This is a genomic window from Pseudomonas sp. C2.3V (assembly GCF_058536325.1).
Window position 1 is genome coordinate 3,982,015 of sequence record NZ_JBZUBN010000001.1, and the last position, 57,671, is coordinate 4,039,685.

Below are 57,671 nucleotides of genomic sequence, written 5' to 3' on the forward strand. Positions count from 1 at the left end.
ACGACTCCCAGGAGGAAGCCAACCAAGCCCTTGCAGATGGGCGTGTGGATGCCGTACTGGGAGACCGCTTTGCGCATTACGCCTGGCTGCAGACCCCAGAGGGGCAACGCTTCGAGCTTAAAGGCGAACCCGTCCTGCAAAAGGACCGCATTGCGATAGCGGTACGCAAGAACGATCCGCTGAAAGCCCGCCTGGATGAAGCTCTCAAAGGTATTCTCGCCAACGGGACATACCAGCAGATCAACGCCCGATACTTTCCGTTCAGCCTCTACTGATCACAGCGACAGGGCGGTGCGTTATGCTTCGCCGCCCCGTTAGCCTCCGTGATCGGCATGAGTGAGACCTATCCTGCTTCCTTCCTCCAGGGCAGTGCGTTAGAAGCACGCTTCAATGCCTTGGACAGCTTCCTGATACAGCACCAGGCGCTCTGGCGACCCAAGCCGTTCACCCAGCCAACACTGCCTTGGGAGAAGACCAACCCGGGGCTATCCTCGTGGCTTCGCGCCCGCTCACTTGAAGAGGCGGAGGCTACGCATACACATCCCCATGCACTCAAGGCCCCCTCGCCTTTTCCAGCCTGGGCCGAAGAGGCACGTCAGCTGTGCATGATCGGCGAGTTGCCCAGGCAGTACAGCGAAGCGCCTAACAGACTGAGCGTGGACGTGCCGGGACGCAAATGGCAGCAGGTGGAGGCCTTCGCTCACCACGCCTTGTTCAGCAGCCCTCCCTCGCATTGGCTGGACTGGTGCTCAGGCAAAGGTCATTTAGGACGACGCCTGGGCGTCCATGGCGCTGCGTTCGACTGTCTGGAATACGATTCCTCACTGGTAGAGACAGGGCAACGTATCAGCAAGCGCCTGGGGCTTTCAGCCCATCATTATGAACAGGATGTAATGGCTGATTCTGTTACGGAAAGGCTTAAGGCCTTTCACACCCCTGTAGCGCTGCATGCGTGCGGTGATCTCCATGTGCGGTTGATGCAGGTAGCCAGCCAGATAGGCTGCTCTGCCTTGGCGTTAGCGCCCTGTTGCTATAACCGTATCAGCGGCGATGAGTACCGCCCGCTTTCCGCGAACGCCAGGCAGTCAGCACTTCTCCTGAGCAAGGAGGACCTTGGGCTGCCCCTGTGTGAAACCGTGACCGCCGGTGCCCGGGTTCGCCGCCAGCGTGACCTCTCCATGGCCAGAAGGCTGGCATTCGACCTGCTTCAGCGAGAGATCTGCGGAGCCGATGAATACCTTCCTACTCCTCCACTGGCAACCCACTGGCTGCAACGCACCTTTCGCGACTACTGCCTGGAGCTTGCCACGCTCAAAGGCTTGCCGCCCATCCCTGAGCGCAACTGGGAGGCACTTGAGGCCGCCGGCTGGAAGCGTCTCGCCGCTGTTCGCAATCTTGAACTGGTCCGCGGTCTTTTCCGGCGGCCGCTCGAGCTCTGGCTGCTCCTTGATCGGGCGCTCTTTCTGGAGGAACAGGGCTACGAGGTCAGACTAGGCAGTTTTTGCGACCCTAGCCTGACACCCCGCAATCTGATGCTGCTGGCTGAGAAACCCTAGAGAACGGCCGGCGCGCGCCTTACAGGTCGAGCCGGCAGAATGGCTTTCTGTAACGCCACTCCAGCCGGATGCTCAAAACGCAGCCCCGTGGTTACCTTACACTCTTCGGCCAGCCGCCCCTGATCCAGCACAGCCACCCGATGGCACAGCCGCTGTACTAGGCTTAGATCGTGGGTAATCAACAGAAAGGCTGTTCCTTGCGTTTCACGTATTTCGCTGAGCATATCCAGTATCTGCACCTGAAGGACTCGATCCAGATTGGACAGCGCCTCATCCAGTACAATAAGCGAGGGGTTTGATGCCAGCGCCCGCGCAATGCCGACCCGCTGGAGCTGTCCGCCACTGAGCTGGCCGGGGAGCCTGTCAGCTATAGAAGCCGCCAATCCAACCTGCTCCAACAGCTGCGCGACTCGCCGCAAACAGTCCGGCCTGGAAAGACCCATCAAGTGTCGAAGCGGTTCAGACAGACTCCAGCCAATCGAGTGGCGAGGGTTGAATGCGCTTGGTGCATCCTGGAAGACCAACTGGACACGGCGCTGAAACGTACGAAGCGCTTCACCCCGTAGCTCGGATAGCACCTCATTCCGAAAGCTGACGCGCCCGGTTACCGGTCTTTCAAGTCCCAGCAACAGACGCGCCAATGTACTTTTACCACTGCCGCTGTTTCCCAGAAGACCAACGCTTTCCCCTTCGTCAATGTGAAAATCCACACCATGCAATACGGTCTGCAAGGGCCGCCGTGACCAGAAACCTCCCGAGCGATAGCCGTGCCCGATACCCTCAGTGCTGAGCAGTCTCATTCATAATCCTCCGCCAAGGTGAGCGCCTGATGCGCAGCCAGCAGATCACGCGCGGCAGGGCTACATGGTGCGTCAAACAATTGCTCGACAGACGTAGCCTCCACAAGGCTCCCTTCATCCATCACCAACACATCGTGGGCGCAACGGGCAACAACTCCCATGTCATGCGTTACCAGCAGAATTCCCAGACCTTTCTCTTCAACCAGTCGATCAAGTACATCCAGCACACGTGCCTGCATGAGCAGATCAAGATCCGTTGTTGGTTCATCGGCCAATAGAAAAGGGGTTTCAGCCAGCAGTGCCAACGCAATCATCATGCGCTGTAACATGCCGCCACTCATTTGAAAGGAATAAAGGTCAAGCACCTGAGAGGAAGTATTCAGGCCAACATCCACCAGGCAGGCGTCCAGACGCGCCTGGGCATCTGCACCACGGATGTTACGCAGCGCCAGCACCTCGTAGGCATGCGCCCGCATCGTCAGTACAGGATTAAAGGCAGAACGGGGATTCTGCATGATCATGGAAACCTGACGCCCCCGCAGATGCTCGCCGCTCGTCCTTTGTCCGTCGCACAGCACGTGTCCTGACACCCTTGTCACGCCTGCGGGAAGTTGATCGAGCATGCCCAGACAGGTCATGGATTTGCCAGAGCCACTGGAACCCACCAAAGCGGTAACACGCCCGGTCCTGACCGTCAGGCTCAGATCCTTGACCAAGACGTGATCATTAACAGCCAGGGTCAGGCCCTGGACTTCCAATACACGACCCATCAATGCCCTCCTGTGCGCAGCGAGGGATCCAGGCGATCCCGCAACGCATCCCCAAGCAGGTTGAAGGCCATTACGGTCAGGAAAATCATAAGACCCGGCCAGAGTAAGAGTTGAGGATGCGTCCAGAGAAATTCTTTGGCGTCGTTGATCATCACGCCCCACTCCGGCGTAGGTGGGTTGACACCCAGACCGAGAAAGGACAAACCTGATACGTGCAGCATCATGTGGCCGATATCCAGCGAGGCCAGGACCATCAGTTGACCCAGCACGCTCGGCAGAATGTGGCTGACAAAGCTCTGCAGACGTGACGCACCCGCCAGACGGGATGCCAGCAGATAGTCTCGCCCACGCAGCGAGATCACCAGGCTGCGAACCATTCGGGCATACCAGGCCCAATGCGAAAGGGCGATGGCCAGGATGACATTCGAAAGCCCTGTTCCCAGCACACCAATAAAGAAGAGCGCCAGAACAAAGGTGGGTACGGTCATGAACAACTCGCCGACTCGCATCAGCACCGTGTCCAGTCGACCACCGATAAACCCGGCCACACCGCCTACGACAATGCCAAGCGTGAGGATCAGGCATAGCGTCAGCACAACCGTACCCAGGGACAAACGTGCCCCAGTAATGAGGCGCGACAGGACGTCACGACCCAGATGATCGGTTCCCAGCCAATGTGCTTCGCTCATCCCCTGTAGCCGCTGGCTCACATCGACGGCAGTCGGATCGTAGGGAGCCAACCAGGGCCCCAGCAGCGTCAAGGCGAGCAGAAGGATGACCAATACACCACCCAGCCAAGCCCCCCATGAGCGCGTCCGGGGCGCGTTCATCGTCTGTACTAGCATGCCTGTGCTCCTTCCAATCGCGTGCGAGGGTCGAGCCAGGCGTACAGTACATCCACAACCAGATTGCAGAGGACAAACAGCCCGGTCATCAGCAGCGTAAAGCACTGCAATACGGGGAAGTCCCGGTTGTAAACGGCACTGACTGCAAAACGGCCCAGCCCGGGCCAGGCGAAAATCGTTTCGATGACCAGCGTGCCGCCAATCAATTCACCGACATGCATCCCGATGGCTGTCACGACGGGTAGCCAGGCGTTGCGCAGGATATGTCTGCGCCATACCTGCCCTTCCGGCAGCCCACGCAGGCGCGCGTACAAAACGTGTCGCTGCCCGCTGGCTTCCAATAGGCTGGCACGAAGAAGTCGCGCGTTGATCGATAACGACATCAGCGCCACTGCCAGTACCGGCATGACCAGATGCGCTATTCCTCCCCGCCCCATGGGAGGCAGCCATCCCAGGGTCACGGAAAACAGGGCGACCATCAGGAACGCCAGCCAGAAATTGGGCATCGAAACGCCAAAAAAGGCGATAAACCGTACAAGCTGATCCGGCCAGCCACCCGGTCTGCGGGCCGCCCAGATGCCCAGCGGCAAGCTGACCAGCAAAGTGACCGCCAGCGCAGCGCCTCCTAGCTGAAGGGTGGCGGGCAGGTAATAGAGAAGATCACCCAGGACGGGCCGTCCCGTCACGAATGATGTTCCGAAATCCAGATGCAGCGCGCGCCAGAGCCACATCAAGTACTGCTCAACCAAAGGACGATCGAGCCCCAGCGTATGCCGCGCCTCCGCCAGGGCCGCGTCCGTAGGCGGAATCTGGGAGAGACGCAGGTAATCCAGAGCAGGATCACCCCGCCCCATATGCAGCAGCACGAATACCAGTAGCGAAACAGCAAGCAGGATGGGTATCAGCAGGGCCAGCCGATAGGCGATATAACGCAGCATAAGTTACTCTCCGCCCGGCTTCATGACCTCGAAAGGCACGTCGAAAAGAGTCGCGCCGAACTGCAAGTTTTCGACTGAATCGCGGCTTACGCTGGTAGCGGTCAGGTATGAAATCGGCACGTAAACCGCTTGCTCATGCAAAGTAGTCAACACGTCCTTGTAGAGCGCCTGCCGTTTGCCCTCCTCTACCGACGCCAATATTTCACCGATCTTCTGGTCAATGGCGGCCTTCATTGGCAGGCCTTTCTGTGCCTGATAATCCGCATGCCCGGCATAACGCATGGAGCTGACGAAAGAGTGCGGATCGTAGGGTGCTCCCCATGTCTCTGCGAAGATCATTCCAAAGCGACCATCACGCTGGCGCTCTACCAAAGCCCCCTCGTCCTCTCCCTTGAGAACCACATCGAAACCCAGACTACCCAGGTTGGCCTGAACAACCTCAGCCACACTCTTCTGTAGTGCATTTGCCCCATAGAAGCACAGCTCCAGGCGTAACGGCTGCCCATTCTTGTAGCGAATCTTCTCGCCTGGATTCAGTATCCAACCAGCCTGCTCCAGCGCCTCGCTAGCCTTCTCAGGAGAATAGCCATACGGCTTCAGGCCAACATCGGTATACGGCAGGTTGGTTGAGAAAAGCGTATCGGCCCGTGGTTCCAGGCCATACAGGACGTGCTTGACGATCGCATCCTTGTCGACGGCCCAATTGATGGCCTGTCGCACCGCCAGCTCATTGGTAGGCGCAAGGTTGGTATTGAGTGCAATGACCCGGGTCGCCAGAGGCGCTGAGATAGCCGTATGGTAGCCCACCTGTTTCAAGCGAACGAAAGTGTCGGCGGAAACCTCACCCTCGGAACCCTGGATCAGGTCAAGCTGCCCCGTCTCGAGCGCAATCGCCCGCCCACTCGGGTCAGGAATGACCTTAACCAGTACCTCGTCATAGGCAGGCTTTGGGCCCCAGTAATAAGGGTTGCGGGCAAAGCGATCAAACTCGCCTCGACGACTTTCAACCAGTTGCCAGGGGCCTGTTCCTATCGGCTGTCCAGGTTGAGCATTGGGCGCTGCAAACCGCAGGGGGCGCACCTGTGCCAACTCAAGCAGGGTAGGATAATAAGGATGCTTTAAAACCAGACGCAGCGTATGGGCATCTGGCGCTTCGGCATGATCGATGGTTTCAACCAGCTCCATCCAGGCATGCCGTTTGCGATTTGCCAGAACGGCTTCGATATTGGCTTTTGCCGCTGCCGCATCAAACACGCTGCCATCACTGAAGCGCACGCCATCGCGCAGGATAAACGTATAGGTCCGTCTATCCGGGGATATATCCCACCGGGTCGCCAGCCAGGGCTCGACACTGCCATCGGCCTTATAGCGTACCAGTGGCTCATAGACCATCGCCTGGGCATACATCTGGTTCGGTGAATAACCGCGAGGATCAAGCGGCCCGGCATTCGTCGGCCAGGAGTAGGTAAGCACCTCAGCTTGCGCCATAACAGGCAGAACCAATCCCGCTGCCAATAGAAGCACCCCGAGCTTTCTCTTGAAGCCAAGCTGATTCACACTCCCACTCCCGTTATGCGTAGACAAGCGCGGGAGAATAGTCAGGGAAGAGTATGATGTCTACGAGAAAACTTCATACTGAAGGTGATTGGTTTTTATGCAACGAGTAACGATTACACTGGATGACGACCTGTTGGCCGCTGTTGACGATCGTGTGGCGAGCCACGGTTATCAAGGACGCTCCGAGGCCATCCGGGACCTGCTGAGAGAAGGCATGCGCGAACCCGTCGCGCAGGATCTGCCAGCCGACTCCACCTGTATCGCCACCTTGAGTTATGTCTATGACCATAATGCTCGTGAACTCTCGAAGCGGCTGACCCGTACGTTTCATGCCCACCACGACCTTACACTGGCTACTTTGCATGTCCATCTGGATCATGGAAGCTGCATGGAGGTCTCAGTGTTGAAGGGAACTACCGCGGAGGTCCGAGAGCTGGCCCAGCATGTCACTGCAGAGCGTGGGGTACGCCATGGCAGAGCGTTCATCGTACCGATGCCCCCTGCCACTCATACCCATGAGCATGACCTCTAAAGCCTGTGGATAACTCTGTGCGCAGTTTCTGTATAGCCTGTAGGAAAAGCCCTGATACCAAGGCTTTTGGTAATTTTCAATAGGTGAATAAGAAAATTTCAGCCTTAGAAAAAAGCACTATAAAAAGGAGGCAGACCTGTCCTTATTAGGCCTTATCCATACATTGCTACTGATACTACGAAGCGATCATGGAAACAGACCGGTATCGTTCCTATCTTATCGAGAATGCAGTTGAACTCAGACGCGGCACGTTCACATCGCATAAAGGCCATTATGCCGGCACCCATGCTGGCTATTTTGCTGGCCGCTCTGGATCAAACGATCGTGGCGGTTTCGCTGCCGGCCATCTCTGCACAGCTCAATGATACCGGACTTCTAGCCTGGGTAATATCGGGCTACATGGTTGCCATGACCGTCTCGATGCCGCTCTACGGAAAGTTTGGCGACCTCTATGGCCGACAAAAGATGATGTCGGCAGCTTTCAGCCTCTTTACGGTAGCGTCACTCGCTTGTGCGCTCGCCCAAGACATGCCCCAACTGATCCTGGCCAGACTCTTACAGGGCTTGGGTGCAGGAGGGCTGATTGCCGTAAGCCAAGCGGTCATTGGCGACGTCGTACCGCCACGCGAGCGAGGCCGTTATCAAGGCTATATCAGCAGCATGTATACGCTGGCCAGTATCGCAGGCCCCGTATTGGGCGGCTTGATGACCGAGTATTTATCCTGGCGCTGGGTTTTCTGGATCAATTTGCCCGTTGGCATTGCCGGGCTCTTCATTTGTTACCGCGTTCTAGCCAGCCTTCCCGTGCCCGGCCGCAAGGCCATCATTGACTACCCGGGCATTCTGCTACTGGCTACCGGCCTTACTGCGCTTTTAATGGCTACAACATTGATCGGCAAAGGAGCGCCCTTAAGCAGCGGCTATCTTCTCTGGCTTGCCGCTGCGGCAATAACAGCTTTGACATTATTCGCATACCATGAGCAGCGCGCCAGAGAACCACTTCTGCCCTTACGCCTACTCCGGAACAGAACGGCCGGGCTCTGCTGTATGCTCAACTTCCTTACCAACTTCCAGGCCATAGGGCTAACGCTGCTGATCCCCTTATGGTTTCAAGCTGGCGCCGGCCATGACATGAGCAAAGCGGCACTGCATCTGATTCCGTTTGCAGCGGGCATTCCCTTGGGTGCCTTTACCTGTGGGCGACTGACCGCCGTGCTGGGACGTTATAAACCTCAGATCCTGGTGGGTACGCTAATCATGCCATGCGCACTAGTAATACTTGCCTTTATTGATCCGCGCAGCGGGTTACTGGCCGGCGGCAGTCTGTTTCTGGCAGGACTTGCAACGGGCATGCAGTTTCCCACTGCACTGGTTGCCGCCCAGAATGCTGTTCCACAGGCTGATATCGGGGTTATGTCCAGTACGATTTCGCTGTTTCGTTCACTAGGAGGTGCGGTAGGCGCCGCTGGCTTGTCTGCACTACTCTTGCTATGGCTACCCCCTATGCAGGGTTATGCGGGCTCCGTTGAAAACGTGCTGCTGACATACTTGCTAGGGTCAGCCGGTACGATCGATCCATTACGCCAAACGCTTCTTGCAACCTTTCATAAACTGTTTCTGGTATCGGCTGGGCTTTCCCTGCTCGCACTTGCCTGCGCCTTGTCTGTACCCGAGCGTCCCTTGCGCGGCCGGACCGACAAGGCAGATCGATGATCCAAGCGATACGCGGAGCGGTATATCGAGCACGCTCCATCTGAAGCACGTGAAGGAATCCAATGATCTTTCAAGCCGCAAAGACAACAATTGTCACTCAAGGTCTAACGAACAGGTTTCAAAAAGAATTTTCTAGAATTTGTAACAGATTCACAGCGACCTTTTATCCCTATGAGCACCGTTTATCGGTGTTGGAATACCTATAAAACTTGAACATCCGCCCACTTTTAACCATTAAAAGGTGATCCAATTCACCTTTTAAAACGACTATAACCACGCCTTCATCTTTTGCTCCTTGAATGAGTCGGTAACCACTTATCGAGGGCTTCAAAGTCAAGGAACCTTTGAATCTTCGGGCGGTCCTACCGACGGCTATAGTCACCGTTGAAGCATTCCCTGAGTCAGCGCGATGGAATCCTAAACACGTTCGGTTGTTATCGACTACGAATGTTCATCGATCGTTGTCCATGACTATTCGGTCCTGTTGAAGTTCGTGCATACGTTTATGCACAAGGATGGAACTATGAATTTTAAAGAACGTGGTATTTTACATTCGAATTCATCAGCGATCTCATTATCACATCGCTTGTTAGATTTAATGGTAATTTCCGGAACAGCTTATCTGGCTGGCTCCGTGATTCCTGGCGTCCCCATGAAACCTGAGCACTGGGTAATAGTATTCCTTGCTCTTTTGATATTTCATTTCCTGACAGAAATGAATCAAATGTATCTTTCATGGCGTGGCGAAAGAATATCCAATGAACTAATAAAAATATCAACTTATTGGGTATTAACATTCTCAACTGTTTTCATGGTTGATTATTTCTTCTTTAATGAATCCTTTTTAATCAGCAGTACCATGAAGGCATGGCTGGCTCTTTCATTGATTGGCCTGTGCGGATATCGGGTGCTGCTGCGCTCTGTTATGCACTCGCTGCGAAAAGCCGGTTTCAATACGCGCCGAGTAGCCATCGTAGGTGCCGACAAGATCGGTCAGCGTCTTGCCCATACAATCGACAGAGCGCCATGGATGGGCCTGCAACTGCTCGGTTTTTATGTCGAGAATCCGCTAGACCATCCCGAGCTCAACCGTAGCGAGCCCGGTTTTTCGATTCGTGGCAACCTGGAACAGCTGGTAGACGATGCGCGCGCCGGTTATATCGACAAGGTCTATATCACCCTGAGCATGGCGCACCAGGAGCACATCAACTGGCTGGTGCAAGAACTCAGCGATACGACCGCTTCGGTCTACATCATTCCTGACGTCTTCATGTTCCACCTGCTCCATGCCCGCAGCGAAAGCATCGATGGTTTGCCCAGCATCAGTATCTTCGATACGCCAATGGATGGTGCCAGCCTGATCGTCAAGCGTATCGAGGACATCGTTCTGTCCCTGATCATTCTGTCGATCATTTCCATTCCCATGCTGGTTATCGCCATTGGCATCAAGCTGTCCTCTCCTGGCCCGGTATTTTTCCGCCAGAAGCGTTATGGCATGGACGGCAAGCCGATCGAAGTCTGGAAATTCCGTAGCATGAAGGTCATGGAGAATGGCGAGAAGGTGACGCAGGCGACCAAGAACGACAGCCGCATCACACCCTTTGGCTCGTTCCTACGACGCACGTCACTCGATGAGCTTCCCCAGTTCATTAACGTACTGCGTGGTGAGATGTCGATCGTAGGCCCACGACCCCATGCGGTTGCTCACAACGAACAGTACCGCAAGCTGGTTCAAGGCTACATGCTGCGCCACAAGGTCAAGCCCGGTATTACAGGGTGGGCCCAGGTCAACGGCTGGCGTGGTGAGACGGATACCCTGGACAAGATGCAGAAGCGCATCGAGTTCGACCTGGACTACATTCACCACTGGTCCTTCTGGTGGGACGTCAAGATCATCTTCCTGACCCTCTTCAAGGGTTTCATCAACAAGAACGCTTACTGAGAACTGCTGCCGGACCTGACGACCGAAAAGTGATTCAGGCCGGCAACAGCTGAACTTTCTAAGGTAGAGATGTCAGAGCTTGCCTGATCGAATCCCAGTAGGAGTTCAGATGCGGAAGACATGTCAGGGTGAGCTCCAGATACGATTGGTAAATGCCATCAAGAGCATCTGATTTCCCGTCTGGAAGAGTTTTCATGATTAAGTCAGTTTTAGTGGTTTGCGTTGGAAATATTTGCAGAAGTCCAATGGCCGAAACGCTTCTAAGTGAAGGCCTGAAAGGGCGGAATATAGAAGTCAGTTCAGCGGGTATTGGTGCATTGGTAGGCCGCCCTATGGATAGTACGGCTCAAGAAGTACTAAGAGAAAACGGATTTGAGCTATCGACACATAAAGCTCGCCAGGTTGATGCAGAAATGCTTCGGAAGGCAGACCTTATTTTGACGATGGAAGAATTTCATTCTCGTTCTGTTGAAAGTATGGCGCCAGAAATCAAAGGGAGAGTTTTTCTGATTGGTAAATGGGTAAATAACCGTGAGGTACCCGATCCATACCGCCTCTCAAAAGAAATGTTCAAAGAAGTACATATACTTTTAGCAAAATGCGTAGATAGCTGGCTTCCATACATTAGATAAGGGGAAGAAGGAATTTCATGACCACGATGCCTCGTTTTACGGCCACTGAAGTTAAGAACGATACCGATATTAATTTCTCAGCACTGTTTGGAATCCTCGTTGATTACAAATGGCAGCTTCTTTCTATTATCGGTATCTTCACTTTCCTCGGTATTGCTTATGCCATGCTGGCTACGCCCATGTATGCATCCAATGCAATGCTGCAGATCGAAGAAAAGAAAGGTGTAACACGCCTGACTGATCAAACATCCGGCATGCCACCGCCACTTCCGGAGGCAGTGACTGAGATCGAGTTGCTCAAATCCCGTCTGGTGATTGGCAACGCGGTCAAGAATCTGCACCTGGATGTTGTCGTAACGCCCAAGTACTTCCCTATTTTTGGTGGCTATGTCGCTCGTCATTTCAAAGCTGAAAGCGAAGACGAAGTTGCCTCCCCTGTTCTGGGCCTGAACAGCTTTGCCTGGGGCGGTGAGGATGTAGAAGTTGCTGAGCTGCGCGTCCCCGACAGCGCCCAGGACAAGCCTATGACACTGAAAGTCGAAGAAAACCAGAGCTTCACGGTTTTCGATGCCGACAATCAGATTCTGCTGCACGGCACTGTCAACCAGCCTGTCGAGCAGGATGGCTATTTCATCCAGGTCAGCAAGCTGCAAGCACGTCCCGGTACTGAATTCACAGTCATGAAGAAGCGACTGTCCAGAACAATTCAGGAATACCAGGGCCGCATCAGCGCAGGCGAGCGTGGCAAGCAGTCAGGCATTCTGTCCGTTGCCCTGCAGGACTCCGATCCTCTGCGTGCTCAGCGCATTGTTCAAGAAGTGATCGATCTGTACGTTGCTCAGAACATTGACCGCAACGCAGCAGAATCGACTCAGAGCCTTGAGTTCCTGCGTAGCCAGATTCCTTCTGTCAAGAAAGAACTGGAAGACGCGCAGCGTGCGCTGAACGAATATCAGACCAACCGCCGCTCTGTTGATATCGACAGCGAGACCAAGGGTGTTCTGGATCAGATCGTTTCGCTGGATGGCCAGATTTCCGAGCTGAACCTCAAGCGTGTTGAGATGAGCCGCAAGTTCACCACTCAGCACCCGGCATTCCAGGCCGTACTCGGCCAGCTGCGCCAGCTTGAAGTTGAAAAGGACAAGCTTGAGAAGCGCGTAGGCAATCTGCCTTCCACTCAGCAAGAGCTGCTCCGCCTCAAGCGTGACGTTGACGTGACCAGCCAGACCTACACCCTGATGATGAACAAGGTGCAGGAGCTTGATGTTATCCGTGCTGGTACTGTCGGCAGCGTGCGTATCATCGATAATGCAAACGCGAACATTGATGATCCTGCAAGCCCCAACAAGCCGCTGATCGTAGTTGCTGCACTGGTTCTGGGCTGCCTGCTGGGCCTGGCCGTTATCTATACCCGCCATACCCTCAAGCGCGGTATTGAAACACCTGAAGCCATCGAGCAGTTGGGTCTGCCGGTTTATGCTTCGATTCCGTACAGCCGCAACCAGTCCGAATCCGAAAAGCTCTTTGGCCGCGGCTCCCGCAAGATTGGCGAATCGGCGCTGCTGTCCATCGCTCATCCTACGGACCTGAGTACCGAGGCGCTGCGTAGCCTGCGGACCAGCCTGCACTTTGCGATGATCGAGGCTAAGAACAACATTCTGATGATCTCCGGCCCAAGCCCGGATGTCGGTAAGTCCTTCGTTTCGTCCAACCTGGCAGCTGTTATTGCCGAGTCGGGTCAGCGCGTTCTGCTGATCGACGGGGACATGCGCAAGGGCTACATGCACAAGATCTTCAATGTGAAGCAGAAAGACGGTCTATCCGACCTGCTGAGCAATCGCATTGCAATCAACGATGCCATCAAGAAGACCGAAGTCGACATGCTTGATTTCATGTCTTGTGGCCAGTTCCCGCCAAACCCTTCCGAACTGTTGATGAGCCATCGCTTTACCACTGTTCTGAAGCAGCTCGGCGACCTGTATGACATCGTGATCATCGATACTCCGCCGATCCTGGCCGTAACCGAAGCCGCCATCATTGGCGCCCATGTAGGTACCAGCCTGATCGTCGCCCGCTTCGGCATGAACAGTGCCAAGGAGCTGGAGGCTACCAAGCGTCGCTTTGATCTCAATGGTGTACCGCTCAAGGGTGTGATCCTGAACGCTGTAGAGCGCAAGGCTTCCAACTATTCCTCTTACGGTAACTATCAGTACGCCTATGAGAGACCAAGCAAGAGCTGAAGCCTGTTATAGGCAGCAGCGCTTGCAAACATGGAATGGGACTAAAAAGCACCATGCATAGCATGAGAAAGCTTCAATTGAACGATGAAGCATAAAAGTCCACAGGTAGGAGCTCTTTTGAGCTCCTACGTTATTTCAAGGCTTTTGACCGTTTCAGATCAGTAAATTGATTTTCTAGGCTAAAGGGATATCGAAATGAACGTTGCAATGGTGCTGAACTACAAAGCTCCGCAAGAAAGCATTTCCTGCGCTGAAAGTATTCTTAATTTTTGTAAGACAATCGATCATGTCGTCCTGATAGATAACGACTCCAAGGACGGCTCTTACGAAACGATGAAACAATGGAAAGAAACCCATAACGTAGACCGGGTTTCCGTTATCGCCAGCCCTGTTAACAGCGGCTATGCCGGTGGTAACAACTTTGGAATGAAATGGGCACGCGAACAGTTCAAGGTTGAGAACTTCTGGATTCTCAACAACGACGCCTATGTTAAAGACGATGCCTTCAAGCCGTTACTGGATAAGATCACGGCTGACAAGAACACCATTGCCGGCTCGGTCATTCTGAGTTCTCAAACAGGAAAGATCGAATGCTATGGTGGCGGGATCATGTATCCCCTGCTAGGCAAATCCAAGCTTCTCGGCAAAGGGCTTTCCATTGATGAGATCGGCCAGCTCAACCGTGAGCCGGACTACATCATGGGCTGCAGCCTGGCCTTCAACGCCGAGATACTGGATAAGGTTGGCTACATGGACGAATCCTACTTCATGTACTCCGAAGAAGTGGATTGGCAGCACCAGGCGAAAAAGCACGGTATTGCACTGTATGTCGCACCGGATAGCCAGCTCTATCACTATGGCTCAATGAGCTCAGGCGGAAAGTCCGAGTTTTACTACTACTTCCGTAACCGTGCAGCCACTCGCTTCAATAAGAAGTTCTATGGCTCACCGTATGCACTCATGTCTGCGGTTTTCCTGTCCGGCATAACCGTATTGAAGGAATACAAAAGTCCAAAGCTGGCCTGGTCTGGTATCAAGGGCGCGTTCAAAGGGGCAACAATGCATGTCTAATGGAGTAGTAAGCCAGGCATTCGGTATCGACTTTTTCCTGGGCACCAAGGATGAGCTACTGAAGCATATTTCAGCCAGCCTGAAAAAACCCTACACCTATATCGTTACGCCAAACATTGATCACGTTGTCCAGTTCCAGGAAAACGAGAATCTGCAAAAGGCGTATCGCACCGCTGACAAGCGTGTCTGCGATAGCCGTATCCTGTCGCCCTTGCTCAAATCCCTGGGCGTTGAGGTCAAGGAAGTAATCACGGGCAGCGACCTTACGGTCTCGCTTCTGAAGAAAGCCGACCAGGAAGACTTGTCCATTACGCTGATTGGCTCCGAAGAAAAGGACGTGGTAAAGCTCAAGGCTTTGTATCCACGTATCCGGTTGAATCATTACAACCCTCCGATGGGCTTTATCAACAAGCCTGACGAAGTGCAGAAGTGCCTCGACTTCATCTATGCCAACCCTTCGGACCTCATTTTCTACGCGGTTGGTGCGCCACGGCAGGAAATGTTGGCCAGCATGGTCGATGCTACCAAGCGTACAGGCGTTGGCCTTTGCATCGGGGCCTCGATTCTGTTTGCTACCGGCAGCCTGAAGCGAGCGCCGGTCTGGATGCAGAAAGCCCGTATCGAGTGGCTGCATAGAATGCTATCGGAGCCCCAGCGTCTGGTGCGTCGCTATGTTCATGACGCCACCCATATTCTTCCTATCTATCTCAAAGAAAGATCAGGAAGACGAAGCAGTGAAGAAGTAAATTAATCGATTGCGACTGCATTTTTTGGCCAGTCTGAGGACAGGGAAGACAGCCATGCTGGATGGAATGCAACGTTACGCTGGATGGGAAGCGATATGAGAGCAGTAAGCAAAAGCGGTGCCTACTTCATATTATTAATTTTCGTCTTCGTATTACATTTTGGTATTTTCGAAGAAACCCCCCATAACCCGATTGGCATCTTGTATGTCAGCGAGTTGTATCTGGTTATTTGTCTGGCGTTTACAGCCTTCTATGTACTGGCGTCCGTGGGAAAAGAGCAAAAGGATTTGAAAATCCTTTTAACTTATTGCGCCTACTCGTCGGTTATCTTCATTCTGCTGCCAGCGATTTTCTCGAATCTCTACTATGGGCAACCATTGATATACGGGATTATCGAAGAGCGTCGCATACTGTATTGCTTCACTTTTTCCGTCATGCTTTACCTCGCCCGGAACATGAGTGCTGCCCAATTTGAAAAGGCGTTCCTGTTTGTAGGTTTCATGGCGTGCATTCTGGCCTGGATGTTCAAGTTCTCCGTATTGCCGGACCTGCGGGATAAGGTGGCGTCCTTCGACCGGCCAGACCGCTCCTCGATCGGTGCACTGGCGCAGTGCCTGGCTTATTTCTATTGCATTCAGGTATGGAACAAAGGGATATCGCCCATTGATGGCTCGCCCAGGTCCAAGACGCCTTATATTGTGTTCGCCTGTTTCATTTTGCTGACTCTGGTCTTTGCAACACAAACGCGCCAGCTGATCTTCCTGTCCCTTTGCTTCACGCTGCTTTGCCTGAAGAGCAAGTCGGTTATCTGGATCGTGGTATCGGGTATTTTGGTTTCTCCTCTCTACCTGTTCCCGGATCTGCTGAAAGAGCTGGGACTCAATCTTGATTTCTATGCCGAATCGCTCGAAAACGGTCCAACCGATAATGTCCGTGAACAAACCATCGGTTATATCTTCGGCCATTTGCACGCGAATAACTGGTTACCCAGTGGCTCCTTGTCCCTGATGTGGAACAATGGCTTTATCCCTCACTTTGGCGAGTACTTCTTCCTTTCCGACGTTGGGATATTCGGTACGCTGTTCAGATTCGGCTTCCTGGCCTTCCTGATCGTCCCACTGACCCTGTTCTGCTATTACTACTTCGCCAAGCGCTTACACAGGGATACCAGCTTCACCGTTACCGCCCTGCTGGCGTATATGGTGATCTGGCCGCTTCAGGGTATCTTCGAATATATGCAGGCAACGATTGCGTTCCTGCTCGTGATCCAGGCACTCAAGGCCTACCACCGAAACGTGGAGAGCCCAGCGCTGGATTCGTATGTTGAAGAACACCCACTGATGCAGCCCAGCTTTAGATAGCCCCCTCCCCTGCATGTCTGTCCGACCAGGGCAGACATGCCTTCTGCAAAAAGAGCCCTCCATGACAATGCTGAAAAACAGCACCTGGAATATTCTGGGTGTAGTCATTCCAAGCCTTATCGCACTCCCTACCATGGGTGTTCTTTCTCGAAAGTTAGGTATCGAGCAATTCGGCCTGTTTACACTAGCGTTTGCCATTGTCGGTTATGCCACCATTTTTGACGCGGGACTGACACGCGCCGTCATACGAGCCGTGGCCATGCACCATGGCAATGTCGAAAAGAATAAATCCGTTATCGCGACCGCTACCTATGCTGTGGTCGGTCTGAGCGCACTCGCGGTGCTCTTGTTATGGCTGGGCGCAGGAGAACTCGTTTCCCTGCTACACGTTTCGGCAGAAAACGTTGACGTTGCGGTGGCTGGCTTCAAGTGGCTAAGCCTTTCGATACCGCCCTTTCTACTCACCATGATCTGGTTTTCCTATCTGGAAGGAAACGAACGGTTTGCAGAATTCAACCTGTTACGCACCATCACCAACTCCATTCTGGCTGTTTCCCCCCTGGTAGCCGTGCTGGTCGATGAGTCTTTTACCGCGACGGCAATAGGACTTGTCATCGCCCGCCTTATTTCGATGGCCGTGGCGTTCATTCCATGTTGGCGAGAATTTCCGCCGGGCTTTTACCGATTTGAAAAGAGCGTTTTCAAGGAACTCTTTGCGTTTGGCAGCTGGATGACTGTGAGCAATATCATCAGCCCTGTCATGGTGTATTTTGATCGTTTTATCCTGTCCAACATGGTCGGAGCCCAGCGCGTTTCCTTTTACACCGCGCCCTCTGAAGCCATCTCACGCATGCTGATCATTCCCAATGCTGTCGCTCGGGTTATCTTCCCGCTTCTAAGCAAGCGTTCGGCGGATGCGACTGCTCAGGCCAATCGAGCGTTCTGGGCCCTGCTCGCCGCCTGTGTAGTCATGGTGCTACCTCTATTCATACTCGCCCCCATGGTCATGACTTTATGGATGGGACCGGAATATGGTCAGGAAGGCGCGCAGGTGCTGCGTATTCTCCTGATTGGCTTCATCTTTAACGCGCTGGCACAGATTCCCTTTGCGAAAATCCAGGCGAAGGGCCATTCGAAGATCACCGCTTTTATCCACCTGGCTGAGCTTTTGCCTTATATAGGCTTGCTGGTCGTGTGCATACACCTATTTTCTCTTCAGGGAGCTGCCATTGCCTGGTCGATCAGGGTGGCTGTTGACTTCATTGCTCTGGAAGTTATGTCACGAAAAATCAGCTAGTGGCTTATTGACATATAACGTCAGGATAAAGCCAAAAATTGGATCGATTTACTTTTAAAAAGAGTGTTTCCACAAAAGTGAACTAATTTTTTAAGCTTCTGTCACAGCCTGCGCTGATATGTATGGTTTGGTTGGATACGGAGCTGTTACGAATTATCCAGCGCCAGGCGCGCCACAGGCCTACATGATTCATAAAGTTTCTTATGCCCAAACACGTTCTGACGCTTATAAATCGATCGATACGAAGTTTTTAAAAACTTTTTTACAGCGATCAAGGAAGAAAATAGATGAAACGTACCTTTACCCTTGCACTACTTTCTACCCTGCTTCTGCAGGGCTGCGTATGGTCTCCAGGCCAATACCTGCACCGGGACGATTTGAAGACCAACGGCTCCATTGAGGGGACAAAGGTTGAGCTGATTCCTATCACATCGGCTTATTTGAAAAGTCATGACTCCGTTAACCCGACTGCAGATACTGGGAACTGGCAGGAATTGCTCAAGTATCATCCAGCGGCTTATCGTGTAGGCAAGGCGGACCTGCTGTATATCACTGTATGGGATCACCCCGAGCTAACCGCTCCTTCTGGTGCCCAACAGCAGATCGAGGCGAACGGTCGACTGGTACGTCCTGACGGTACTATTTTCTATCCGTACGTTGGCACCCTGACAGCAGAAGGCAAGACGCTTGAGGAGATCCGTAAGGTCATCTCGACTCGTCTGGCGGCCTTTATCGACAATCCTCAGGTCGACGTGAGCGTCCTGCGCTTTGGCAGTCAGAAAGTCACCTTGTCAGGTGCTTTCACCAAGGGCGACTCCATTCCGCTGACAACTGTGCCGATGACTTTGGTTGAAGCACTAGGACAGGCAGGCGTTGACACCCAGACAGCTGACCTGAGCGGCCTGACCCTGGTACGTGACGGCAAGGAGTACCGCCTGGATGCCGATACCCTGAACCGTAAGGACTCCAAGCTGTACGGCGTATACCTCAAGGATGGCGATAGCATCCACCTACCCTACAACGATAACCGCAAGGTTTACGTGATGGGTGAAGTGGTAAGCCCACTGGCAGCCAACTTCAAGACCACTAGCCTGACGCTAATGGACGCACTCGGCCAGGCAGGCGGCCTGAACCAGGAAACTGCCGATGCGGATGAAGTGTATGTAATCCGTGGTCCGGAGAATTTTAATTCTTCCCCAACTGCAAAGGCTCAAGTGTTCCACCTGAGTGCTTCCTCGCCGACCGCTTTCGTTCTGGCACAGCACTTTGCACTACAGCCGCAAGACGTTGTATTCGTAGGTCCTGCCGGAATCACCCGCTGGAACCGCTTCGTCAGCCAGCTGCTGGGCTCTTCAAACGTGCTTAGCTCCACCGCAAACGCCAAACAGAACTTCAACTAAGAAGCCTTCTGGACGATCAAAAAGCCCTTCGTTTGAAGGGCTTTTTTATGCCTTAATAAATTCCTCGGAACCGCCTTACTGCTACTGGAGGCTCCCTTACAGGTATTAATGCTCAAGACAGGCTTGGCTGAACCTTTAGCCATAGCTGCTACATATGTACTTACAATAACTACCTGCAGCACTCAGCCGATACCGGGTCAAGTCAAGACGCGGCACTCTGCGAAGGAATCTTTATAACGAAGTTATTTGGCAGGCATAAAAAAGCCCAACGTTAGTGTTGGGCTTTTTGCTATTACATGCCTTAACTAAGCGAGACTTTTTCCTGCAACTTCATTGCAGGCTTCTTCTTTGACTGTATACCAAAGAACGCTAGATTAAGCAGACTAAAGCGACCGACTGCCTTCTTAAGGGCTACTGGCAGGATAAGTCCCAGAATCATACTAACGGTAAAGGTAATCCACACATCATGGATTGCCAGCTTGTTCAGTACGATACGGCTGCCCGCAGTTCCAAATACATGGAATAGGTAGATTTCAAAAGAGAAATACCCCAGCCACGCCAACGGTTTGAAATAGACCCGGCGGGTAATGATCATGTAAATGGCAGTAATCCCCAGAGCCGTCCCTATGTAATCCATTCCACGATCACTGATGGAAAGTTGATTCCACAGATAGGCCTGATCAATGACAACCAATGCCGCCAGCACGACGCCAATCACTAGCTGTTTTGAAGCGGTATTCAACTGGTCGGAGAAGCGATAAAGCCCCAGCCCCAACAGAAAGAAGGGCAGCAATTGGATGGCCTTGTACAGGCAGAAGAAGTCCGGGAATACTTCGTAGTGCAAGGAGCCCACCAGGGCGATACACATGATGATCAAGTAATTCCTGAGAGAGGACAGCAGGCTGAACTTCTCCATCAAGGCAATCATGACAAAGATGCAGAAGATGGACTGCAGGAACCAGAAATGGGCATAACTGAAGAAATAGATACCGAATACATCGCTCCATTCCGGCTTCGTATTGGTGTTGGGCACCAACGCTTGCGAGATGAAGAAGAGCGTTGAGACAACGATCATCGGGATCAGAATCCGGCGAAACTTGCCCTGGTAGAAACGCGGCAGGGAGCTTGCGGAAGTAACGGGTCTCAGGGCATATACATACCCGGAGATGGCCGTGAAGAGCGGCATGCGAATGTAAACAAGCGAGTCGTAGAGATAACGGAGGAATGAGTCATCTGCGACTTTCATTCCCTGATCACCCGAACTGCCAATAACGTGACCGGCTACCATTAAAAATAGCGCCAACCCCCTGATCGTTTCGATCCTTAAATCTTTTTCGGGTTTGGTAGTGCTCATTAGGCGCCCTTCCTTAAATCAATACATATGATATCGCTCGGATATCGACCACTATTAATCTACTGACCTGAGAGGATAGGCCACAGAAAGCCCTCCATTTTTATATTCACTCAATACTTGGCTTGTATTTGAACTGAATCACTTTCTAACTGCCATATGCTGACTAATGTGCAGCTTTTAAGCTCGGAAGGATGCAGTAGTTTTCAATTAATATTGCGTCTCTTCATTGAAAACCTGTGAAATAGAGCTCGCCAGGTCGCTCAATTATCTTTTGTATCTGCCAGTGTCAAACTAAGCGACATATCGATATCGTATTGATATCAGACTTCAGCGAACTCAAGCAGGATAAGGACAGATCAATACCCTTATTGTTCGGGTTTATATATTTTTTTTGAGTGAAACTCATTACAAATAGATAAACGGGACTGTTTTGATGGCGGGCGTATCTGCAACGGTCCGCATTTTAGCCGCATGCCGTGACAGATACGCTATGAGCATTATGCGTTAGACGAATGCTTTACCGTCCAGGACTGCTTTACGCCACCGCACGATATTGACCTTTTCTGGCAGGCCAACCTGGCTGAAGGGATCCTGTGCCAAAAAGGCCTCGGCTTCTTCGCGGGTTTCGACATCCACGATGTAGACACTTCCGCTGGCGTTTGCCCCTTCGTCGTCAAGCTTGGCTCCACAGGCGAGCAGCTTGCTGGCATTTTCACGGAGGAAATCCAGATGGGCAGGACGGTTGTCCTGGCGCAGCTGGGTAGTGTTGGGCTTGTCCCAGGTTTCGATCAAAAAAGGCATGGCGTTTTCCTTGGTTGATAGCGTCTCCCTAGCATACCTGTATGACCAGGCCCTGGGTAAAGCGTATCGATCAAGGAGGCATGTCCTTATGCCTCGCCAACCGCGTTATGCCGCGCGGAACAAAGCGTGCGGATCAATCACAAACTTCTTGGGTACGCCCGCATCAAATTCGCTATAGCCCTTGGGTGCATCATCCAGGGTGATAACGTCGACACCTACAATGTCAGCAATCTTCATGCGGTCCCACATGATGGCTTGCATCAGCTGTCGGTTGTACTTCATGACAGGCGTTTGCCCGGTATGGAAGCTATGGGATTTAGCCCAGCCGAGGCCGAAGCGAATGCTTAGGCTACCCTGCTTAGCCGCCTGGTCAGCTGCGCCGGGATCTTCCGTCACGTAGAGGCCTGGAATCCCGATCTTGCCGGCGACACGTGTAACACCCATCAGTGAGTTAAGGACTGTGGCAGGTGCTTCGTGCTGTGATCCGGAGTGACCATGGCCGCGGGCTTCGAAACCGACCGCATCCACGGCGCAATCCACCTCCGGCTCGCCTAGAAGTGCCGCAATTTGTTCATGTAGGGGCGTGTCTTGGGATAAGTCAGCAATTTCAAACCCTTGTGCTTTGGCATGAGCCAGACGTACCGGATTGACGTCACCCACGATGACGACCGCAGCGCCCAACAGGCGCGCTGAAGCAGCGGCGGCTAGGCCGACAGGACCTGCGCCGGCGATATAAACGGTACTACCCGGTCCGACGCCCGCCGTGACGGCTCCGTGGTAGCCGGTGGGCAGAATGTCCGAAAGGCAGGTCAGGTCGCGGATCTTTTCCATGGCCCGATCCCGGTCAGGCAGCTTGAGCAGGTTGAAATCGGCATAGGGCACCATGACATATTCCGCCTGGCCACCGACCCATCCACCCATGTCGACATAGCCATAGGCACCGCCAGCGCGGGAGGGATTTACCGACAGGCAGACGCCGGTGTGTTGCTCTTTGCAGGTACGGCAGCGGCCACAGGCTACGTTGAAGGGGACGGAGACCAGATCTCCTACTTTGAGGTTTTCCACCCCTTTGCCCGCCTCGATGACTTCTCCTGTGATTTCATGGCCCAGTACGAGACCCTCGGGGGCTGTAGTACGGCCACGCACCATGTGCTGGTCGGAGCCACAGATGTTGGTGGAGACGACTCGCAGGATCACACCGTGGTCGATTTGACGTCCCTGGGGCGTTTCCATTTTGGGGAAGGGAATGTTCTGTACTTCGACTTTACCAGCGCCCAGGTAGACGACGCCTCGATTGCCTGACATACGCGTTTCCTCTTGTTGTTGTAGTGAGCCCATGAGTGGGCGGTGGTTCATGGAAAGCAGTAAAACATTGAATCCGATAAGGTATCGCTGCGCTTGAACCCTCCTGCGACGGGTATGTTGAGCGTAGAAAGCACGAGCCGAACGTCAATCAAAGCGTGCGATGAGCGCACAAAAGTGGCAGGTTCTGCTTTTGTAATGGTTATCGGCTGGACTGGATTTGATGGGTATCCCGTTGCTCAACCCTCCTACAGGCCACGCTCCATTGCATTATCCGGCGAGCCTTGATTCATCGCGCTGCCAGAGCCCTCTAGAAGGCTCAACCTATCCTTTCGAGAAAAGCGCTTGTAGTGACATGGAGGGTGGCGGTTACAGCACCACCGTCCGGTTGGCATTTAGGAAGACGCGGCGCTCCAAGTGATATCCCACGGCTCGGGCCAAGGTCAGGCATTCGATATCTCGGCCCTTGGCAACGAGATCTTCCGGGTAATACGCATGATCCACGCTCTCTACGCCCTGCGCGATGATTGGCCCTTCGTCGAGGTCATTATTGACGTAATGGGCGGTGGCACCGACCAGCTTTACCCCCTTCTGATAGGCCTGATGGTAAGGCTTGGCGCCCTTGAAGCCTGGCAATAGGGAGTGATGGATGTTAATTGCCCAGCCATCGAGACGACGGCACAACTCGGGCGAAAGCACCTGCATGTAGCGTGCAAGCACGACCAGTTCCGCCTGGGAATCCTGCAGCACCTGCCAGACGCGGGCTTCCTGGGCAGGTTTGTCGTGGGGGTCCAGCGGAAAGTGGTGATAGGGAATGCCATGCCAGCGGGCCAGGGGTTCAAGGTCAGGGTGATTGGAAATCACTGCGACCACATCCATCGGTAATTGGCCGATGCGCTGGCGATAGAGCAAGTCGTTCAGGCAATGATCGGCTTTAGAGACCATGATCACCACCTTTGGGCGGTAGCCTGGCGCGGTCAGCTCCATTTGCATGTCGAACGGTCCCAAGGCATCGGCAAGACCGGCACGAAAAGCAGTCTCGTCGAAGGCAGTCGGCGCCTTGAACTCCACGCGGATAAAAAAGCGCGCGGCCAAGCGGTCATCAAAGGAGTGATGCTCGGTGACGTAGCACTGCTGCTCGAACAGAAAGCGGGTCACGACGTCCACGGTCCCCAGTCGGCTTGGGCTCTGGGCAGTGAGAATCCAGGTATCAGGGGTGCGGCTCATGGATAGCTACCGAATAGGTTGGATGTTGTGGGTTAAATAGCTTGGGGCCAGGGACACAGGTATCGCTGCGCCCCACGCACCTTACTGATCAAATGTATACGTTTAACCTGTGGTATCCAGCCAAATGGTTAGTTCACGGAAGGATGAGGTCGATACTCACAACCCATCCTGTCCGTACGCGGTCAGTTGGCGATGGCCAATCCGTATTCGGCGCTGGCGTCCTGCAACCAGAGCCAGATGTAATCGGCAAAACTGCGGCGAACGATCAACTCCCACGTCTCCTCACCGGTGTGACGGATAACCAGCTGGGATTTGGCAAATACCGTCCCGACCGCCTTGCCTACCGGAAATTGACTGGGGTGGACATCGTAGGATGTGGACTTCATCAGGACGTTGCGTACATTCGGTCCTGTCAGCTCATACAGGGTCTGGCCACCGCTGACATTGACGATGGAAATATGCCGATCGCCGATCGCCTCACGCAGGCTCAGTTCGGTGGAGTACTCCTCGCCCTGCGGAACGATCAGGAGCCACTCATCCGGCCCCAGCCATTGCAGGGAGGTTTCACCTTTCACAGTCAAGCCCAGGGCGGCGGGCAACTCCAAACCCAGTACGGATTCGACCGCACCGGTAAAGCCGGTATCGCTGGCCTCTCCCCGCAGGACCAAATGGCCCCGCAGCTTTTTCTCGCGCAAGGTCACACCCGCGCTGCCGACGCTCCGGCCCGCCAGCTTGTCGAGCTCAGCATGGAACAAGGGGGATTCGGCGCGTGCAGAACCGGTGGGGCGCTGCTGATAAACGTTCACGTTAGACATGCTGACGCTCCCCTTTCGGATCATAGAACACGGAAGAAACGATTTCGGCTTCGACGAACGTGCCATCCCTGAGCGCGGCATAAACCTTTTGTCCCATCTTGCCCAAGCCACCCCTTACAACGGCCAAGGCGAAGCCAAAGCCCATCGAGGCGCTGTAATAGCTGGAGGTGACGTGCCCCACCATGGTCATTGGAATCGACTGCTGGGTGTTGAACACCAGCTGTGCGCCTTCCGGTAGAACCGCCTTGGGATTGACCGGCTTGAGGCCCACCAGCTGCTTGCGGTCTGCTTTAAGACAATCCTGCCGGTTCATACCGCGTTTGCCGATAAAGGAGAACGGCTTGTTCATGCTGACGGCCCAGCCCATGCCCAAGTCCTGTGGGGTGACGGAGCCATCGGTATCCTGACCAACGATAATGAACCCCTTCTCGGCCCGCAGTACGTGCATGGTTTCGGTACCGTAGGGTGTTAGGCCGTACGTCTTGCCAGCCTCTATCAGCTGCTCCCATACGCCCATCGCATAATCGGCCTGGACGTTGATTTCGTAGGAAAGCTCGCCGGTAAAGGAGATGCGGAACACCCGAGCCGGTACGCCGCCCACGGTGCCTTCCTTCCAGCTCATGAAGGGGAACGCATCCTTGTCCAGATTGATGTCAGTCAACTCGGCGAGCAGGTTACGACTTTCCGGACCAGACAAGGTCATGGTCGCCCAATGGTCGGTTACCGAGGTGAAATACACCTTGAGATCCGGCCATTCGGTCTGATGGTAGAGTTCCAGCCACTCAAGGATACGCGCGGCGCCACCGGTCGTGGTGGTCATCAGGAAATGATTGTCGGCTAGGCAGGCCGTGACGCCATCGTCCATGACCATGCCGTCTTCCTTGCACATCAGGCCGTAACGGGCCTTACCGACCTCCAGCTTGGTCCAGGCATTGGTATAGACGCGATTGAGAAACTCACGGGCGTCCGGGCCCTGAATATCGATCTTGCCGAGGGTCGAGGCATCAAGGATGCCGACTTTCTCGCGCACGGCCTTGCACTCACGGGCCACGGCGGCATGCAGATCCTCTCCGGCCTTGGGGAAGTACCAGGGGCGCTTCCACTGACCGACATCTTCAAACAAGGCACCCTGCTTGACGTGCCAGCCATGAAGCGCGGTGAAACGTACCGGCTCCATGAGATGGCCGCAGTGGCGACCAGCGACGGCACCGAACGTGACCGGTGTGTAGTTAGGGCGAAACATGGTGGTGCCGACTTCGGGAATCGCCTTGTTTTGTACACGGGCAGCGATGGCGAGGCCGTTGATGTTGCCCAGCTTGCCCTGGTCGGTGCCAAAACCCAGGGCGGTGTAGCGCTTGACGTGCTCGATAGACTCGAACCCCTCACGGCACGCCAGCTCGATACCCGCTGCCGTCACGTCATTTTGCAGATCGACGAACTGCTTGGGTGCGCGGGCCGTGGATTTTTCGTGAGGCACCTGGAAGAGCGCCAGCGAAGGCTCTTCGAAGCGGTGCTCCGCCCGGGGCACTTCGCCAGCTACCGGCTTCAAACCCGCCTCGCCGGCAGCAGTGGCGCCCGCCTCAAAGCCATCGGCTAGCACATCGCCCAGGGCGAACACGCCGTTCACAGCGCCAGCACAGACCCGTTTTTGCGGAGCCGGGCCCGGTACGAACGCCTGGATATCCTCGCGCCACAAGGGACGCCCGCCCAGGTGAGATGCCAGGTGCACCACAGGGCTGTAACCACCGGACGTGGCGATCAGGTCGCAGCTCAGCCACTCGCCGGGACTAGTAGTACGGAACCCCTTGATGTCGATGGCGACGACACGCGCGCCGGTCACTCGCGTTGAGCCACGGGCTTCGGTAACCGCTGCGCCGGTCAAGACGCGAATCCCCTTCGCCCTCGCCTCTTCAACCCAGGCCCCACGCGGATTTTGACGTGCGTCGGCGATGGCAACGACTTCACGCCCTGCTTCCAGCCAGTCCAGCGCGACACGGTAGGCATAATCATTGTTGGTGGACAGCACCAGCTTTTGTCCCGGTGCCACCCCATAGCGACGCACATACGTGGAGACAGCACCCGCCACCAGGTTTCCAGGCAGGTCGTTGTTGGCGTATACCAACGGACGCTCATGGGCACCACTCGCCAGAACGACACGCTTGGCGCGGACACGGTGCACTCGGTGGCGCACCTGTCCCATTGGGGCCTTTTCGCCCAGATGATCGGTGAGACGCTGGTGGATGGTCAGAAAGTTGTGGTCGTGATAGCCGTTGACGGTCGCCCGAGACAGCAGGGTCACGTCGGGAGTGGCTTCCAGCTCCGCGATGGCCTTGGCAACCCATTCGGCGGCGGGCTGGCCATCCAATAGCTCACGCGTGTCGAGCAGGCTGCCGCCAAACTCTTCCTGCTCGTCAGCCAGGATGACACGCGCCCCACTGCGGGCAGCCGCCAGGGCGGCAGCCAGACCGGCCGGTCCGGCACCGACCACCAGCACATCGCAGTGCTGGTTCATGTGATCGTAGCTGTCCGGATCGACTTCGGTCGGCACACGACCCAGCCCCGCCGCCTTGCGGATGTACTTCTCATACGTCAGCCACAGGTTTTGCGGGTACATGAACGTCTTGTAGTAGAAGCCGGGCGGCATCATCTTGCCGCCGACCTTGCCAAGAATGCCCATCAGGTCATTGTTCACGCTCGGCCAACCGTTGGTGCTGGCGGCTACAAGCTCTGCGTAGAGGGGCTGTTGGGTAGCACGCACGTTGGGAATCTGCGTGGCCTCGGTGGAGCCGATCTGCATGATGGCATTGGGCTCTTCAGCCCCAGCGGCCACGATGCCGCGCGGGCGGGAATATTTGAAGCTGCGCCCGATGACATCGACACCATTGGCCAGCAGCGCCGACGCCAGCGTATCGCCGACAAAGCCCTGGTAGCGCTGACCATTGAAGGTAAAGGTCAACGGCTGGCGGCGATCGATCCGACCACCGTGGGTAAGGCGATTGACCTGACTCATACGGTTTCTCCTTCGATAGCCTTGGCCACTACGACCGGCTTGCCGTTTACCTGCGGTTGCTCGCCAATCTTGTACGTTTCGAGAATTTCGTAGGTTTCCGTATTGCGGGTCACGTTGAAATAGTGACGGCACCCGGTGGCATGGACCCACAGTTCATGGTGGATGCCCCGCGGGTTATCGCGAAAGAACATGTAGTCGCCCCACTCCGCATCGGTGCAGTTGTCTGGGTCCAGCGGGCGCGGGATATGCGCCTGGCCTGCCGCATGGAATTCCTCTTCGGAGCGCAGTTCCCCACAATGAGGGCAATGGATGTGCAACATGATCAGGGCTCCTTAGTGCGCGACAGCCGCCGCGCCATGCTCGTCGATGAGCGCGCCGGTATGGAAACGGTCGATGGAGAACGGAACCGCCAATGGGTGCATTTCCCCTTTGGCGAGCGAAGCAGCAAAGACGTTGCCGGAGCCGGGAGTGGCTTTAAATCCACCAGTGCCCCAGCCGCAATTGAAAAACAGGTTTTCTACCGGTGTCTTGGAAATGATTGGACAGGCGTCGGGCGTGGTATCGACGATGCCGCCCCACTGGCGATTCATCCGTACGCGGGAGAGAATCGGGAACATTTCGACGATGGCTTGCAGGGTGTGCTCGATGACCGGGTACGAGCCGCGTTGACCATAGCCGACATAGCTGTCGATACCGGCACCGATCACCAGATCGCCTTTGTCCGACTGGCTGATATAGCCATGCACTGCATTGGACATGATCACGCTATCGATCACCGGCTTGAGCGGCTCGGACACCAGCGCCTGCAAGGGGTGGGATTCCACCGGCAAGCGAAAACCGGCCAGCTTGGCCATATGACCCGAATTACCGGCCGTCACGACACCGACGCGCCGGGCCCCAATAAAGCCCTTATTGGTCTCGACGCCAACGACTGCGCCATTTTCCTTACGGAAGCCAACGACCTCGGTGTTTTGAATCAAATCCACGCCCAGCGCATCGGCTGCACGGGCGAAACCCCAGGCTACCGCATCGTGGCGGGCTACCCCGCCCCGGCGTTGTACCGTCGCGCCCATGACCGGATAACGGGTGCTCTTGCTACAGTCGAGGTAAGGCACCTCTTCGGCCACCTGCCTGGCGTCGAGCAGTTCGCCGTCTACGCCATTCAGGCGGTTGGCACTGACGCGGCGCTCGGCTTCGCGCATGTCCTGCAACGTATGGCACAGGTTGTAGACGCCGCGCTGCGAAAACATGACGTTATAGTTCAGGTCCTGCGAGAGCCCTTCCCATAGCTTCATCGCATGCTCATACAAGTGAGCCGATTCATCCCACAGGTAGTTGGACCGTACGATGGTGGTGTTGCGCGCCGTATTGCCACCGCCCAGCCAGCCTTTTTCGATGACCGCGACGTTTTTGACGCCATGCTCCTTGGCCAGATAATAGGCCGTTGCCAGACCATGACCACCGCCGCCCACGACAATTACGTCATACACCGGCTTGGGGGTTGGCGTGCGCCACATGCGCTGCCAGTTTTCATGATGGCTTAGGGAATGCTTGAAAAGGCCGAAGCCGGAATAGCGCTGCATCTGTTTGACTCCTGAACCTGTCCCCACGCATGAATGAGGATTTTCGTAGGGTGGCCTATGACTAGCTGACTCAATCGAACAGGGGTGGGTTACGCTCCGGCCAACCCACCTTATGAAGGGCTAATTAGCGGTAGACGGGATAATCTGCGCAGAGCCCGGCCACACGCTCGGCCACATGCGCCTCCACATCGGCATCGCCCAGATGATCAAGGATGTCGCAGATCCACCCGGCCAGCTCCTGGCACTGGGCTACGCCCAGGCCACGCGTGGTCACGGCCGGGGTGCCGATTCGCAGGCCGGAGGTCACGAAAGGCGATTGGGGATCATTGGGCACGGCGTTCTTGTTGACCGTGATACCGGCGCGCCCCAGGGCGGCGTCGGCATCCTTGCCAGTAATGCCCTGTTTGATCAGGCTGACCAGGAACAGATGGTTGTCTGTCCCACCGGAGACCACGTCGTAGCCGCGCTTGATGAACACCGCAGCCATGGCCTGGGCGTTGTGGATGACCTGCTGCTGATAAGTTTTGAAGCCGGGTTCCAGGGCTTCCTTGAAGCACACCGCCTTGGCTGCAATCACGTGCATCAGGGGGCCGCCCTGGCCCCCTGGGAAGACGGCGGAATTGAGCTTTTTCTCCAACTCCTCGTTGGCCTTCGCCAGAATCAGCCCACCGCGGGGGCCACGCAGGGTCTTGTGGGTGGTGGTGGTGACCACATCGGCAAACGGAAGGGGATTGGGATACAGGCCTGCCGCAACCAGCCCCGCCACGTGAGCCATGTCGACGAACAGATAGGCACCGACTTTGTCGGCAATCTCACGGAAGCGCGGGAAGTCGAGCGTTTTCGAATAGGCCGAAAAACCGGCAATGATCATTTTCGGCTGATGTTCTACGGCCAACCGCTCGACCTCGTCATAGTCGATCAGGCCCGTTGCGGGATTCAGCCCATATTGCACCGCGTTGTAGAGCTTGCCGGAAAAGCTGACCTTGGCACCATGGGTCAGATGTCCCCCATGAGCCAGACTCATGCCCAGCACTGTGTCACCTGCTTGCAGCAAAGCCAGGAAGACCGCTGCGTTAGCCTGCGAGCCGGAGTGCGGTTGGACGTTGGCATAGTCGGCGCCAAACAGCTGCTTGGCCCGCTCGATGGCCAACTGCTCGACTTTATCGACGAACTCGCAACCGCCGTAGTAGCGCTTGCCCGGATAGCCTTCGGCATATTTGTTGGTCAGCCCGCTGCCCTGTGCCTCCATTACCCGCTGGCTGGTGTAGTTCTCCGAGGCGATCAATTCGAGGTGAGCTTCCTGGCGCCGCTCCTCTTCGCTCATCGCAGCGAACAAGGCGTCGTCGTAACCCTGGATGCGGTCTTGCTTGGTAAACATCGCGTCTCTCCTGCAGCGCAGCGGAAGGCCGGCATGGCCGTCAATGGGCTGATCCTTGAGAGCGATGGTAGGACCGAGGCTGCGCATCAGAATGCCTGTTCACGCCACAAGGCGGTGCGTTTGCGACATCGCCCTCGCATCCATGCGCCAGACGAGTCGGCTGCATCGAACAGGCCGTCGATCACAGGTGCACAGGCAGGCATACATAAGAATGGCGCCATTGGTCTCTTGTCGCCTGTGAGTCAGGAACCCCGACATGCCCTTACGGCTCACACCAGAACGGTGCCGGTCTGGCTAAAACCCTTATGACCACACCCCGCTTCGCCATCAGTCAACTCACCACCACACCCTGGCCACTCACACGTGACCTGGAGCTGTTTGCCCGTCTCAACACCGACATTGAGCTGGCGGAAATGAAGTTCGACAAGGACGCCGGCAAGCTCGCCGAACAATTCGCTCAGTTGAATGCGCATGGATTAAGGCCCGTCTCGCTGCAGCCTGAAGTCCGTACGATTTATCCGGCGACCAGTGCACTCGAACCGGCTGATCCTGCTGAACGTACGGCCCTGATCAAAGCTACGATTGATCGCTTCGCCCCCTTCTGCACAGGCATTCCGGTCATTACCAATACCGGCGCGCTCGGCCAGAGCGGCAACGAGGCGGAAGTCTGGGAAGGCTGTATAAAGCGCTATCGCGAACTGGCCGATCACGCCGCGGACAAAGGGTTGAGCATTGCCATCGAGCCGCTCAGCCCGCCCATGATGAGCCGCGACAGCATTCTCTATACCTTCATGCAGGGGTATGAGCTGGTGCAGGCGGTGGCACGAGAGAATGTAGGGCTGTGCCTGGACCTGTATAACAGCTGGCAGGATGCAGACCTCACCGACGCCATTCGACTGGCGGGTGACCGAATTTTTCTGACCCAGCTTTCCGACTGGCAGCGCCCGCGGTCCTATTTTGATCGTCGTACCCTGGGCGATGGCATCATTCCGGTCAATCGCCTGCTCGCTGCCGTGAATGAAACCGGCTACGCCGGACCCTACGTTCTGGAAATTTTCTCGTCTGATGTACCAGGCGCGCTCTGGGAAGACGATGACGCGCTTGAGCAGGCCATTCTTCGCAGCAAGGCCCGCTTCGAAGAAGCCTGGGCCACAGGAGATGCGTTGGCTAATCTGGGCATCTAGAAACCCTCAGGGGGCCTGCTCGTGTCGGGGCGCCGGGCGATCCAAAGGCGGTCGGGCGGCTGAGGGTGTCGGCCGGTGGGCTTCCAGCTGGCGAATCTGGCGATCCTGCAACCGCGAGCAGGTCACGAGCGCTACTGTTGCACCGATCAGGGCATAGAACATGTCGGACTGGGTATCCCACTCATACCCCTGCGTACCTAGAAACTCCTCTGCGCCCTGCCCCAGCGCCAATGCAGCCCACCACTCGATCATCTCGTAGACGGCGCTGACCGCCACCGCCACGCACCCGGAGAGAAACGCGAGCATCTTGTAACCGGACACCTGCCGCTCACGGATCAGGATCTCACGAGCCAGCAGACACGGTACGAATCCTTGCATGAAGTGCCCCAGCTTGTCATAGGGATTACGGTCCATATCCAGCCACTCCTGAATCCAGCTACCCAAGGGCACGCGGGCGTAACTGTAGGCGCCTCCTGCAATCAGCCCCAAGGCGTGAATCGTAATCAGGATGTACAGCAGCGGTGTGAGGCTGAAGCGCTCATGCGTGGTGATCAGCAGCGGCAGCACAATCAGCACCGGAAAGATTTCCATCAGCCATGTCGTGCGGTCATAGGGTGCGATGCTGGAGGCGACCAATGCCGCACATACGATGAGGACGAGTGATCGAAGCAGCCATTTGTGTTGAGTCATTCCATCCGCCTTACGTCGTTCCGCAGTCAGGCCAGCCTGCGAGGAGCAGACCGCATTACAGAACGGTAGACCGCAGGAAGCCAGCGTTGGGTCGGTGGCAGACTCAATTCGTTACGTTACGTTTATACCTTGCGCCAGACCGACGCCAGCCAGGGCTGCTGCTCCCGAGGCAAACCGGCGGGCCGGTAATAGTGCTCCAGTTCGACGAACCCCGTGTCGGTCAGATAACGCTTCCAGCTGTCGAAGTCGTGGTAGGCACCATAGCGCCGACCATTCCAGCCTTCGCGGTTGTCACCTCGCGGATTGGAGCTGAACAGCACGCCGCGCGGCTTGAGCGTGGCATGCAACGCCTTGAGTACGCGTGGCAACTCGCTGAGCGGGACATGAAATAGCGTGGCGTTGGCAAACACCCCATCGAAATGCGCTGGCGGAAGATCCAGGGCAAGAAAGTTTTGATGCCAGACCTCGCACCCCGAATCGGCGCGAGCCATGGCTACGAATTCGGCAGACCCGTCGACGCCCACGGGAGAGTGTCCCAGACGCGTGAACGTTTTCAGGTCCCGACCCGGCCCGCAGCCAAAGTCGAGAATGCGCTGCGGGGCCTGACCTTCCAAATGCCTGAGCAGCGCCTCGATGTTCTGGCTGACATCATGATCTCGCGTGCCCTCGCGAAAACGCTCGGCCGTCTGGTCGTAGTCCGCCAGCGTCAGGGCAGTGATTCGTTCGAGCTCATCAGGCAAGGTCATGGCGTCGTCCAGGTCAATCAACGGTTTCGTTCAAATGCCGCTTCCAGGGCATCGTTGATGGTACGCAATACCTTGACCCGGGCGAAGCGTTTATCGTTGGCTTCGACCAGTGTCCAAGGGGCAATTTCGGTGCTGTTGCGCGCGACCATGTCTTCGACTGCGGCGCTGTACACATCCCACTTGTCACGGTTGCGCCAGTCTTCCTCAGTGATCTTGAACCGCTTGAACGGGGTCTCCTCACGTTCTTTGAAGCGCTTGAGCTGCGTATCCGAATCGATGGCCAGCCAGAATTTGACCAGTACGATACCGGCATCTGTCAGCTGCTCCTCGAAATCGTTGATTTCGCTGTAAGCCCTGAGCCAGTCCGCCTCGTTGGCAAAGCCTTCTACCCGCTCTACCAGCACGCGGCCATACCAGGAACGGTCAAAGACGGTAAAACCGCCTAATCGTGGAATATGCCGCCAGAATCGCCACAGATAGGGTTGCGCACGCTCCTCTTCAGACGGTGCGGCAATGGGAATGATGCGGTATTGCCGAGGATCGAGTGCCCCGGTTACCCGGCGGATCGTGCTGCCCTTGCCAGCGGCATCGTTTCCCTCGAACACGGCGACCAGCGCATGACGCTTGAAGCGCTTGTCCCGCACGAGTCCGGACAGCCGTGCCTGCTCGGCGATAAGCTGCTCCTTGTATTCGTCCTTGCTAAGGGACTGGGACATATCTAGGCTGCTCAACACCCCGCGCCCGTCGAGGTTGGGCGGTAGTGGAGCGGTGTGTGGGCTGCGGGGCGGCTGTGCGTCTCGCTCAAGCGCGCCGTTCAAGGCTTCGAGCAGGATGTTGCCTACCATCAGGCTGCGGTAATTTTCGTCGTAACCGGCTACCACATACCAGGGCGCATAGTCGCGGCTGGTTCGCCGCAGAACGTGCTCGCCGTGCTCGACAAACTTGTCGTAGGTCCGGGACTGTTGCCAGTCCAGCGGACTGATGCGCCAGCTATGCAAGGGGTCGTCCTTGAGCACCTTGAGCCGGTGCTTGAGCTGTTTCTTGGACAGGTGAAACCAGAATTTGAGGATCAATGCACCCTCGTCACTGAGCATGCGCTCCAGGCGCTCGGCGTCGCCGATGCCCTCCTCCAGCTCAGCCGATTTGATGCGTTTTTCCACGCGGGCGTGCAGGAGCTGGCTGTACCAGTTACCAAAGAAGATGCCGATCCGCCCCTTGGGCGGCAGGCGCTGCCAGTAGCGCCAGGCCGGTGGGCGCAGCCGCTCTTCCTCGGTTCGCTCCAGAAAGGATTCGACCTGGATCAGGCGCGGGTCCATCCATTCGCTCAACAGCTTGACTGTTTCGCCCTTGCCGGCACCCTCTACGCCATTGATCAGCAGAATGACCGGAAACCGCCCCTGCTCCTTGAGTTTATACTGCGCATCCAGCAGCGCCTGACGCAGCTTTGGTACAGCCGCCTCGTAGGTTTCCCTGTCGATGACGTGATCGGTTTCGGCGGATTCAAACATGCGGCTCTCCCCTGTCAGCCCGGCCTTTCAAGCGCGTATGGCACAGTAATCGTCTTGTATTGGAACCCAAGCGATGCGGGTCGTTCGGCTCCAGTGAACGTGACTTTACCGGGTCTAGCGACCCCTACACTCAAGATACCGTAATTACCGGACGCTTCATGAAAGAACACATTACGCCTTTTCAACTGCTGATCCTGGTCTTGTCGTTTTATGTATTGGGCTCACTGGTAGCCGATCTGTTTTTTGCCCTGCCGCCAGAAGTCTCGCAGTTGCTCGGTTATCTGGATAATGGGGTGTGTGTCTTTTTCTTCATCGACTTCTGTTTGCGCTTTCGCGCAGCGCCCAACAAATGGCACTTCATGCGCTGGGGCTGGCTTGATCTGCTGGCCTGTATTCCCGCAGCCGGTTTTCAGGGCGCCAAGCTGGTCCGCGTGGTGCAGATTCTGCGCATCCTGCGTGCGATCAAGTCGCTTGCGATGATCTGGCGACTCCTGTTTCGCAATCGCGCCGAAGGCATTGTCGCGTCGGCCGCCACGGCAACCCTGCTTCTGGTGGCATTTGGCGCCATCACCATGCTGATGGTCGAAGCGCCCAACCCTGAAAGCTCCATCAATACGGCCGAAGAAGCGCTCTGGTGGGCCTTTGTGACAGTGACCACCGTAGGCTATGGCGACTTTTACCCAGTCACCACACTAGGCCGCATCGTGGCTGTCATGCTGATGATTGGCGGCGTGGGGTTATTCGGCAGCTTTGCCGCGTACATCGGCTCGCTGGTTCTGACGGACAAGGATGAGCAGGACACCCACGAGCAGAACACTGACCGCGAGATGATGCGTGCCTTGATGGCCAAGGTGGATGAACTGCACGAGGAAGTCCGAACGCTGCGCCAGGAGCTGCATGCCACCCGCGCGGCGGAAATACCGCATCCGACCAAGGATAGCTAAGGCTGCGCCCTGCTGAATTGACCGGGATTAAAAGAAAACGTCGATGGGCGTCGGTTGGACTGGCGTCTTTCTCAGCACGCTAGATCTCTAGCGGTAAAACTCCCCGGCGTGACCGGCCACACGCTCTAGGGCCGAACTAACCCCCTGCTTTTTCACTCATCTTTACTGAACCCACCGCTTGGCTGACAGCGAAACGCACAGGCAAATCTTTAACTATTGTCAGGCTTATATGACAGTTTGATGAAGATTGATCGACGCCACTGGTTCGCCAGCAATGCCCCCGATACTCTCGGAGGCGATATGCTCAGCTGAGCACCAAGTCCTTACAGGAGAGGGAAATGTCGTTTCGTATTCAAGCGCGTAAGCGGGTTGATGATGAGATCCGCCGTGTAGTGGTTGAACGGATAGAAAAAGCCCAGGAATCCTTGAGCGCAGGCTCGGCCAAAGGCGTGCACAACGCCCGCAAGCGGCTGAAAGAAATCCGCGCCGTGCTGAGACTGGTGCGCGAACCCTTAGGCAAAAAAGTCTTCACGGCTCAAAACATTCGCTTTCGCGATCTCGGTCAGGGCTTGTCCAGCCTGCGTGATGCCGCAGCCGTCATCGAAAGCTGGGATGCCCTGACCGAAACCAACCGCAAGCGCTTCAATTCACCGGCCATGAAGCGCGTCAGGGGCCGACTCGTCGAGCGGGCTGAAAAGGCGTCCCAAGGCGAGGCAGCCAGTTCCCATGCCGATCTGGTGGAAGAACTGGAAGACGCCAAGTACAAGGTGTCTACCTGGAAGTTCAAAGGCAAAGACTTTGGCCTTTTGGAAAGCGGCATTCTCAAGACCTACAAAGACGGCCGTCTGGCACTTAAGGTCGCTCGCAGTAATGCCACTGACGAAACCCTGCACGAATGGCGCAAGCGTGTGAAGGATCACTGGTATCACACACAGCTGCTGATGGACGCCTGGCCAGAGCACTTCAAATCACGCCAGAAGTGCCTGGAAAAGCTGTCTGCCTATCTGGGTGATGACCACGACCTGGCGGTGATGCAGCTTTTGCTCGAGCAGGAGTCTGATCTGTTTGGTGCCGTCAGCACACGTCAGGCCATCAACGAAAGCATTCTTGTCCACCGCGCGCAATTACAGGCCAAGGCCATGGAGCTGGGGCAGCGTATTTACGTAGATAAGCCGGACGCGCTCCTGGAGCATTGGGAAAAGCTGTGGAACATCACAGCCATGCCGAGCAAAGCTAAAAAAGCCAAGAAACACGAGCCAGCCGGCCTGTTGCCCTATCTGGTCGAGCCGGTAACCGCATAAGCGGATCGACTCGCCTCATGCGGGTCAGGGCAGCTAATCGCCGCTCTGGCCCGAGCTAGACATGTTCCTGCCTTTTTCTGCAAATTTCGCAACATTAACAGGCACATTTCCTTCAATTAGCCTTGGAACTTGTCTTCCTCGGTGCGCTTCGAAGCTAGTGTTCGATGCGAGATGGTCGGTCAAGCCAGGCAAAAACATCAAAGGGAGCGGCAACAGCGCCTGCACTCTTTCAGATATGGCCAGATCAAGCCGACCGTCACAAATCAACACTTTGTGCATGACGCATGCTGGACGAGACGTGCCAGCCCGTGCGGCGGCCATCCCCTATTTCCTTGAGGTGTGTGCCATGAAGACGAAACACGTGATTGCAGGTCTGTTGCTGTCGGTTGCCGGCACTGGCTTCGCCTGGGCCGATCAGCCTGGTGCGGACTGGATGCCCAAGAAAGAAGTCGAAGCCAAGATCATTGAAAGCGGTTATACCTCCGTGAGCCGCCTGGATGCCGAAAATGGCGAATGGGTTGGCAAAGGCCTCAAGCTCAACTCGGAGAAGTATCGTTTCCGGGCCGATCCCCGTACCGGCAATATCATCCAGGAAGAAATCGATCGTGAAGAAGTAGGTCGTAAGACGATCGATTGATCCGCTGTTCACCAGCCCTGCGTAGAACTTGGTCTCTTGCAGGGCTGAAACCTATTCTCCATCAGCCTCTTCTCGTGGACGGATCTTGCCGCGGAACACCCAGAAGCCGTACGTGCTGTACGCTAGGGTGAACGGAATCAGTACGGCAAACCCAGTCAGCATGAACGCTTGGCTCGCGGTCGGTGACGATGCCTGAAAAATGGTCAGCGCAGGCGGGATGACCAAGGGATACAAGGCCAGGATCAAGGCGGCATACGCCACCATAAACCAGCCCAATACGGCAAACAGGGGCAGGTAATGGATGCGGCACGGCAATGCCTTCCAGAAGGCCAGCGCCAGAAGCGCCATCAGTCCTAGAAGGGGGATCACCCACTCACCCTGGGCCCAGCGCTCCCGATACAGGGGGTGAAGTCCTGCGGTCCACACGATGACCAGCCCCATGAGCAGCAAGGTGAACCCACCCAACAGCGATGCCTGTTTTCGGGCCCGAGCCTGCAAGTCACCCTCCGTGCGCCAGACCAGCCAGCACGCTCCCAGTAGCGCGTATCCCACCACCAGACCGATCCCACAGGTCAGCGTAAAACCACTTAGCCAGTCCCAGCCATTACCCGTGTACCGGCTGCCATCGTTTGGAATCCCCTGAATCAACCCACCCAGGACAATGCCCTGGCAAAGGCCGGCCAGCGTAGACGCCCCTGCGAATGCCACATCATGCCAGCGCCGATGTGCCGGAGTTGCGCGGTCACGAAACTCCAACGATACGCCCCGAAACACCAGAGCCAGCAACATGGCAATGATGGGTACATACATGGCGGTAAAAAAGATGCTGTATGCCGCAGGAAACAGAGCCAGCAACCCGCCGCCACCCAGCACCAGCCACGTCTCGTTGCCATCCCAGATGGGAAGAATGGAAAACGCCATGACATGGCGGCTCTGCGTCTCTTTGTGGAACGGAAACAAAATACCGACACCCAGATCCGTCCCATCCAGCACCACATAAGTGATGATGGCGAATGCCAGCGCCGCGGCAGAAAGTTGATGGATCAAATCGGCGGACATGGAATTACTCACCGGTCTCGTTGGCAAGGGAGGGTTCGGGGCCCTTTTCATCAGCCCTGGGTGCCCTGGCCATGGCCCGAAGCATGTAAAGAAGCCCAATCCCGAAGACGATCACATAGGCAGCCAGAATGCTTAGGGTTGAAGTCATGACGAAAGAAAAGGACTGTGCCGAACTGCTGTCAGCCGTGCGCAACAATCCATAGACCGTGAATGGCTGTCGCCCAGTCTCGGTCACGACCCATCCGGCCAGCATGGCGATAAAGCCGGCCGGTCCCATCGGGAGCACGATCCAGTGCAGCCAGCGGGCGGTGTATAGGCGCCCACGCGTACGCATGATCAGGCTGGCAATGCCGACGGTCGCCATCAGCAGGCCCAGCCCCACCATGATCCGAAAGGCAAAGAATACGATAGGGACCGGCGGGAGATCGCTGGCCGGAAACTCGCTCAGGCTTTGGATGGTGCCGGTCCAGTTGTGGCGCAGGTACAAGGAGCCAATGTGCGGGATCGCCAGCTCCAAATGATTACGCTGCTGCTCCATATCCGGTACGGCAAACAGCCGTAGCGGCTCGCCCTCCCCCGGTGCCGGTCGGTTCCATGACCCTTCCATGGCTGCAACCTTCTGCGGCTGATGCTCCAGGGTATTTTCCCCATGCAGATCCCCGGCAATGATCTGCAGCGGCCCAACGATGGCTACCACCCACATGGCCATGGAAAACATGATCCGCGCCCGCGGATTCGACGCATCGCGCAGCAGATGCCAGGCGCCCACAGCCCCCACCATGAAAGCGGTGCCTAGAAAGGCGGCAAAGGTCATGTGAACGAAGCGGTAAGGAAAGGAGGGATTGAAAATAATGGTGAGCCACTCTTCCGGCACGAAACGGCCATCCGGCCCGATGGAGTAACCGGCAGGCGTGTGCATCCAGGAGTTGGCGGCCAGAATCCAGAAAGCGCTGAACAGCGAACCCACCGCTACCGCACAGGTTGTGAAGAAGTGGAGCTTGGGGCCTACCTTCTTCATGCCAAATAGCATGACGCCAAGGAAACCGGCCTCCAGAAAAAACGCCACCATAACTTCATAGAACATCAACGGGCCGATGATCGAACCCGCCTGGGTCGAGAGGCGTCCCCAGTTGGTGCCGAACTCGAACTCCATGACCACACCCGATACAGTTCCGACCGCCACGTTCAGCGCAAAGATCTTTAGCCAGAACTTATAGAGATCAAGATAGGCCTGCTGTCTTTTCCACAGCCAGAGCCCTTCCAGGGCCATGAGAAAATTGGCGAGTCCGATGCTGAACGCAGCCAGCACGATATGAAAGCCGATAGTGATGCCAAACTGGGCTCGGGCGATTTGCAGGGCGGGGTCAGTGACGTCCATAAAAACCTGAAGGGCAAGCGTTGCGAAGCGATGAGAGGCTTTGGCCGCTCGGCTTCAAACCTCGCTACTGCGACAACAGGGATGGCGTTTCAATTCCATTTTAATACTGGCTCAGCGCCTCACATCTTGCTTAGCGGGGGATAAACCCGGTCGCGCCCGGCCGCCTTGGCGGCATAGAGCGCCTCATCGGCTGACTTGATCAGGTACTGGCTGGTCGCGCCCCTGCCCTTGGGAACACAACTGAAGACACCGGCACTGATCGTGACGATACGGCCGTTTTCATTACCCTCATGCAGGATCGCCAATTTGCGAACAGCGTTGAGCATGTTTTCGGCCACCTGATGGGTACCGGCATCGTCCGTATCCGGGAGCAGCACTGTAATCTCTTCGCCCCCATAGCGGACTGCCAGGTCGACAGCGCGACGGGTACAGGACAGCACGGCTTCCGCTACAGCCTTGATGCACTCGTCGCCGGCTGGATGACCATAGAGGTCGTTGTAGCGCTTGAAATGATCGATATCGATCATGATGATGCCCAGCGACGTCTGCGCCCGCCGGGCCCGGCTGATCTCGGCCTTGAGGGCCATGTCGAACTGCCGCCGGTTCGCAAGCCCGGTCAGGCTGTCTTCCATGGCCATTTTCTCCAGCGCATGGTGCGACTCACGTAGCGCCCGCTCCGTCTCCAGGTCGATACGGATCTGCCGAATCAGGGCCAATCCGAACCCGGCTACGGCAATCAGCAGAATCCCGGTAATAAACGACCGACTCATGTCCTTGTACCAGGACGCCAGGGCCGCTTCCTTGGAAACAGCCGCCATGACCACCAGTGGGTACTTGTCCATCTTGCGGTAGGCCGACATACGCTCGACCCCATCCACAATGGATTTCACCATGCCCGTCCCGGTTGCTGAGACCGGTAGCAGCTCGCTGAAGATACGCCCCTTGGCCAGGCTTTTGCCGATCAAGGCTTCGTCAAACGGGCGGCGCACCAGTATGGTTCCGTCATGGAGGGCAAGGAAGATAGTCCCCTGCTGATCGATATCGAAGTCTGCGTAGAAACGATTGAAATACTCGACTCTCAATGTTGCCAGCGCGACGCCGGCGAAGCGCCCGTCGGGATGATTGATCCGCCGAGACACCGGAATTACCAGCTCGTTTGTCGTGCGGCTACGGATGACCGGCCCGATATGCGGTCCCAGGTCCTTATGGGTACGGTGATAGGCAAAATATTCCCGATCCCCGTTGTTTATGTTTACCGGATCCTGACTGTTCGAGGTGACGATCCAGCGCCCGTCCTGGTCGTAGATGAACAACCCATGCAGCTGGGGCAGTGCATTTATCCGATCCCGCAGCCAGGCCTTCATGCGGACCCGGTTGGTCTCTTCGATTCCATCCCAGGCCAGTCGCTCGGCGATGCCGGCCAGAACAATATCGACCTCTTCGACCGTATCGTCGGCATGTTGCGCCAGTGAGCGTGCCAGGTTGGAAGTGGCGACCTCGGCCTCCTGAAGCCGCTCGCCCCGCCCCCGTAAGGCCTGCCAGATATCCAGACTGAAAAGGGACAGACAGACCAGGATCACGAAGCCGAGCGCGAGACGCTGTGACGGCCATCGGCTGGCCCTCTTCGAGATCTCGTGGGGGTCTGGCATGCTTCGCTATCCTTATAATCTTCTTACGACGGCGAACCCATCACCGCAGTGTTTCAATCATAGCCAAAGGTCATCAGACAAGCCGCTGTTTTATTTGATCTTCTGGTGTCAATGAGGTCTGGGACAGCGCGAACCCCTTCTTGCCGCGCCGCTTGACCTCATACATGGCCCGATCGGCATTCTTGAGCAGCTCGTCCAGATCCACACCCTGCTCCGGATACAGAGCGATACCGATGCTGGTAGAGAGGTAAAGGCGGTGCGGCCCGATGATCAGGTCAGCCTCAATGGTCTTCAGGATCTTCGTGGCGACATTGCTGGCATCCTCGATCCGCTTCAGATCACCCAACAGCACAACAAACTCATCGCCCCCCAGGCGGACCACCGTATCACTCTGACGTACAGCACTCTTCAGGCGATGCGCTACTTGCCTGAGGACTTCATCGCCCACGTCATGCCCCAGGGTGTCGTTGATCTCCTTGAAGTGATCGAGGTCCATCAGCATGACCCCCAAGACCTCCTGGTTTCGCTTGGCCCGCTCGATGGCCATGCTCATCCGGTCGGCCATCAGCGTGCGATTGGGCAAGCCGGTCAAACCGTCATGCAGAGCCTGGTAGCGCATCAGCTCCTCGGCCCGCTTGCGCTCGGTAATGTCGTAGGCAATCCCCAGATACCCCGTGATCTGCCCCGTCTGGTCACGCAACGCCGTCACGGCCAGGTTGACGGGTAACCGTACCCCGCCACGGCAGACAAAACCGCATTCGTGTTCCTCCTCGGGCTTTTCCTGCGCCAGCCTGACAAAACTCTCCCACTCCGTCACCCTACGGCCCAGCGCCTGGCTCAGCTGCTCGGCCTTGACCGATTGCTCATTGGCATCCAGCAGGTCGCTGATGTACTGCGTCTCGACCAGCTCTGCCCGGGAGTAGCCCAGCAGCCGTTCACCGGCCGGATTAACTGTACGCAGGCGGCCCTCAGGATCGGTCGAGAAGATGCAGAACGGCGAATGCAGCAGGATCGCCTCGTTCAGGGCACCTGTCATCAAAGCCTGCTGCCGTGCCTGATGCAGGTCAGTCTGGTCACTGATCAGCACAATCAAACGCTGGACTCCATCCTGCTCGGCGACCGTAATGGCCATATTCAGGCTGCGGCACTGACCTTTTGCCGACGCGTATTGCGTGTCGAGCCAGACACTGCTGGCCGTACCCTGACGCAGATCATCCAAAATGCGATCACCCTTCACAGCCAGCAGATGCGCCAGCGAGCGCCCCTTGGCCTCAGCAGCTGGCAAACCCAACATCTGCTCACCTGCTGGATTGATTTTCAAGACAGTCATGGCCGGGTCGCTTTCCGTGATCACGATGCCTTCCGCCGCCCCGTCGATAATGGAGCGTATCCGCGCTTCGCTTTCCCGGTAGGCGCGACTCATACGATCTGCCAGTTGCTCGGCACGGGCACGCATGGTGGCCAATGACGCCACCAGCACACAGAGCAGCAGGGTAAGTCCCAGACCACTGAACAATACGACCTGTGCACGGCTGGCAGGGGCTGCTGTCTCGAAGGCAGGCAGGGTAACGAAACGCAATGTCCACTGCCGTCCGGCTACGTCAATATGTTGGAGGCTGTCGAATCGGGGTATGTAACCTGGCAGGGTACTCACCAGATCCATACGCCTTGAATACAGGCGGTTTGCCGCTGCAGGTTGCTCACCATCGTAGATTTCAAGTGCCAGATCATCGGCACGGTCTTTCAGGGCGGCCGTCATCAGATCGCCCATCCTGAAGGGGGCGAAAACAAACCCTCGCAAGGCTTTGCGTCGCTGCTCGACCGTCTGGGTCGGCATGTCGCTGAAATAGGACGGTACGAACATCAGGGTACCGGCCTGAGGATTCTCGGTCTCCTGCACAAGCGTGATCTTCCCGCTCAGGCTTACCTGGCCTGAGTCACGGGCCTGTTCGGCCGCCGCTCGCCGGTTCGCCTCGGAAAACATATCGAACCCGAATGCCCTCAGGTTGCGTCCCATAAAGGGCTCGATATAGAGAACAGGAATGAACGTATCGCGTCCGCTGCCGGTTCTGATCTCGTAACCTGGAAAGCCCTCTTTCTGGACACGCTCCTCAAAACTGCTCTTATCGTGAGCGGCAATCAACGGGGCGAAACCAAAACCCTGCATCCCCGGGTAATCCTCTTCGAGTCGCATGTTTTCGGCAAACTGGCGCCATTCCAGTCGGGAAATTTCATCGCCGGCATTGAACAGGCTGCTCCCCGCCCGCAACAGGCGTTCATAGCGTGCCATTGCGCCATCCAGCTCCCGGGTAATTTCCGATGCGCCACGGGAAAAGCGCTCACGGGCGGCCTCCTGCTCAGAACCTTGCAGGATGTGCCAGGCAAACAGCGTCACGGTAAGCCCAAGGGCTGCCACACTGGAGACCAGTACGAGGGAGCGCTGGGTTAGCCACAGGGAAAACGAGGATCGAAACATGATCATTCAACGAGACAGTCAGATGGATAGGCGGTAACCCAGTCTTCATATCGGCAGAAAGCAATGGAGTTTAAGGTCTGACCTGCAGCGAATACCGACCGGCGTGAGGCATGCGGATGCAGATGAGCGCAGAACAGGTATAGCCAAAGGCTTACACGCACAAGGCGTCATTGGCTCTAGGTATGAATGCATAAGGTGCGTAATCTACACCTATCGGACTGCAGCGCAGGAAGCGCTCAGGTAGATCAAGGATGAATGACCAGGCCAGGATGGCAGCTCGACAGGACGTTGAGTAAGGTCAACCAGAAAACCCGCTTCGGCGGGTTTTTTGTTGCCCGCCAGAAAGTCTTTTTCCTCGCCTTACCATCCCCGCGTACCCATGCAAGTCGTTTAGCCTGTTTTTCTTGCCGCGGTCACATAACGTGATCAGAAATCAGTAGCAGGATGCCAACCGTTTCACTACCCTACGCCGCTTCTTGTTGGCAAATAGCCATCAATCGGCAAGGCTAGCAGCAGATGATCGTCCGTCTGCCCGTTGCACCTTCGTACTCATGTTTTTGTGAGGGGCGCCGATACAACGATCAAGCTGATTGAGCTGATGAAGCCAACTGAAAACGCTCAGGCATGAGCCTTAGGTGGCAGGAAATTCGACGGACCGTAAATACCGTCCAGTTAGTTTGCGTCATCCAGTTTGCTGAGCCTTGTTAGCCCTTAGAAGCAAATACAGATCATGAATACACACAACACTCAAAAGCATTACGAACAACGCCAGCCGCAAGCCTATCGGGGCACGCCGTTTTGTGTGCATTCGACCCAGTGGCTGGGCGCTGTACTGCGCAAGTTTGATGTCGCTGAAACCAATTATGCTTCGGAGCAGGCCCGCTATTCGCGCCTGAATGCCAGCTCCGATCCGGAAGAGGTACTCGCCTTCTTCGTCCTGATAAGTACCCTGGTAACCCAGGCACTGGACTGCCATCCGTTCCCCGAGCCGCTGCAGGCTGAGCTGGAGCGTCTGGAGCAGCACCTTGAGATGACTGTCAACGGCATGCGCGCCCTCTGCGCCGCGTGACGGTTCAGGGGCAGGCCTTGCCAGACAATGCCTGCCCCCCTGCATTATCTTCTCTTCTTGATACCCCGCCCTGCCTGCCAAACCCGGCGCCTGTCTATTTGCTTTGCTTTTATCCGTTGTAGACCATGACACAGGCTCGCCCTGCCCGCTTGGCCTCATACAGGGCTTCGTCAGCATGACGCAGCAGGGTGTGCACAGACAGACCGGCATCAGGGTAAAGCGCCACACCAATGGACGAAGTGGTCTTGAGCTCTCCACATGGCAGCGTCCATGGCGCTTGCAAGGCCAGACACAACCGCTCGGCAATGGTGACCGCCTGGGCCTCGTTCACCTGAGCCAGTACGATCACGAACTCGTCACCGCCAATACGGGCATACAGGTCGTTGGCACGCAGGTTCTGCCTGAGTCTGCTGGCAAATTCAATCAGCAGCTCGTCCCCCACATCGTGCCCCCTCTCGTCATTGATGGGCTTGAATCGATCAAGATCCAGATACAGAACGGCAAAGTTTGAATCGGTCGACGCCTGATCGATCATGAGCTGGATCTGGTCCATGAGGAAGCGTCTGTTGGGCGCGCCCGTCAGAGGGTCGTGGTAGGCCAGCGTTTGAAGATGCTGATCGTAGGCTTTACGTGCTGAGATATCACGGCAGGCAAAAACGACATTGTCCAGAACGCCCTCATTCGTATAGGTACTGGAGAGATGCGTTTCGAACCATATGCAGTGCCCTTGGGCATGGTAACAGCGGCATTCGACCGTCGTATGCGAGACGCTACCCTCCAATAGCATTCGAAACGCACTGCGCAAGGGATCGATATCGTCCGGGTGGATCAGTTCGAACATGTCACGTCCTAGATAGGCAACTGCCCGATGCCCCAGGACATGCTCAAAGGAAGGCGAAACATATTCGATGCCTACTTCCGGCTTGAACACACCAATGATGTCGAGCATGTTGTCAGCAATCAGCCGATAACGCTGCTCGCTGGCTTCGAGCGCCTGCTCTGCCAGACGCCGCTCGGTAATATTGCGGCTGACGATCACAAGCTGGTGGCGATTACCCGCTTCATCGAAACTGGGTGTCTTGATCACTTCCCACGTGTTGAGATGGCCGTCCAGCCCCATGAAGGATTTCTGGATACGCAGCGCCGACCCTTTTTGCCAGGCCTGCTCGTCGGTCTGCACGTTGTAGACAAAAGCCTCATGGAACTCCGGTCGAATCAGCGCCAGCTCCATGTCGGTCTTGCCCACATAGTCAACGCCTTGCAGGCGATAGGTGTCGATCACGATCCTGTTGGTAATCAGCCATCGTCCCTGCCCATCCTTGAGAACAATGAACTCCTGTATGGCATCGATAAGGCCACGGAGCTGAGATTCGCTATCGAGCATGAAAGCAGAAGTGGTCATGGCAGAAGTCTGGTAACTGGGGTGCCTCCAGGTAGGACGCATCTTGTACACCCTGTATCGGCGCAGCCTGCAACAAATTGACATGACCATCCGATCACTCGATGAATGACCATCAGACCGTGGGCACCTCATGCCGGCAGCAGGCGCTCAGCCAATCTCAACTTTTCGTTGAGATGCCTTAAATTATTTCTCATAGAGCAAATCTGCCCAGCGCTTAGAGTGGATCGTTCAATGGAGCGGAGACGATCATGATTGTTCTCAACAAGACGGTTAGTGACGCCCTGCGTCAAAACAAGTTTGCCAATGTGAAAGGCGCAGACTTCAGCCTGACGGGCAACTTTGACGAATTCGTCCGGCTGACTCATAGCTGGGAAGCCATGGAGCGCGACAGTTATTATGGCCAGGCCGAGTCGGGCGCACGGTTCAGACGCTACAGCGATTTCGAGTACCACCCCGTCAATCAGGAGCTGCGCCAGCTCGAACATCGCCCCTATGTACAATCCTTGGCTAACAATCGCTATGTAGGCGGCCTGGAGCGGCACTTTCAGGACTTCTCCGATGAAGTAATCGCCTCCCCTGTTCTTCGCAGCCTGATCGCCCTGGATTTCGAGGTGTACAAAAGCGTATTGCCAGCGCATCTGCATAACGATATGTGGCAGTGCCAGATTCACCAGATTCGGATCGAGATCAACCCCGGCCAGCAGGTCGAAATCACGCCTGAGGGAATTCACTGCGACGGCTACCCCTTCAGCGCAATGCATTTCTGGGGTCGGCATAACATCGCAGGCGCCGAAAGCCGGCTATATAACGTACAAGAGGAGCTGCTCGCCGCGCTGACTTACGAGCACATCCTGGACACGACGTTTTTCCTGGACCGGGAGATGCGTCATTACGTGACGCCTGCGTCCACGAAGGACCCAAAGCGCCCGGCATTCCGTCAGATCATCGCCATCTCTTTCTCTAAACCTGGGACGGCCCATGACATTGTGCGGTAAACCTATGAACGGTCCGATTTCAGCCCGGCAATGAGAGGATGGTGTGAATACGCGTGTTTTAACCCGGAAAGCTCCTGAGCTACGCACCTTCAGCGAGGCCAGTCCGGTCGTCGCTGGCTATTTTACGGTCTCGTTCGTTTTCGGCCTGATGGCTGTGAATGCAGGCTATCCGCTCTGGTTACCGGTCGCCATGTGCTTGTTCGTCTATGCCGGTGCCTCGCAGTTCGCCGCTCTGGCACTGATGACGGCGAACGCCTCGATCGTCACTATCGTGATGACCACCTTTCTGATCAACGCCCGTCACATGCTGATGTCGATGTACATGTCCAGAGCCCTGCGCACGACAGGCCTGAGCCGTCTGGAACGGTGGGTGTATGCGGCGGAGCTGACGGACGAGTCCTTTGCCTTTCACAGCAGCAAGTTGCAGAAAGGCGTTGCGGTCAATGCCCGTTATCTGATCTCGTTCAACCTCTTCTGTCACAGTGCCTGGGTGCTGGGCGCGCTGCTGGGTGCTCTCAGCTCGACCTACACTGCCCACCTGATCCAGTACAAGCTCGACTATGCCTTGACCGCCATGATGCTATACGTGCTGGTCTCGCTTTGTGATTCCAAGGGCAAGCTGGTGGCTGCTCTGGCGGCGGTGGCCTGCATGGGTGTGCTGAACCTGCTGTTCGAGTCCGCCCTGAATGTCTTTATCGCCACGTTCTTTGGCTGCTGGGTAGGCGTATGTCTCAAGAAACGTTCCTGATCCTGATAATCGTCCTGATGACCGCGGTGACACTGCTGCCACGGGTGCTACCGATGCAGCTCAGTACCGAGCGCTGGCCAGGATTCCTGACGCGAACGCTTGAGTTTCTGCCGGTCTGCATCGTCGCCGCCATTACCCTCACACCACTGGTGGTGACGGAAAAGCATGTGAGCCTCATGCGGCCCGAATTCGCTGCTGCCATACCGACGCTGTTATGCGCTTATTTCAGTAAGAACCTGCTCCTCAGTGTGGCGGTAGGCCTGTTGTCGTATATTGCGCTGGGGCGAGTGCTGTAAGGGACGGGTCAGCTGCTCCAGGGCACGAATAGGCAAGTCGACATTGTTGACGACCAGGCGTACCGGCAGCGAATCCTCAAACCCCGGTACGATGGACAATCCATGCTTGCAAGCCGCCGCCCGTGAAACGACGCCCAAGCCATCGAGTTGTTTGATCAGCGAGACGGTCAGGGTTTCGCTACCCGAATAGATCATGCGATGCCCCCATTGGCTCACCGTCTGACCACTGTCTAGAAACCGCTCGAAACTGGTGGAATAAGGGCAGTCGCTGGTCGGCCTAACAAGCAGCTTGTCACTCAGGTCGCTGTACGCCTCTGCATCGGCACCGTGGTAAGCACCTACGACATCAATATGAAGATCAGCCAGCTCAAGGCTGGCCAGATCGGCTTGCGGTGGTCCGATCAGTACCGCAAGGTCGATATTATCGTTACGCAGCTTGCTGAGGTTCTCGATGGACTCGGCAAAGCTGAACTCCAGGTGATAATCGCTGAAGACCTGCATCATCCGCTTGACGATGCACTGGTTGATATCGGCCGGTAGCGTGCTGTTCAGTGCGGCCCGCAGCAGCCGTGGCGTGGCTTGGCTCAACTCGGCAGCCTTGCTGTCCAGTTGCCGGGCGGACTCCACCACCTTCTCGATATAAGGCATGAGCGCGTGACCACGCTCGGTCAGGTGCAATCCCTTGTTGGATCGCTTGAAAATCCTGAACCCGAACTGGTCTTCCGCCTTGTTCAATTGCGCCGCCAGGGCCTGCACGGTCAGGCAGGCCTCATCTGACGCGGCAGACAGAGAGCCTGTACGCGCCACCCGCGTCAGGTTGCGCAGCGTTCTGACATCCATTTTGACGCCCTCGATCAGAAAGGAGCGATGCTGTAGCGATCTGATCACACAATGCTGCGATCTTCTACCTTACCTTAGCAGCTGTCTCAGTGCCTGGCGGTATTAGAGCAGGAATAACCCCTATGAAGAATAGGGGCATTGTGCCGCTGCGGTAATATCAGACGGGAAAAGGAAACGGTGACGGACACGCCCAAACAGGCATGTCCGCTGTAGAGTATTTAGAAATCGATTTCAACGTCCCCTTGCGGAACGCTGCAGCAGGACAGGATGTAACCTTCGGCCTCGTCCTCTTCGGTAATGCCGCCGTTGTGCTCCATGACAACCGAACCACGGGTCTTGAGCACCTTGCAGGTGCCGCAGATGCCCATGCCGCATGCCTTTGGAATATGCAGGCCCAGCTTGGCAGCCGCTCCGTGCACAGTCTCACCTGGTCCAACACGTACACTCATGCCGCTGCCCGCAAATAACACCTCGCACTGATCCGCCAGCGGAACCGGCGGTGTGTCGGCCGCAAGACCGGCCTGTTCGAGAACTTCTTCCTTGACATCCGCAGGCGTCGCGCCAAAGGACTCCTCGTGATAACGGGCCATATCGTAGCCCAGCTCGCGCAGCATGGTTTTCACAGCATTCATATAAGGTGTCGGGCCACAGCAGAACACCTCGCGATCACGAAAATCCGGCGCCATTAATTCCAGCATGCGCCGATCAAAGAAACCGCGATATCCCGCCCAGGCCTCCCCAAGATCACTCCGCTCGCACACAAGATGCAGCGAGAAATTAGAGACCCGCGAGGCCATGTGCTCCAGCTCGCGGTGATAGATGATGTCCTTTGGCGTGCGGGCACTGTGTACAAACACCATGTCCACGTTAGCGTTCGTGTCGAAAAACCAGCGGGCCATGGACATCACCGGTGTGATACCTACGCCACCGGAGAGCAGCAGGACCTTGTCGGACGGGTAGTCAATGGCGTTGAACAGCCCCACCGGCCCATGCACCGCAAGCTCCTGCCCTTCACGCAGGTTGTCATGCAGCCAGTTCGATACCTTGCCACCCGGGACACGCTTGACCGTGATCGAGAAGCTGTAGGGCACGGAGGGCGAGCTGGAGATTGTGTATGAACGCATCACCTGCTGCCCCTCGATCTCAAGCTCCAGCGTCACGAACTGACCGGGCTTGAAAAAGTACATCAGGGGTACGTCCGCCATGAAGCAGAAGGTTCGTACATCCCAGGTTTCCTGAATCGCCTTGACGCAACGTACCGCATGGCGACCATTGGCCCAGGTCTGCGTAGTAACCGGATTCAGAAAGCTGTTCATGCACGTGCCCTCACGCGTTGAGACCCGCCGCATCTTCAGGCGGTGATGGGGCGATTGTGGAGAGGCCCTTTCGTCGGCATTTACCTGCCAACGACATCGGCATGCTTAGAGCGACCAGCCCAGCGTCCACGGGACTTGCCGCGTCGGGAAATGATTCGACCATGTCGCGCGTGGATAAGGCCCCATCCAGACGCAGCCCCACACTGATTTCACCAACCACACGGGCAGCCTTGAACAAGCTGTCCAAACGCCTTGCATCACAACCCTATCAGCCACTTTTTCACCGGCGCACCTGTATGCCGCCGCATGAGGATACCGATGGACGTCACCTACCCTTTGAGTCTGGGCGATCCGCTGGAATCGGCCCGCAAGGCCACCGCAGAGATGCTGCGTACCCGTGAGCGAACTTACTCGATGCCACAGCCGTTCTATAACGATGAGCGTCTGTTCCAGATCGACATGCAGGAGATCTTTGGCAAGGAGTGGCTGATTGCCGGAATGACGAGTGAAATCCCTGCCAAAGGCAATTTTCTCACGCTGCAGATTGGCGATAACCCCGTCATGGTGGTGCGTGGTGCTGAAGGCAAGGTACACGCTTTTCATAACGTGTGTCGGCACCGCGGTTCTCGCCTGTGCGTCAGCGAGAAAGGCAAGGTGGCCAAGCTGGTCTGCCCCTATCATCAATGGACCTACGAGCTGGACGGCCGCCTGCTGTTTGCCGGTACCGAAATGGGCGCTGACTTCAACATGGCGGACTTCAACCTGAAGCCGGTGCATGTGAAAACGGCGGGCGGATACATCTTTATCTGCCTGGCCGACGAGCCTCCCGCTATCGATGACTTCCTGCGTACGCTCGACCATTACATGGAGCCGTACGACATGGAAAACACCAAGGTCGTAGCCCGTACGGACCTGATGGAAGCCGCCAACTGGAAGCTGGTGCTTGAAAACAACCGCGAGTGCTACCACTGCAACGGCTCACACCCAGAGCTGCTCAAGACACTCCTGGAATGGGACGATGTAACCGATCCACGTGCCAACCAGGCCTTCAAGGATCACGTTGCCGAAAGCGCTGCCGCCTGGGAGGCCGAGCAGATCCCGTATGCCCACGCCAGCTTTGGCCTGCGTAACCGCATTGTGCGCATGCCGCTACTCAAGGGCACGGCTTCCATGACGCTGGATGGCAAGCCCGGCTGCAAGAAGCTGATGGGGCGTATCAAGAACCCGGAGTTGGGCTCCATGCGCATCCTGCACCTACCGCACTCCTGGAACCACGCCATGGGGGATCACCTGATTGTGTTCACTGTCTGGCCAATCAGCGCCCAACAGACCGTGGTTACCACCAAGTGGCTGGTGCACAAGGATGCAGTAGAGGGCGTCGATTATGAGGTAGAAAATCTGCGCAAGGTTTGGGATGCCACTAACCAGCAGGACCGAATGCTTGCCGAGGAAAATCAGCGCGGCATCAACTCCAAGGCCTACCAGCCCGGCCCGTATTCACAGACCTATGAATTTGGCGTCATTAATTTCATTGACTGGTACAGCGAACGCCTACTGGCCAACCTGGGCGAGGAGCAGCCCGCACCGCACCTGCGTCAAGTGGGTGCCGATGGCTGATTAACTACTTTGTTTTAAGAACCCCGCTTCGGCGGGGTTTCTTTTGTTCAGTCAAAAACCGTTGCATTTTCAACTGCCAAGCACTGCACGCTTCAGGAAAGCGCAGCGCAATGCAGGCTTGTCGCTATGAAATAATCCGGCCAGTCGTTGGGCCCTGGCTGCCAAGCCTTTCGGCACCCAAAGGACTCAACGCAATCCATTCAAGGATCTGACATGAACAACAATAGCCTGAAAATGGCCCTGGCTTCGGCTGCCCTTGTATTCGGCCTTGTCACTCTACCGGTCCAGGCTGCCAGCAAGGCCGAAACCACCCAGACAGCCAATAGCCGCCCCATCTCCCTGCTGAACCATCAGCTAGTGCTGGCATTACCCGAGGGGTTCGATGTCAGTCCCCTGCCGCCCGGCACAACTGCCGAAGACCCATCAGCACGCGGCAAACTGTATATCAACAAGGCCAGCCAACAGTTGATCGTTACCTCTGAAACGCCGGTGCCAGAAGATAAAAGCGCCAGCAACCGAGTCGTGCTTGCCAAGGCCAAAGCCGCATTCTATGCACGGCAAAAACTGAGCGGCAGCAAATTCAAAGTGCTCAAGGAAAAGACCCTAAAGCGCGACGGCCTGACCCTTCAGCAACTGGAAACCACGTCAGTCATGAACGGCACGCCCATGCGCAGCACCGCCTTTATTGCCGAGGCAGATGCGCGGGTTGCGGTTGTACAGCTGCTGTCCGACCGAAAGGACGAAGCCGCTCACAAGGTCCTGGTACAACACGTCCTGGGCGAGCACTGATTCTGTCTCAGCTATCTTCGGCGGCCCTGGTCTTTTCCTGTCAGGCTGCAAGCGTTTAGCCTTTTGCTGATGGCTACCCTTAAGCATTCCCGATCGCGTCCGATATGCAGGCATCCCTTACAGAGCGAAGGATCGCCTGCCCTTATTTTTCTAACAGGACCGATCATGTTCAGACATTTGAAGATCTCTTACCGGACCCTCTTGAGCTTTGGAGCAGTAGCCGTGCTACTGATCATCCTTGGCATTTCCAACCTGATACAAATGGCTGAGATCCGCCACGCGGGACAAGTCATCGAAAACAATTCCATGCCGAGCCTTGCAACGGCCGATGAGATTGCGTTGAACATCACTCGCCTTCGGGTCGAAGTATTGCGTCTGGTAGCGAACCCGGATAAAGCCGTTCAAGCCAAGAGTAACCAGACCATCGCCACGCTGAGCGAGAAGATCAAGGATTCATTCCAGAAGTACGAAACCCTCCTGTCCAGTGACCAGGAGCGCAAGGCAGTCAATACGCTTAAAACGACGTTTCAGGAGTACATGAATATCCTGGCAACTGTTCAGATGTTCGTAGCCAAGGAAGACGTACCCTCAGCCAACAAGTTGATCAATACTGAACTGGCACCCCGTGACATCATCGTTAACGACCAGAATTTGCTGCTGCAAAAGATCAATCAAGAATCGGCTACCATAGCCGGTCAGGCTGCAGCTGAAAGCTATCAGCAGGCCCAAATGATCGTTGTTGTTATTATCGTACTGGGAGTAATCGTCACGATTGTTCTGGCACTGTTGCTAACTGCCAGCATCGTCAAGCCGATTGGTCAGGCAGTTACTGTTGCCAAGCAGATCGCGGGTGGCGATCTTAGTCAGGATGTAAAAGCCGAAGGCAAGGACGAAGCTGCCGAATTATTGCAAGCACTGGGGAGCATGCAAGTCAGTCTTCGCCAGACCATCGGCCAGATCAGCGACTCGGCTACTCAGCTATCGTCCTCTGCCGATGAGATGAGTGCAGTCATGGAAGAGTCTACCCGTGGTCTTCAGCGCCAGAACGATGAGATCGAGCAGGCGGCTACCGCTGTGAACGAAATGACGTCTGCTGTAGAAGGCGTTGCCAGTAACGCGGTCAGCACCTCTGAAGCATCACAGGCGTCCAGTCATTCGGCTCAACAGGGCCGTGCACAACTAAGCGACGCCATTGCCTCCATTGAAGCACTGACCAGCGATGTCTTGGGCGCTTCTCAAAGTGCCGAGGAACTTGCCGAGCAGGCCCTTAATATCAGCAAGGTCCTGGATGTGATCCGCGCCGTGGCTGAGCAGACCAACCTGCTGGCGCTCAACGCCGCTATTGAAGCCGCCCGTGCAGGTGATGCTGGCCGTGGCTTTGCCGTCGTGGCCGATGAAGTCCGTGCCCTGGCACACCGTACCGGGGAATCGACCCGTGAAATCGAATCCATGATCGGTAGCATCCAGCAGGGGACCGGCCAAACCGTACAAGCGCTTCAGAGCAGTGCCGAGCGTGCCCGCAGCACGCTGGAAAAAGCCAACGCGGCTGGCGAAGCGCTGTCGACCATCACGTCGAATGTGGCCGACATCAACGACCGTAACCTGCTGATTGCCAGCGCCTCCGAGCAGCAGGCTCAGGTCGCCCGTGAAGTGGATCGCAGCCTGGTCAGCATCCGTGACTTGTCGGTACAAACGGCAGCCGGGGCACAGCAGACCAGCGTCGCCACCCAGGAGCTTTCTCGCCTGGCGGTAGACCTCAGTGGTCTGGTACGTCGCTTCTCGCTGTAACCCTACAAGGTGCCGGGTACCTCCGGCACCTTCTTCAAACATATTCAGCAAAGCGAGATAGTGCTCTTGCCCGTCTGGCTTGTTGTAAATGGCCAAAGCACTGCGTTCGAAATTGGGCTGGGAAAGACGCTATGTTTGATAACTGCTTGCGTTAATAGCCTTTTGTGTACGCAACCACTGTGCCTGATAGGGGGCTCTGCACGACCATAGAACGCCGCCGCCGGAACTCGCAACGCAATAGACAGTTTGACTGTCTGACTAAATATTCTGAAGTCATCTGTAAAACGCCCATATCGTTATATGAAAGTTGCTGTCAGGAAAATTATGGGCCTCAGTCGTTCACGTCTTATCGGTTTTGAAGGCTCGGCCAAGAGCAGGTGAACCGATTCATCTTTTGTTGCAACTTAATGTCGACCATCGATCATCTAAACCTCCAGAAATAACAGAACGCTCCGATATTTCGTCATAACCCTTTATCCCACTGCCTGGGTGCATAGCTAGTTTGTGCCTGTCAGGAGAGCTTGTTATGAGAAATCTAAAAATCGCCCATCGGACGTTGCTCTGCTTTGGTGTCATCGCGGCGCTCCTGCTGGCATTGGGTACGTTCAATTTGACCCAACTATCCAAGATTCGCGAAGCGGGGAGCGAAATCGAGCAGAGTTGGCTACCCGGCTTGGCGAGTGTCGATAAGATAGCCATCAATATCGGCACCATTCGCCTTGAAGCCCTGCGGCTCGTTACCGATGACGATCCGGCCATCTTAAAAACATCAAACGTTCTGATCGAAAAACTGGCTACCGATGTGCAAGCTCAGTTAGCCGCCTATGAAAAAACCATCTTCCTTGAAGAAGACCGGCAGTTGTTCAATGAGGTCCAGGTTCACTACAGGGACTACATGACGGGTGTTGCCACTATTCAAAGGCTGGTTGCACAACAGCAAATTGAGCAGGCGCGTCAATTTGTGGCGGATAACATGATAACGACGGGTCGTAACCTCGCCGGAAGCCTATTAAAAGCGCAGCAATATAATCTCGACGAAGCAGATAAATCCGGCACTGTGGCTAGCACTCTGTATGGGCATGTACAGTGGGTATCAGTTCTCGTGATTCTGTCAGCGCTTGTCATTACAGGTGTGTTGGCCTGGATCATGATTAGCAGCATCGTTGCGCCTATTCGCCAAGCCGTCCAGGTTGCCAAGCACATCGCTGGGGGCGACTTGAGCCAAGCCATTACGGTAAAAGGTCAGGATGAAGCGGCTGAACTGCTTGGCGCCCTTTCTACCATGCAGGGCAATTTGCGCTCCACGATTGGTCAAATCAATGATTCTGCCCATCAGCTTTCCAGTGCTTCGGAAGAAATGAATGCGGTCATGAGCGAAAGCACTCGCGGCTTGCAGCGCCAGAACGATGAGATCGAGCAAGCCGCCACCGCTGTGAACGAGATGACCGCTGCGGTAGAAGATGTTGCTGGCAATGCCGTTTCGACGTCAGAAGCTTCCCGAGCTGCCAGCCAGTCTGCTGCACAAGGCCGTACTCAACTGACCGAGGCTATCAATTCTATCCAAGCCCTGACCACCGATGTCCTGGGTGCCTCCCAGAGTGCCGAGGAGCTTGCCGAGCAGGCCCTTAATATCAGCAAGGTCCTGGATGTGATCCGCGCTGTGGCTGAGCAGACCAACCTGCTGGCGCTCAACGCCGCTATTGAAGCCGCCCGTGCAGGTGATGCTGGCCGTGGCTTTGCCGTCGTGGCCGATGAAGTCCGTGCCCTGGCACACCGTACCGGGGAATCGACCCGTGAAATCGAATCCATGATCGGTAGCATCCAGCAGGGGACCGGCCAAACCGTACAAGCGCTTCAGAGCAGCGCCGAGCGTGCACGTAGCACGCTGGAAAAAGCCAACGCGGCCGGCGAAGCCCTGTCGACCATCACGTCGAATGTGGCCGACATCAACGACCGTAACCTGCTGATTGCCAGCGCCTCCGAGCAGCAGGCTCAGGTCGCCCGTGAAGTGGACCGCAGCCTGGTCAGCATTCGTGACTTGTCGGTACAAACGGCAGCCGGTGCACAGCAGACCAGCGTTGCCATCCAGGAGCTTGCCCGCCTTGCCGTAGACCTCAACGGCCTGGTGCGTCGCTTCTCGCTGTAACCCTGATACAACCGGTGCCATCACACTTGGCACCGGTTGTATTTGTCGCAGGCGTCCGCCCCGGCTACTCTCTCTTCTCTTCCTATCACGGCCAGCCGCCCTGCCCATGCGCTACCAACTCGTCATTTTCGACTTTGATGGCACCCTGGCCGACAGTTTTCCATTCTTTCTCGAGTCGCTCGACACACTGGCTCAGGCACATCGCTTCAACCGGTACGACCCA

At 56.0% G+C, this 57,671-nt stretch carries 49 protein-coding genes and 2 pseudogenes (2 of these 51 only partly in view); 27 read left to right on the forward strand and 24 right to left on the reverse strand.

The annotated features are described in order from the left end of the window. Together AC4LF3_RS18835 and AC4LF3_RS18840 are read left to right on the forward strand one after the other, a co-directional pair. On the forward strand, positions 1–275 hold the final stretch of the coding sequence (locus AC4LF3_RS18835) for a transporter substrate-binding domain-containing protein (protein WP_010796152.1). The gene continues 478 nt to the left of window position 1, outside the view; only the last 275 of its 753 coding nucleotides appear in the window; its start codon lies beyond the left edge, outside the window; its stop codon occupies positions 273–275. A 57-nt stretch (positions 276–332) separates the two neighbouring features. Next, complete coding sequence (locus tag AC4LF3_RS18840) at positions 333–1,556, forward strand: methyltransferase (RefSeq protein ID WP_491836153.1); 1,224 nt, start codon at positions 333–335, stop codon at positions 1,554–1,556. Here AC4LF3_RS18840 and nikE read toward each other — a convergent pair. The 5 genes from nikE to nikA are packed head-to-tail and all read right to left on the reverse strand — an operon-like array spanning position 1,553 to position 6,466. Next, positions 1,553–2,356 (reverse strand): nickel import ATP-binding protein NikE, encoded by an 804-nt coding sequence (nikE, locus tag AC4LF3_RS18845; RefSeq protein WP_491836154.1) that lies wholly within the window; start codon positions 2,354–2,356, stop codon positions 1,553–1,555. The genes AC4LF3_RS18840 and nikE overlap by 4 nt on opposite strands. Beyond that, positions 2,353–3,126, reverse strand: coding sequence for an ATP-binding cassette domain-containing protein (locus AC4LF3_RS18850; RefSeq protein ID WP_491836155.1), 774 nt, complete (start codon positions 3,124–3,126; stop codon positions 2,353–2,355). Before AC4LF3_RS18850 ends, nikE begins: the two co-directional genes overlap by 4 nt. Then, positions 3,126–3,971: a nickel ABC transporter permease subunit NikC gene (gene nikC, locus AC4LF3_RS18855; protein WP_491836156.1), complete on the reverse strand. Its 846-nt coding sequence runs from the start codon at positions 3,969–3,971 to the stop codon at positions 3,126–3,128. The genes AC4LF3_RS18850 and nikC overlap by 1 nt, the downstream gene beginning before the upstream one ends. Next, complete coding sequence (nikB, locus tag AC4LF3_RS18860) at positions 3,965–4,909, reverse strand: nickel ABC transporter permease subunit NikB (protein WP_125888480.1); 945 nt, start codon at positions 4,907–4,909, stop codon at positions 3,965–3,967. The genes nikC and nikB overlap by 7 nt, the downstream gene beginning before the upstream one ends. 3 nt (positions 4,910–4,912) lie before the next feature. Then, complete coding sequence (gene nikA, locus AC4LF3_RS18865; RefSeq protein ID WP_491836157.1) at positions 4,913–6,466, reverse strand: nickel ABC transporter substrate-binding protein; 1,554 nt, start codon at positions 6,464–6,466, stop codon at positions 4,913–4,915. 97 nt (positions 6,467–6,563) lie between these two features. Here nikA and nikR point away from each other — a divergent pair, with 97 nt between their 5' ends. The 10 genes from nikR (at position 6,564) to AC4LF3_RS18915 (ending at position 19,400) form a co-directional block, all read left to right on the forward strand. Further along, positions 6,564–6,998: a nickel-responsive transcriptional regulator NikR gene (gene nikR, locus AC4LF3_RS18870; protein ID WP_010796159.1), complete on the forward strand. Its 435-nt coding sequence runs from the start codon at positions 6,564–6,566 to the stop codon at positions 6,996–6,998. 225 nt (positions 6,999–7,223) lie between these two features. Beyond that, on the forward strand, positions 7,224–8,711 hold the full coding sequence (locus tag AC4LF3_RS18875) for an MDR family MFS transporter (protein WP_491836158.1): 1,488 nt from the start codon (positions 7,224–7,226) through the stop codon (positions 8,709–8,711). Between the two features lie 523 nt (positions 8,712–9,234). Then, positions 9,235–10,653, forward strand: coding sequence for an undecaprenyl-phosphate glucose phosphotransferase (locus tag AC4LF3_RS18880; protein WP_010796161.1), 1,419 nt, complete (start codon positions 9,235–9,237; stop codon positions 10,651–10,653). 194 nt (positions 10,654–10,847) lie between these two features. Then, a complete protein-coding gene (locus tag AC4LF3_RS18885) occupies positions 10,848–11,285 on the forward strand; it encodes a low molecular weight protein-tyrosine-phosphatase (RefSeq protein WP_491836159.1) in 438 nt (145 codons plus the stop codon). Positions 11,286–11,302: 17 nt separating this feature from the next. Further along, a complete protein-coding gene (locus AC4LF3_RS18890; RefSeq protein WP_010796163.1) occupies positions 11,303–13,525 on the forward strand; it encodes a polysaccharide biosynthesis tyrosine autokinase in 2,223 nt (740 codons plus the stop codon). Positions 13,526–13,720: 195 nt separating this feature from the next. After that, positions 13,721–14,596, forward strand: coding sequence for a glycosyltransferase family 2 protein (locus AC4LF3_RS18895; RefSeq protein ID WP_010796164.1), 876 nt, complete (start codon positions 13,721–13,723; stop codon positions 14,594–14,596). Continuing rightward, the gene (locus tag AC4LF3_RS18900) at positions 14,589–15,347 is read left to right on the forward strand and encodes a WecB/TagA/CpsF family glycosyltransferase (RefSeq protein WP_019367272.1); all 759 of its coding nucleotides are present in this window, start codon (positions 14,589–14,591) and stop codon (positions 15,345–15,347) included. The genes AC4LF3_RS18895 and AC4LF3_RS18900 overlap by 8 nt, the downstream gene beginning before the upstream one ends. A gap of 90 nt (positions 15,348–15,437) precedes the next feature. Further along, the gene (locus AC4LF3_RS18905) at positions 15,438–16,703 is read left to right on the forward strand and encodes a hypothetical protein (RefSeq protein ID WP_232235442.1); all 1,266 of its coding nucleotides are present in this window, start codon (positions 15,438–15,440) and stop codon (positions 16,701–16,703) included. A gap of 61 nt (positions 16,704–16,764) precedes the next feature. Further along, entirely contained in the window at positions 16,765–18,000 is a 1,236-nt protein-coding gene (locus tag AC4LF3_RS18910; RefSeq protein ID WP_122041355.1) for a flippase, read from the forward strand. Between the two features lie 287 nt (positions 18,001–18,287). Then, complete coding sequence (locus AC4LF3_RS18915; protein ID WP_286789024.1) at positions 18,288–19,400, forward strand: polysaccharide biosynthesis/export family protein; 1,113 nt, start codon at positions 18,288–18,290, stop codon at positions 19,398–19,400. A 301-nt stretch (positions 19,401–19,701) separates the two neighbouring features. Here the strand turns inward: AC4LF3_RS18915 and AC4LF3_RS18920 are convergent, their stop codons facing one another. The 9 genes from AC4LF3_RS18920 to glyA all read right to left on the reverse strand — a co-directional run bounded on the left by AC4LF3_RS18920 (position 19,702) and on the right by glyA (position 30,870). Further along, complete coding sequence (locus tag AC4LF3_RS18920) at positions 19,702–20,754, reverse strand: acyltransferase family protein (RefSeq protein ID WP_010796169.1); 1,053 nt, start codon at positions 20,752–20,754, stop codon at positions 19,702–19,704. Positions 20,755–21,258: 504 nt separating this feature from the next. Next, complete coding sequence (locus AC4LF3_RS18925; protein WP_019367267.1) at positions 21,259–21,555, reverse strand: YciI family protein; 297 nt, start codon at positions 21,553–21,555, stop codon at positions 21,259–21,261. A gap of 105 nt (positions 21,556–21,660) precedes the next feature. Further along, positions 21,661–22,860, reverse strand: coding sequence for a formaldehyde dehydrogenase, glutathione-independent (gene fdhA, locus AC4LF3_RS18930; protein ID WP_491836160.1), 1,200 nt, complete (start codon positions 22,858–22,860; stop codon positions 21,661–21,663). A gap of 366 nt (positions 22,861–23,226) precedes the next feature. Beyond that, positions 23,227–24,084, reverse strand: coding sequence for a formyltetrahydrofolate deformylase (purU, locus tag AC4LF3_RS18935; RefSeq protein WP_181123646.1), 858 nt, complete (start codon positions 24,082–24,084; stop codon positions 23,227–23,229). Between the two features lie 182 nt (positions 24,085–24,266). Then, on the reverse strand, positions 24,267–24,899 hold the full coding sequence (locus AC4LF3_RS18940; RefSeq protein ID WP_491836161.1) for a sarcosine oxidase subunit gamma: 633 nt from the start codon (positions 24,897–24,899) through the stop codon (positions 24,267–24,269). Then, positions 24,892–27,909, reverse strand: a complete 3,018-nt coding sequence (locus tag AC4LF3_RS18945) for a sarcosine oxidase subunit alpha (protein ID WP_491836162.1) — start codon at positions 27,907–27,909, stop codon at positions 24,892–24,894. The genes AC4LF3_RS18940 and AC4LF3_RS18945 overlap by 8 nt, the downstream gene beginning before the upstream one ends. Beyond that, positions 27,906–28,229, reverse strand: coding sequence for a sarcosine oxidase subunit delta (locus AC4LF3_RS18950; RefSeq protein WP_010796175.1), 324 nt, complete (start codon positions 28,227–28,229; stop codon positions 27,906–27,908). The genes AC4LF3_RS18945 and AC4LF3_RS18950 overlap by 4 nt, the downstream gene beginning before the upstream one ends. A gap of 12 nt (positions 28,230–28,241) precedes the next feature. Further along, positions 28,242–29,492, reverse strand: a complete 1,251-nt coding sequence (locus AC4LF3_RS18955) for a sarcosine oxidase subunit beta family protein (protein ID WP_404627818.1) — start codon at positions 29,490–29,492, stop codon at positions 28,242–28,244. 124 nt (positions 29,493–29,616) lie between these two features. Further along, positions 29,617–30,870: a serine hydroxymethyltransferase gene (glyA, locus tag AC4LF3_RS18960; protein WP_010796177.1), complete on the reverse strand. Its 1,254-nt coding sequence runs from the start codon at positions 30,868–30,870 to the stop codon at positions 29,617–29,619. 305 nt (positions 30,871–31,175) lie between these two features. On the opposite strand from glyA, the gene AC4LF3_RS18965 reads away from it, so the two are divergent. Next, the gene (locus tag AC4LF3_RS18965) at positions 31,176–32,054 is read left to right on the forward strand and encodes a sugar phosphate isomerase/epimerase family protein (RefSeq protein WP_434140218.1); all 879 of its coding nucleotides are present in this window, start codon (positions 31,176–31,178) and stop codon (positions 32,052–32,054) included. A 6-nt stretch (positions 32,055–32,060) separates the two neighbouring features. Here the strand turns inward: AC4LF3_RS18965 and AC4LF3_RS18970 are convergent, their stop codons facing one another. The 3 genes from AC4LF3_RS18970 to pap form a co-directional block, all read right to left on the reverse strand. Beyond that, positions 32,061–32,744: a DUF2238 domain-containing protein gene (locus AC4LF3_RS18970; RefSeq protein ID WP_125889548.1), complete on the reverse strand. Its 684-nt coding sequence runs from the start codon at positions 32,742–32,744 to the stop codon at positions 32,061–32,063. A gap of 122 nt (positions 32,745–32,866) precedes the next feature. Beyond that, positions 32,867–33,490 (reverse strand): class I SAM-dependent methyltransferase, encoded by a 624-nt coding sequence (locus AC4LF3_RS18975; protein ID WP_125889549.1) that lies wholly within the window; start codon positions 33,488–33,490, stop codon positions 32,867–32,869. 17 nt (positions 33,491–33,507) lie between these two features. After that, positions 33,508–34,998, reverse strand: a complete 1,491-nt coding sequence (gene pap / locus AC4LF3_RS18980) for a polyphosphate:AMP phosphotransferase (protein ID WP_010796181.1) — start codon at positions 34,996–34,998, stop codon at positions 33,508–33,510. Between the two features lie 158 nt (positions 34,999–35,156). Here pap and AC4LF3_RS18985 point away from each other — a divergent pair, with 158 nt between their 5' ends. The 3 genes from AC4LF3_RS18985 (at position 35,157) to AC4LF3_RS18995 (ending at position 37,880) form a co-directional block, all read left to right on the forward strand. Then, positions 35,157–35,942: an ion transporter gene (locus tag AC4LF3_RS18985; RefSeq protein WP_491836163.1), complete on the forward strand. Its 786-nt coding sequence runs from the start codon at positions 35,157–35,159 to the stop codon at positions 35,940–35,942. A 338-nt stretch (positions 35,943–36,280) separates the two neighbouring features. Beyond that, positions 36,281–37,243 (forward strand): CHAD domain-containing protein, encoded by a 963-nt coding sequence (locus tag AC4LF3_RS18990; protein WP_219651760.1) that lies wholly within the window; start codon positions 36,281–36,283, stop codon positions 37,241–37,243. 346 nt (positions 37,244–37,589) lie between these two features. After that, a complete protein-coding gene (locus AC4LF3_RS18995; RefSeq protein WP_010796185.1) occupies positions 37,590–37,880 on the forward strand; it encodes a PepSY domain-containing protein in 291 nt (96 codons plus the stop codon). A 51-nt stretch (positions 37,881–37,931) separates the two neighbouring features. Here the strand turns inward: AC4LF3_RS18995 and cydB are convergent, their stop codons facing one another. From cydB to AC4LF3_RS19015, 4 genes are all read right to left on the reverse strand, one after another. Then, entirely contained in the window at positions 37,932–38,939 is a 1,008-nt protein-coding gene (gene cydB, locus AC4LF3_RS19000) for a cytochrome d ubiquinol oxidase subunit II (protein WP_150348459.1), read from the reverse strand. Positions 38,940–38,943: 4 nt separating this feature from the next. Beyond that, positions 38,944–40,317, reverse strand: a complete 1,374-nt coding sequence (locus AC4LF3_RS19005; protein WP_491836164.1) for a cytochrome ubiquinol oxidase subunit I — start codon at positions 40,315–40,317, stop codon at positions 38,944–38,946. A gap of 119 nt (positions 40,318–40,436) precedes the next feature. Then, positions 40,437–41,966 (reverse strand): sensor domain-containing diguanylate cyclase, encoded by a 1,530-nt coding sequence (locus AC4LF3_RS19010; protein ID WP_491836165.1) that lies wholly within the window; start codon positions 41,964–41,966, stop codon positions 40,437–40,439. 73 nt (positions 41,967–42,039) lie between these two features. After that, positions 42,040–44,442, reverse strand: a complete 2,403-nt coding sequence (locus tag AC4LF3_RS19015; RefSeq protein ID WP_491836166.1) for a sensor domain-containing diguanylate cyclase — start codon at positions 44,440–44,442, stop codon at positions 42,040–42,042. Between the two features lie 730 nt (positions 44,443–45,172). Here AC4LF3_RS19015 and AC4LF3_RS19020 point away from each other — a divergent pair. Further along, complete coding sequence (locus AC4LF3_RS19020) at positions 45,173–45,511, forward strand: hypothetical protein (RefSeq protein WP_491836167.1); 339 nt, start codon at positions 45,173–45,175, stop codon at positions 45,509–45,511. 109 nt (positions 45,512–45,620) lie between these two features. Here AC4LF3_RS19020 and AC4LF3_RS19025 read toward each other — a convergent pair whose 3' ends face one another. Further along, entirely contained in the window at positions 45,621–46,913 is a 1,293-nt protein-coding gene (locus AC4LF3_RS19025) for a diguanylate cyclase domain-containing protein (protein ID WP_491836168.1), read from the reverse strand. A gap of 248 nt (positions 46,914–47,161) precedes the next feature. Here AC4LF3_RS19025 and AC4LF3_RS19030 point away from each other — a divergent pair, with 248 nt between their 5' ends. The 3 genes from AC4LF3_RS19030 to AC4LF3_RS19040 are packed head-to-tail and all read left to right on the forward strand — an operon-like array spanning position 47,162 to position 48,952. Then, positions 47,162–47,908, forward strand: coding sequence for a 2OG-Fe dioxygenase family protein (locus AC4LF3_RS19030; protein ID WP_491836169.1), 747 nt, complete (start codon positions 47,162–47,164; stop codon positions 47,906–47,908). A 43-nt stretch (positions 47,909–47,951) separates the two neighbouring features. Then, positions 47,952–48,656 (forward strand): AzlC family ABC transporter permease, encoded by a 705-nt coding sequence (locus AC4LF3_RS19035; RefSeq protein WP_312509240.1) that lies wholly within the window; start codon positions 47,952–47,954, stop codon positions 48,654–48,656. Then, positions 48,635–48,952 carry an AzlD domain-containing protein gene (locus tag AC4LF3_RS19040; RefSeq protein WP_491836170.1) on the forward strand — a complete coding sequence of 106 codons (318 nt, stop codon included), beginning with the start codon at positions 48,635–48,637 and terminating at the stop codon, positions 48,950–48,952. The genes AC4LF3_RS19035 and AC4LF3_RS19040 overlap by 22 nt, the downstream gene beginning before the upstream one ends. Here the strand turns inward: AC4LF3_RS19040 and AC4LF3_RS19045 are convergent. After that, positions 48,869–49,792: a LysR family transcriptional regulator gene (locus AC4LF3_RS19045; protein ID WP_010796195.1), complete on the reverse strand. Its 924-nt coding sequence runs from the start codon at positions 49,790–49,792 to the stop codon at positions 48,869–48,871. The genes AC4LF3_RS19040 and AC4LF3_RS19045 overlap by 84 nt on opposite strands. Positions 49,793–50,010: 218 nt before the next feature. After that, positions 50,011–51,108 (reverse strand): glycine betaine monooxygenase reductase subunit, encoded by a 1,098-nt coding sequence (gene gbcB, locus AC4LF3_RS19050; RefSeq protein ID WP_010796196.1) that lies wholly within the window; start codon positions 51,106–51,108, stop codon positions 50,011–50,013. Between the two features lie 318 nt (positions 51,109–51,426). On the opposite strand from gbcB, the gene gbca reads away from it, so the two are divergent. The 7 genes and pseudogenes from gbca to AC4LF3_RS19085 all read left to right on the forward strand — a co-directional run. Beyond that, on the forward strand, positions 51,427–52,725 hold the full coding sequence (gene gbca, locus AC4LF3_RS19055; RefSeq protein WP_010796197.1) for a glycine betaine monooxygenase oxygenase subunit: 1,299 nt from the start codon (positions 51,427–51,429) through the stop codon (positions 52,723–52,725). A gap of 213 nt (positions 52,726–52,938) precedes the next feature. Then, positions 52,939–53,514 (forward strand): DcrB/PsbP domain-containing protein, encoded by a 576-nt coding sequence (locus AC4LF3_RS19060; RefSeq protein WP_491836171.1) that lies wholly within the window; start codon positions 52,939–52,941, stop codon positions 53,512–53,514. A 165-nt stretch (positions 53,515–53,679) separates the two neighbouring features. Beyond that, positions 53,680–54,447, forward strand: a pseudogene (locus AC4LF3_RS19065) (MCP four helix bundle domain-containing protein); the annotation flags it as partial. A 78-nt stretch (positions 54,448–54,525) separates the two neighbouring features. Then, a complete protein-coding gene (locus tag AC4LF3_RS19070; protein WP_409521840.1) occupies positions 54,526–55,302 on the forward strand; it encodes a methyl-accepting chemotaxis protein in 777 nt (258 codons plus the stop codon). A 526-nt stretch (positions 55,303–55,828) separates the two neighbouring features. Further along, positions 55,829–56,590 (forward strand): annotated as a pseudogene (locus AC4LF3_RS19075) (MCP four helix bundle domain-containing protein); the annotation flags it as partial. Between the two features lie 81 nt (positions 56,591–56,671). Continuing rightward, positions 56,672–57,448, forward strand: a complete 777-nt coding sequence (locus AC4LF3_RS19080) for a methyl-accepting chemotaxis protein (RefSeq protein WP_409521841.1) — start codon at positions 56,672–56,674, stop codon at positions 57,446–57,448. 106 nt (positions 57,449–57,554) lie between these two features. Then, positions 57,555–57,671, forward strand: partial view of an HAD-IA family hydrolase gene (locus AC4LF3_RS19085; protein ID WP_010796201.1) — the beginning only. The gene runs 531 nt beyond the window's last position; the window shows 117 of its 648 coding nt (coding positions 1–117); it begins with the start codon at positions 57,555–57,557; its stop codon lies beyond the right edge, outside the window.

Bases quoted from the DNA above. Each gene is read 5' to 3' on its own strand.
- AC4LF3_RS18975 (WP_125889549.1), bottom strand. From the start codon at position 33,490: ATGACCTTGCCTGATGAGCTCGAACGAATCACTGCCCTGACGCTGGCG.
- AC4LF3_RS19010 (WP_491836165.1), bottom strand. From the start codon at position 41,966: ATGCCAGACCCCCACGAGATCTCGAAGAGGGCCAGCCGATGGCCGTCA.
- AC4LF3_RS18875 (WP_491836158.1), top strand. From the start codon at position 7,224: ATGCAGTTGAACTCAGACGCGGCACGTTCACATCGCATAAAGGCCATT.
- AC4LF3_RS18995 (WP_010796185.1), top strand. From the start codon at position 37,590: ATGAAGACGAAACACGTGATTGCAGGTCTGTTGCTGTCGGTTGCCGGC.
- nikE (WP_491836154.1), bottom strand. From the start codon at position 2,356: ATGAGACTGCTCAGCACTGAGGGTATCGGGCACGGCTATCGCTCGGGA.
- AC4LF3_RS19025 (WP_491836168.1), bottom strand. From the start codon at position 46,913: ATGACCACTTCTGCTTTCATGCTCGATAGCGAATCTCAGCTCCGTGGC.
- AC4LF3_RS18940 (WP_491836161.1), bottom strand. From the start codon at position 24,899: ATGTCTAACGTGAACGTTTATCAGCAGCGCCCCACCGGTTCTGCACGC.
- nikC (WP_491836156.1), bottom strand. From the start codon at position 3,971: ATGCTAGTACAGACGATGAACGCGCCCCGGACGCGCTCATGGGGGGCT.
- AC4LF3_RS18900 (WP_019367272.1), top strand. From the start codon at position 14,589: ATGTCTAATGGAGTAGTAAGCCAGGCATTCGGTATCGACTTTTTCCTG.
- AC4LF3_RS18910 (WP_122041355.1), top strand. From the start codon at position 16,765: ATGACAATGCTGAAAAACAGCACCTGGAATATTCTGGGTGTAGTCATT.
- AC4LF3_RS18840 (WP_491836153.1), top strand. From the start codon at position 333: ATGAGTGAGACCTATCCTGCTTCCTTCCTCCAGGGCAGTGCGTTAGAA.
- AC4LF3_RS18990 (WP_219651760.1), top strand. From the start codon at position 36,281: ATGTCGTTTCGTATTCAAGCGCGTAAGCGGGTTGATGATGAGATCCGC.
- AC4LF3_RS19040 (WP_491836170.1), top strand. From the start codon at position 48,635: ATGTCTCAAGAAACGTTCCTGATCCTGATAATCGTCCTGATGACCGCG.
- AC4LF3_RS18920 (WP_010796169.1), bottom strand. From the start codon at position 20,754: ATGAGCACTACCAAACCCGAAAAAGATTTAAGGATCGAAACGATCAGG.
- purU (WP_181123646.1), bottom strand. From the start codon at position 24,084: ATGAGCCGCACCCCTGATACCTGGATTCTCACTGCCCAGAGCCCAAGC.
- nikR (WP_010796159.1), top strand. From the start codon at position 6,564: ATGCAACGAGTAACGATTACACTGGATGACGACCTGTTGGCCGCTGTT.
- AC4LF3_RS18985 (WP_491836163.1), top strand. From the start codon at position 35,157: ATGAAAGAACACATTACGCCTTTTCAACTGCTGATCCTGGTCTTGTCG.
- AC4LF3_RS19080 (WP_409521841.1), top strand. From the start codon at position 56,672: ATGAGCGAAAGCACTCGCGGCTTGCAGCGCCAGAACGATGAGATCGAG.
- gbcB (WP_010796196.1), bottom strand. From the start codon at position 51,108: ATGAACAGCTTTCTGAATCCGGTTACTACGCAGACCTGGGCCAATGGT.
- AC4LF3_RS18945 (WP_491836162.1), bottom strand. From the start codon at position 27,909: ATGAGTCAGGTCAATCGCCTTACCCACGGTGGTCGGATCGATCGCCGC.
- nikB (WP_125888480.1), bottom strand. From the start codon at position 4,909: ATGCTGCGTTATATCGCCTATCGGCTGGCCCTGCTGATACCCATCCTG.
- AC4LF3_RS18925 (WP_019367267.1), bottom strand. From the start codon at position 21,555: ATGCCTTTTTTGATCGAAACCTGGGACAAGCCCAACACTACCCAGCTG.
- pap (WP_010796181.1), bottom strand. From the start codon at position 34,998: ATGTTTGAATCCGCCGAAACCGATCACGTCATCGACAGGGAAACCTAC.
- AC4LF3_RS18965 (WP_434140218.1), top strand. From the start codon at position 31,176: ATGACCACACCCCGCTTCGCCATCAGTCAACTCACCACCACACCCTGG.
- AC4LF3_RS19015 (WP_491836166.1), bottom strand. From the start codon at position 44,442: ATGTTTCGATCCTCGTTTTCCCTGTGGCTAACCCAGCGCTCCCTCGTA.
- AC4LF3_RS18895 (WP_010796164.1), top strand. From the start codon at position 13,721: ATGAACGTTGCAATGGTGCTGAACTACAAAGCTCCGCAAGAAAGCATT.
- AC4LF3_RS18880 (WP_010796161.1), top strand. From the start codon at position 9,235: ATGAATTTTAAAGAACGTGGTATTTTACATTCGAATTCATCAGCGATC.
- AC4LF3_RS18970 (WP_125889548.1), bottom strand. From the start codon at position 32,744: ATGACTCAACACAAATGGCTGCTTCGATCACTCGTCCTCATCGTATGT.
- AC4LF3_RS19045 (WP_010796195.1), bottom strand. From the start codon at position 49,792: ATGGATGTCAGAACGCTGCGCAACCTGACGCGGGTGGCGCGTACAGGC.
- AC4LF3_RS18955 (WP_404627818.1), bottom strand. From the start codon at position 29,492: ATGCAGCGCTATTCCGGCTTCGGCCTTTTCAAGCATTCCCTAAGCCAT.
- AC4LF3_RS19060 (WP_491836171.1), top strand. From the start codon at position 52,939: ATGAACAACAATAGCCTGAAAATGGCCCTGGCTTCGGCTGCCCTTGTA.
- gbca (WP_010796197.1), top strand. From the start codon at position 51,427: ATGGACGTCACCTACCCTTTGAGTCTGGGCGATCCGCTGGAATCGGCC.
- AC4LF3_RS18905 (WP_232235442.1), top strand. From the start codon at position 15,438: ATGAGAGCAGTAAGCAAAAGCGGTGCCTACTTCATATTATTAATTTTC.
- AC4LF3_RS19020 (WP_491836167.1), top strand. From the start codon at position 45,173: ATGAATACACACAACACTCAAAAGCATTACGAACAACGCCAGCCGCAA.
- AC4LF3_RS19030 (WP_491836169.1), top strand. From the start codon at position 47,162: ATGATTGTTCTCAACAAGACGGTTAGTGACGCCCTGCGTCAAAACAAG.
- AC4LF3_RS18885 (WP_491836159.1), top strand. From the start codon at position 10,848: ATGATTAAGTCAGTTTTAGTGGTTTGCGTTGGAAATATTTGCAGAAGT.
- AC4LF3_RS18950 (WP_010796175.1), bottom strand. From the start codon at position 28,229: ATGTTGCACATCCATTGCCCTCATTGTGGGGAACTGCGCTCCGAAGAG.
- AC4LF3_RS18850 (WP_491836155.1), bottom strand. From the start codon at position 3,126: ATGGGTCGTGTATTGGAAGTCCAGGGCCTGACCCTGGCTGTTAATGAT.
- glyA (WP_010796177.1), bottom strand. From the start codon at position 30,870: ATGTTTACCAAGCAAGACCGCATCCAGGGTTACGACGACGCCTTGTTC.
- AC4LF3_RS19005 (WP_491836164.1), bottom strand. From the start codon at position 40,317: ATGGACGTCACTGACCCCGCCCTGCAAATCGCCCGAGCCCAGTTTGGC.
- fdhA (WP_491836160.1), bottom strand. From the start codon at position 22,860: ATGTCAGGCAATCGAGGCGTCGTCTACCTGGGCGCTGGTAAAGTCGAA.
- AC4LF3_RS18915 (WP_286789024.1), top strand. From the start codon at position 18,288: ATGAAACGTACCTTTACCCTTGCACTACTTTCTACCCTGCTTCTGCAG.
- cydB (WP_150348459.1), bottom strand. From the start codon at position 38,939: ATGTCCGCCGATTTGATCCATCAACTTTCTGCCGCGGCGCTGGCATTC.
- AC4LF3_RS18890 (WP_010796163.1), top strand. From the start codon at position 11,303: ATGACCACGATGCCTCGTTTTACGGCCACTGAAGTTAAGAACGATACC.
- AC4LF3_RS19070 (WP_409521840.1), top strand. From the start codon at position 54,526: ATGGAAGAGTCTACCCGTGGTCTTCAGCGCCAGAACGATGAGATCGAG.